At 71.5% G+C, this 57,671-nt stretch carries 44 protein-coding genes and 2 tRNA genes (2 of these 46 cut by a window edge); 34 read left to right on the top strand and 12 right to left on the bottom strand.

Going from position 1 to position 57,671, the window contains the following annotated elements; translation table 11 throughout:
• The 12 genes from EOT10_RS34735 to moeZ form a co-directional block, all read left to right on the top strand.
• Nucleotides 1-829, top strand: partial view of an alpha/beta fold hydrolase gene (locus EOT10_RS34735; RefSeq protein ID WP_127832364.1) — the 3' portion only. The gene continues 191 nt to the left of window position 1, outside the view; the window shows 829 of its 1,020 coding nt (coding positions 192-1,020); the start codon falls outside the window, past its left edge; it ends in the stop codon at nucleotides 827-829.
• Nucleotides 816-2,408 (top strand): DUF3152 domain-containing protein, encoded by a 1,593-nt coding sequence (locus tag EOT10_RS34730; protein WP_189492456.1) that lies wholly within the window; start codon nucleotides 816-818, stop codon nucleotides 2,406-2,408. Before EOT10_RS34735 ends, EOT10_RS34730 begins: the two co-directional genes overlap by 14 nt.
• Nucleotides 2,409-2,476: 68 nt before the next feature.
• Nucleotides 2,477-2,569, top strand: coding sequence for an Ms4533A family Cys-rich leader peptide (locus EOT10_RS42925; protein ID WP_317617381.1), 93 nt, complete (start codon nucleotides 2,477-2,479; stop codon nucleotides 2,567-2,569).
• Between the two features lie 199 nt (nucleotides 2,570-2,768).
• Complete coding sequence (locus tag EOT10_RS34725; RefSeq protein ID WP_127832362.1) at nucleotides 2,769-4,493, top strand: ABC transporter substrate-binding protein; 1,725 nt, start codon at nucleotides 2,769-2,771, stop codon at nucleotides 4,491-4,493.
• Nucleotides 4,494-4,497: 4 nt separating this feature from the next.
• A complete protein-coding gene (locus tag EOT10_RS34720) occupies nucleotides 4,498-5,496 on the top strand; it encodes an ABC transporter permease (RefSeq protein WP_127832361.1) in 999 nt (332 codons plus the stop codon).
• Entirely contained in the window at nucleotides 5,493-6,482 is a 990-nt protein-coding gene (locus tag EOT10_RS34715) for an ABC transporter permease (RefSeq protein WP_127832360.1), read from the top strand. Before EOT10_RS34720 ends, EOT10_RS34715 begins: the two co-directional genes overlap by 4 nt.
• Complete coding sequence (locus tag EOT10_RS34710) at nucleotides 6,479-8,056, top strand: dipeptide ABC transporter ATP-binding protein (protein ID WP_127832359.1); 1,578 nt, start codon at nucleotides 6,479-6,481, stop codon at nucleotides 8,054-8,056. Before EOT10_RS34715 ends, EOT10_RS34710 begins: the two co-directional genes overlap by 4 nt.
• Before the next feature lie 188 nt (nucleotides 8,057-8,244).
• Nucleotides 8,245-10,239: a DUF3492 domain-containing protein gene (locus tag EOT10_RS34705; protein WP_127832358.1), complete on the top strand. Its 1,995-nt coding sequence runs from the start codon at nucleotides 8,245-8,247 to the stop codon at nucleotides 10,237-10,239.
• A gap of 107 nt (nucleotides 10,240-10,346) precedes the next feature.
• The gene (locus EOT10_RS34700) at nucleotides 10,347-11,795 is read left to right on the top strand and encodes a hypothetical protein (protein WP_431313358.1); all 1,449 of its coding nucleotides are present in this window, start codon (nucleotides 10,347-10,349) and stop codon (nucleotides 11,793-11,795) included.
• Between the two features lie 213 nt (nucleotides 11,796-12,008).
• Nucleotides 12,009-12,968, top strand: a complete 960-nt coding sequence (locus tag EOT10_RS34695) for an NAD-dependent epimerase/dehydratase family protein (RefSeq protein WP_127832357.1) — start codon at nucleotides 12,009-12,011, stop codon at nucleotides 12,966-12,968.
• Nucleotides 12,956-13,705 (top strand): spherulation-specific family 4 protein, encoded by a 750-nt coding sequence (locus EOT10_RS34690; RefSeq protein ID WP_127832356.1) that lies wholly within the window; start codon nucleotides 12,956-12,958, stop codon nucleotides 13,703-13,705. Before EOT10_RS34695 ends, EOT10_RS34690 begins: the two co-directional genes overlap by 13 nt.
• Nucleotides 13,706-13,768: 63 nt before the next feature.
• Complete coding sequence (gene moeZ, locus EOT10_RS34685; RefSeq protein ID WP_127832396.1) at nucleotides 13,769-14,947, top strand: adenylyltransferase/sulfurtransferase MoeZ; 1,179 nt, start codon at nucleotides 13,769-13,771, stop codon at nucleotides 14,945-14,947.
• 112 nt (nucleotides 14,948-15,059) lie between these two features.
• Here the strand turns inward: moeZ and EOT10_RS34680 are convergent, their stop codons facing one another.
• From EOT10_RS34680 to EOT10_RS34670, 3 genes are all read right to left on the bottom strand, one after another.
• Nucleotides 15,060-16,646 carry an alpha/beta hydrolase gene (locus tag EOT10_RS34680; protein ID WP_127832355.1) on the bottom strand — a complete coding sequence of 529 codons (1,587 nt, stop codon included), beginning with the start codon at nucleotides 16,644-16,646 and terminating at the stop codon, nucleotides 15,060-15,062.
• Nucleotides 16,647-16,773: 127 nt separating this feature from the next.
• A complete protein-coding gene (locus EOT10_RS34675; protein WP_127832354.1) occupies nucleotides 16,774-18,318 on the bottom strand; it encodes an alpha/beta hydrolase in 1,545 nt (514 codons plus the stop codon).
• A 90-nt stretch (nucleotides 18,319-18,408) separates the two neighbouring features.
• Nucleotides 18,409-21,486, bottom strand: coding sequence for a lysylphosphatidylglycerol synthase domain-containing protein (locus tag EOT10_RS34670; protein ID WP_431313355.1), 3,078 nt, complete (start codon nucleotides 21,484-21,486; stop codon nucleotides 18,409-18,411).
• 209 nt (nucleotides 21,487-21,695) lie between these two features.
• On the opposite strand from EOT10_RS34670, the gene EOT10_RS34665 reads away from it, so the two are divergent.
• The 5 genes from EOT10_RS34665 (at nucleotide 21,696) to nudC (ending at nucleotide 32,098) form a co-directional block, all read left to right on the top strand.
• A complete protein-coding gene (locus tag EOT10_RS34665) occupies nucleotides 21,696-22,067 on the top strand; it encodes an MGMT family protein (RefSeq protein ID WP_127832353.1) in 372 nt (123 codons plus the stop codon).
• A gap of 275 nt (nucleotides 22,068-22,342) precedes the next feature.
• The gene (locus EOT10_RS34660) at nucleotides 22,343-25,975 is read left to right on the top strand and encodes an ATP-dependent helicase (RefSeq protein ID WP_127832352.1); all 3,633 of its coding nucleotides are present in this window, start codon (nucleotides 22,343-22,345) and stop codon (nucleotides 25,973-25,975) included.
• A 63-nt stretch (nucleotides 25,976-26,038) separates the two neighbouring features.
• Nucleotides 26,039-29,608: an ATP-dependent helicase gene (locus tag EOT10_RS34655; protein WP_127832351.1), complete on the top strand. Its 3,570-nt coding sequence runs from the start codon at nucleotides 26,039-26,041 to the stop codon at nucleotides 29,606-29,608.
• 10 nt (nucleotides 29,609-29,618) lie between these two features.
• Nucleotides 29,619-31,058: a dipeptidase gene (locus EOT10_RS34650; RefSeq protein WP_127832350.1), complete on the top strand. Its 1,440-nt coding sequence runs from the start codon at nucleotides 29,619-29,621 to the stop codon at nucleotides 31,056-31,058.
• Nucleotides 31,059-31,147: 89 nt separating this feature from the next.
• Complete coding sequence (gene nudC / locus EOT10_RS34645) at nucleotides 31,148-32,098, top strand: NAD(+) diphosphatase (protein WP_189492452.1); 951 nt, start codon at nucleotides 31,148-31,150, stop codon at nucleotides 32,096-32,098.
• An 84-nt stretch (nucleotides 32,099-32,182) separates the two neighbouring features.
• Here nudC and EOT10_RS34640 read toward each other — a convergent pair whose 3' ends face one another.
• Complete coding sequence (locus EOT10_RS34640) at nucleotides 32,183-32,425, bottom strand: mycoredoxin (RefSeq protein WP_127832349.1); 243 nt, start codon at nucleotides 32,423-32,425, stop codon at nucleotides 32,183-32,185.
• 172 nt (nucleotides 32,426-32,597) lie between these two features.
• On the opposite strand from EOT10_RS34640, the gene EOT10_RS34635 reads away from it, so the two are divergent.
• The 5 genes from EOT10_RS34635 (at nucleotide 32,598) to EOT10_RS34615 (ending at nucleotide 36,512) form a co-directional block, all read left to right on the top strand.
• Nucleotides 32,598-34,865, top strand: coding sequence for an ATP-dependent DNA helicase UvrD2 (locus EOT10_RS34635; RefSeq protein ID WP_431313354.1), 2,268 nt, complete (start codon nucleotides 32,598-32,600; stop codon nucleotides 34,863-34,865).
• Between the two features lie 162 nt (nucleotides 34,866-35,027).
• The gene (locus EOT10_RS34630) at nucleotides 35,028-35,351 is read left to right on the top strand and encodes a hypothetical protein (RefSeq protein ID WP_127832348.1); all 324 of its coding nucleotides are present in this window, start codon (nucleotides 35,028-35,030) and stop codon (nucleotides 35,349-35,351) included.
• A gap of 171 nt (nucleotides 35,352-35,522) precedes the next feature.
• Nucleotides 35,523-35,891, top strand: a complete 369-nt coding sequence (locus EOT10_RS34625; RefSeq protein ID WP_127832347.1) for a WhiB family transcriptional regulator — start codon at nucleotides 35,523-35,525, stop codon at nucleotides 35,889-35,891.
• A complete protein-coding gene (locus EOT10_RS34620) occupies nucleotides 35,888-36,211 on the top strand; it encodes a hypothetical protein (protein WP_127832346.1) in 324 nt (107 codons plus the stop codon). The genes EOT10_RS34625 and EOT10_RS34620 overlap by 4 nt, the downstream gene beginning before the upstream one ends.
• Nucleotides 36,212-36,296: 85 nt before the next feature.
• Entirely contained in the window at nucleotides 36,297-36,512 is a 216-nt protein-coding gene (locus EOT10_RS34615) for a hypothetical protein (RefSeq protein WP_127832345.1), read from the top strand.
• Nucleotides 36,513-36,565: 53 nt separating this feature from the next.
• Here EOT10_RS34615 and EOT10_RS34610 read toward each other — a convergent pair whose 3' ends face one another.
• Nucleotides 36,566-37,927 (bottom strand): ABC1 kinase family protein, encoded by a 1,362-nt coding sequence (locus tag EOT10_RS34610; protein ID WP_127832344.1) that lies wholly within the window; start codon nucleotides 37,925-37,927, stop codon nucleotides 36,566-36,568.
• Nucleotides 37,928-37,968: 41 nt separating this feature from the next.
• A complete protein-coding gene (locus tag EOT10_RS34605; protein WP_127832343.1) occupies nucleotides 37,969-39,186 on the bottom strand; it encodes a ThiF family adenylyltransferase in 1,218 nt (405 codons plus the stop codon).
• A gap of 217 nt (nucleotides 39,187-39,403) precedes the next feature.
• Between EOT10_RS34605 and EOT10_RS34600 the strand changes: the two genes are divergently transcribed.
• From EOT10_RS34600 to EOT10_RS34585, 4 genes are all read left to right on the top strand, one after another.
• On the top strand, nucleotides 39,404-40,000 hold the full coding sequence (locus EOT10_RS34600) for a M48 metallopeptidase family protein (RefSeq protein WP_127832342.1): 597 nt from the start codon (nucleotides 39,404-39,406) through the stop codon (nucleotides 39,998-40,000).
• 199 nt (nucleotides 40,001-40,199) lie between these two features.
• Nucleotides 40,200-41,903: a TerD family protein gene (locus tag EOT10_RS34595; protein WP_127832341.1), complete on the top strand. Its 1,704-nt coding sequence runs from the start codon at nucleotides 40,200-40,202 to the stop codon at nucleotides 41,901-41,903.
• Nucleotides 41,904-41,914: 11 nt separating this feature from the next.
• Complete coding sequence (locus tag EOT10_RS34590; RefSeq protein WP_127832340.1) at nucleotides 41,915-42,595, top strand: AIM24 family protein; 681 nt, start codon at nucleotides 41,915-41,917, stop codon at nucleotides 42,593-42,595.
• A 16-nt stretch (nucleotides 42,596-42,611) separates the two neighbouring features.
• Nucleotides 42,612-43,367 carry an AIM24 family protein gene (locus EOT10_RS34585; protein ID WP_127832339.1) on the top strand — a complete coding sequence of 252 codons (756 nt, stop codon included), beginning with the start codon at nucleotides 42,612-42,614 and terminating at the stop codon, nucleotides 43,365-43,367.
• Nucleotides 43,368-43,424: 57 nt separating this feature from the next.
• Here the strand turns inward: EOT10_RS34585 and EOT10_RS34580 are convergent, their stop codons facing one another.
• Together EOT10_RS34580 and EOT10_RS34575 are read right to left on the bottom strand one after the other, a co-directional pair.
• Nucleotides 43,425-43,958 carry an NUDIX hydrolase gene (locus EOT10_RS34580; protein ID WP_127832338.1) on the bottom strand — a complete coding sequence of 178 codons (534 nt, stop codon included), beginning with the start codon at nucleotides 43,956-43,958 and terminating at the stop codon, nucleotides 43,425-43,427.
• Nucleotides 43,955-45,409 carry a zinc-dependent metalloprotease gene (locus EOT10_RS34575; protein WP_127832337.1) on the bottom strand — a complete coding sequence of 485 codons (1,455 nt, stop codon included), beginning with the start codon at nucleotides 45,407-45,409 and terminating at the stop codon, nucleotides 43,955-43,957. Before EOT10_RS34575 ends, EOT10_RS34580 begins: the two co-directional genes overlap by 4 nt.
• A 190-nt stretch (nucleotides 45,410-45,599) precedes the next feature.
• On the opposite strand from EOT10_RS34575, the gene EOT10_RS34570 reads away from it, so the two are divergent.
• From EOT10_RS34570 to EOT10_RS34555, 4 genes are all read left to right on the top strand, one after another.
• Nucleotides 45,600-46,712: an SDR family oxidoreductase gene (locus EOT10_RS34570; protein ID WP_127832336.1), complete on the top strand. Its 1,113-nt coding sequence runs from the start codon at nucleotides 45,600-45,602 to the stop codon at nucleotides 46,710-46,712.
• A 106-nt stretch (nucleotides 46,713-46,818) separates the two neighbouring features.
• The gene (locus tag EOT10_RS34565) at nucleotides 46,819-47,283 is read left to right on the top strand and encodes a molybdenum cofactor biosynthesis protein MoaE (RefSeq protein ID WP_127832335.1); all 465 of its coding nucleotides are present in this window, start codon (nucleotides 46,819-46,821) and stop codon (nucleotides 47,281-47,283) included.
• A gap of 147 nt (nucleotides 47,284-47,430) precedes the next feature.
• Nucleotides 47,431-47,670: a hypothetical protein gene (locus EOT10_RS34560; protein WP_127832334.1), complete on the top strand. Its 240-nt coding sequence runs from the start codon at nucleotides 47,431-47,433 to the stop codon at nucleotides 47,668-47,670.
• Between the two features lie 25 nt (nucleotides 47,671-47,695).
• Nucleotides 47,696-48,784 carry a YlbL family protein gene (locus tag EOT10_RS34555; RefSeq protein ID WP_127832333.1) on the top strand — a complete coding sequence of 363 codons (1,089 nt, stop codon included), beginning with the start codon at nucleotides 47,696-47,698 and terminating at the stop codon, nucleotides 48,782-48,784.
• A gap of 72 nt (nucleotides 48,785-48,856) precedes the next feature.
• On the opposite strand, the gene EOT10_RS34550 is transcribed toward EOT10_RS34555, so the two are convergent.
• Nucleotides 48,857-49,399: a PPA1309 family protein gene (locus EOT10_RS34550; protein WP_127832332.1), complete on the bottom strand. Its 543-nt coding sequence runs from the start codon at nucleotides 49,397-49,399 to the stop codon at nucleotides 48,857-48,859.
• 138 nt (nucleotides 49,400-49,537) lie between these two features.
• On the opposite strand from EOT10_RS34550, the gene EOT10_RS34545 reads away from it, so the two are divergent.
• From EOT10_RS34545 to EOT10_RS34530, 4 genes are all read left to right on the top strand, one after another.
• A complete protein-coding gene (locus EOT10_RS34545; RefSeq protein ID WP_127832393.1) occupies nucleotides 49,538-52,495 on the top strand; it encodes a UPF0182 family membrane protein in 2,958 nt (985 codons plus the stop codon).
• Between the two features lie 43 nt (nucleotides 52,496-52,538).
• Nucleotides 52,539-52,612 (top strand) — tRNA-Met (locus EOT10_RS34540).
• Nucleotides 52,613-52,821: 209 nt separating this feature from the next.
• Nucleotides 52,822-54,669: an SEL1-like repeat protein gene (locus EOT10_RS34535; protein ID WP_127832331.1), complete on the top strand. Its 1,848-nt coding sequence runs from the start codon at nucleotides 52,822-52,824 to the stop codon at nucleotides 54,667-54,669.
• A gap of 210 nt (nucleotides 54,670-54,879) precedes the next feature.
• Nucleotides 54,880-54,953: transfer RNA gene (locus EOT10_RS34530), tRNA-Met, on the top strand.
• Nucleotides 54,954-55,001: 48 nt separating this feature from the next.
• On the opposite strand, the gene EOT10_RS34525 is transcribed toward EOT10_RS34530, so the two are convergent.
• The 3 genes from EOT10_RS34525 to EOT10_RS34515 form a co-directional block, all read right to left on the bottom strand.
• The gene (locus tag EOT10_RS34525; RefSeq protein ID WP_127832330.1) at nucleotides 55,002-56,135 is read right to left on the bottom strand and encodes an ABC transporter substrate-binding protein; all 1,134 of its coding nucleotides are present in this window, start codon (nucleotides 56,133-56,135) and stop codon (nucleotides 55,002-55,004) included.
• Between the two features lie 87 nt (nucleotides 56,136-56,222).
• Nucleotides 56,223-57,086, bottom strand: coding sequence for an ABC transporter permease (locus EOT10_RS34520; RefSeq protein WP_127832329.1), 864 nt, complete (start codon nucleotides 57,084-57,086; stop codon nucleotides 56,223-56,225).
• Nucleotides 57,083-57,671: the 3' portion of an ABC transporter ATP-binding protein gene (locus EOT10_RS34515; protein ID WP_127832328.1), read on the bottom strand. 194 nt of this gene lie beyond the right edge of the window; the window shows 589 of its 783 coding nt (coding positions 195-783); its start codon lies beyond the right edge, outside the window — the gene reads right to left on this strand; its stop codon occupies nucleotides 57,083-57,085. Before EOT10_RS34515 ends, EOT10_RS34520 begins: the two co-directional genes overlap by 4 nt.

The raw sequence follows: 57,671 nt of genomic DNA, 5'->3' as shown, positions 1-57,671 counted from the left end.
CTCCTCGCAGAACTGGTCCGCCCTGATGCCGCTCCTCGAGGACGTCGTCGACGGCGAGGCGATCGACCTGCCGGGATTCGGCGACTCCCCGCCGCCGGACGACGGCGACTACTCGGTGACCGGGCACGCCCGCGCCGTCATCCGCCACCTCGACGCGGCGGGCCGCGGGCCCGTCCATCTCGTCGGCAACTCCCTCGGCGGGGCGATCACCACGCGCGTCGCGGCCGTACGGCCCGACCTCGTCCGCACTCTCACGCTCGTCTCGCCCGCGCTGCCCGAGATCAGGGTGCAGCGCACGGCGGTGCCGACCGCGCTCCTCGCCGTACCCGGCGTCGCCTCGCTCTTCACCCGCCTCACCCGGGAATGGACCGCCGAGCAGCGGGTCCGCGGCGTCATGGCGCTCTGTTACGGGGACCCGGACAACGTCAGCCCCGAGGGGTTCCGCGCCGCCGTCGAGGAGATGGAGCGGCGGCTTCAACTGCCGTATTTCTGGGACGCGATGGCCCGTTCGGCGCGTGGCGTCGTCAACGCGTACACGCTGGGCGGGCAGCACGGACTGTGGCGTCAGGCCGAACGTGTCCTCGCGCCGACGCTCCTCGTCTACGGTGGACGCGACCAGCTCGTGTCCTACCGGATGGCGTCGCGGGCCGCGCGGACCTTCCGTTCGTCGCGGCTCCTGACGCTGCCGGACGCGGGGCACGTGGCGATGATGGAGTACCCGGACACGGTCGCCACGGCGATGCGCGAGCTCCTCGCGGACGCGGCGGAACCGACCGGGGGCGACGAGACGAGCGGGCGGGGAGCTGAGGCGGCGAGTGGGACGGCATAGCCGGCGGGGGCCTGCCCCGGCACCCGAGCCGGTGACGGCGGGCGATACGGAGGCGGCGGGGGCACCGACCGCGCCCGGTCGCGGTCGCCGCCGGCGCGCCGCCCCCGACGACCCCTACCCGGCGGCGCCGCCGCCCGCGGGAGGCCATGGGCCGCCCGCCGGTGGCTATGTTCCGTCCGCCGGCGGGTACGTTCCGCCGGTGAGTGGCCATGTGCCGCCCGCACGGGAGCAGCCGAGTGGTCATGTGCCGCCCGCACGGGAGCAGCCGAGGCCGGGCCCGCAGCGTGGTCAGGCGCAGGCCGGGCCGGCCCCGTACCGCTCGGCACCACCGCCCGCGGGTCCGCCGCGCGGTCTCTCCCAGCCGACTCCGGCACACGGATTTCCCCAGGTCACGCCACCGCACGGGACTCCCCGGGTCACTCCGCCCCATGGCGTTCCGCATGTGCGGGGCGGGCATCCCGAGCCGTTCGAGGGGGGCGCCCGGGGTGAGACGCGGATGGGCGTCGGGTACGCGGCGGCGCCCGCCGTGCCGAGGCCGCGACAGGACTACGTCGACGCGTTCGCCTCACCGGTTCCCGTTTCCGTTCCTGGTCCCGTTTCCCGTCCTGTTTCTGTTTCCGTTTCTGATTCGGTTCCTGGTCCTGGTCCTGGTCCTGTTTCGTCCGGCTCCGTCGGTGACTCGTACGCCGACGGCACCGACTGGGACGGCGAGCAATCCGGTGCCGAGACCACCGACGTCGCCGAGCCCGCCGACGGTGACAAGCGGCGCAAGGGGCGCACCTACGCCGGTATAGCCGCAGCCGCCGTCGCCACCGTGCTCGCCGCCGTCGTGGCGGGCCAGGTCCTCCAGAGTCGCGGAGGCGGGGCCGACGCCGCCGCGCGGTCCGCCGGCGGCCCCGACGAGCGCTCGACGACCGGGTCCGCGTCCCGTTCCGACGACCGGACCACCCCGGAGGACAAGGCGGGGGCGGTCACGCCGCTGACGTACGACCAGAAGATGGGCAAGACGTATCCGCTGTCCGCCAAGCTCAAGGCGTCGGGGGAGTTCACGGCGGTGCCCGGATTCGACAGGGCGCCGGGCGGCGGGCAGAAGTTCCGCTACCGGGTCGACATCGAGAAAGGTCTCGGTCTCGACGGTGAACTCTTCGCACAGGCCGTGCAGAAGACGCTGAACGACGACCGGAGCTGGGCCCACGGCGGCGGCAGGACTTTCGAGCGCATTTCCTCGGGAAAGCCCGATTTCGTGATAACGCTCGCCAGTCCGGGGACGACCGGTGTGTGGTGTGCGAAGTCCGGGCTCGACACGACCGAGGACAACGTGTCCTGCGATTCCGCCGCCACGGACCGCGTCATGATCAACGCCTATCGCTGGGCGCAGGGATCGACGACTTACGGGAACAAGATTCATCTGTACCGGCAGATGCTCATCAACCACGAGGTCGGGCACCGGCTCGGGTTCAACCATGTGACCTGCACGAAGAGCGGCGCGCTCGCGCCCGTCATGCAGCAGCAGACCAAGTTCCTGACCTTCGACGGAATCACCTGCAAGCCCAACCCCTGGGCCTTTCCCGAGAGTTGAGGTGCGGCGCGGGGGCCGCACCCGGGTCCGCTTTGACATCCGGCGAAAGTTCGTTCATATTTCTCCGCATGTCGCACCGTCACGCAGCCTCGCGCGCCGCCATTGAGCTCACGCTCATCGGCGTGACAGCGCTGTGCGTGGCCGACATTCACTGTTGCTGACGCCCGCCCCTGGCGTATCGCGTCGCATTTCTCATCCTTTCCCGGAGTTCATCCCCTTTTGCTTTGGGGGATTCTCTGAGGGTTGCCGGATTTCCGGTTTCCGGTCGTCGACGTGTGCCTCGGGCGAGTTCCGCGCATTCAACCCGCCTGTCTTCTGCTGCCCGTCGCAGCGCACCTTTCCCCGAGGGGTCGATTTCCGATGCGTCAACCGTCCGTCATAGCGCGCCGCGTGGCCGCCGCATCCGTCAGCGTGGTCCTCGCCGCGGGCGCCGCCGCCTGCGCCGGGCCCAAGGACAGCGGCGCAGGGGGGAGCTCCGACGCCAAGCCGCAGAAGGGCGGCACCCTCACCGTCCTCAACTCCGCCCCGCAGTCCGACTTCGACCCGGCGCGGCTCTACACCTCCGGCGGCGGCAACGTCCCCTCGCTCGTCTTCCGCACGCTGACCACCCGCAACCGCGAGGACGGCGCGCAGGGCGCGAAGGTCGTCCCCGACCTCGCCACCGACCTGGGCAAGCCGAGCAAGAACGCGACCGTGTGGACGTACACCCTGAAGAAGGGCCTCACGTACGAGGACGGCTCGCCCATCACGTCCGCCGACATCAAGTACGGCATCGAGCGGTCCTTCGCCGCCGAACTCTCGGGCGGCGCACCGTACTTGAGGGACTGGCTGATCGGCGGCGCCGACTACCAGGGTCCCTACAAGGACAAGTCCGGGAAGGGCCTCACGTCGATCGAGACGCCGGACGCCCGGACCATCGTGTTCCATCTGAACAAGCCCGAGGGCGAGTTCCCCTACCTGGCCACCCAGACGCAGTTCACGCCCGTGCCCAAGGCGAAGGACGACGGCACCAAGTACGAGGAGCACCCCGTCTCGTCCGGCCCGTACAAGGTCGTCAGGAACGAGAACGACGGCGAGCGGCTCGTCCTTGAGCGCAACCCGCACTGGTCCGCGAAGACCGACGACGAGCGCAAGGCCTACCCGGACAAGATCGACGTCCGCTCCGGCCTCGACTCGTCCGTCATCAACCAGCGGCTCTCCGCCGGCCAGGGCGCCGACGCCGCCGCCGTCACCACCGACACCAACCTCGGGCCCGCCGAACTCGCCAAGGTCACCGGCGACAAGAAGCTCGCCGCCCGCGTCGGCACCGGCCACTTCGGCTACACGAACTACATCGCCTTCAACCCGAAGGTGAAGCCGTTCGACAACCCGAAGGTGCGCCAGGCCATCTCGTACGCCGTCGACCGCTCCTCCGTGATCAACGCGGCCGGCGGCTCGTCTCTCGCCGAGCCCGCGACGACGTACCTGCCGAACCAGAAGTCCTTCGGCTACACGGCCTACGACCACTTCCCGGCCGGTGCGTCGGGCAACCCGCAAAAGGCCAAGGAGCTGCTGAAGGAGGCCGGTTACAAGAACGGCCTGACCGTCACCCTCACGCACTCCAACGCCAAGGACTTCGAGACCAGCCCGGAGATCGCCACCGCTCTGCAGGACGCCCTGAAGAAGGCAGGCATCACGGTCAAGCTGCAGGGACTCGAGGAAAACGACTACAAGGACAAGGCGCACAGTGCCAAGAAGGAGCCCGGCTTCTTCCTCGCGCATTGGGGAGCCGACTGGCCCTCCGGCGGCCCCTTCCTCGCCCCCATCTTCGACGGCCGGCAGATCGTCAAGGACGGCGCGAACTTCAACTCCGGCTTCCTTGATGACAAGTCCATCAATGCCGAGATTGACTCGATCAACAAGTTGACGGATCTTGACGCTGCCGCCAAGCGCTGGGGTGCACTGGACAAGAAGATCGGGGAACAGGCACTGACCGTGCCGCTGTTCCACCCCGTCTACAAGCGCCTGTACGGACCGGACGTCAGGAACATCGTCATCAGCGACTGGACCGGCGTGCTGGACATCTCGCAGGTCTCGGTGAAGTGACCCGATGACCGAGGCACTCGTGGCCTCGGAGACCGCAGGGGCGGGCGCCTTGACGGCGTCCGCCCCCGTCTCCGGAGCCCGTCAGTTCTGGCGGCGCCTGCGCACGCGGCGCGCCGCCCTCGTCGCGGCGGCCGTCGTCGCGCTCCTCGTCCTGGTCGCCCTCGGGGCCCCGCTCCTCGCGGCCCTGGAAGGCCAGGACCCGAACACCTACCACCCGCACCTCATCGACTCCGCGCGCGGCGGCGTGCCCGTCGGCCCGCTCGGCGGGATCAGCGCCGAGCACTGGCTCGGCGTCGAACCGCAGACCGGCCGCGACCTGTTCACCCGCCTCGTCTACGGGGCCCGGGTCTCCCTCGGTGTCGCCCTCGCGGCCACCCTCGTGCAGGTCCTGCTCGGCGTCACCGTCGGCATCGCCGCCGGGCTCGGCAACCGCTGGGTCGACCAGATCCTCAGCCGCGCCACCGACGTCATCGTCGCGCTGCCCCTGATGATCCTGGCCCTCGCCCTGATGGCGATCGTGCCGGCCGGCTTCCCGCGCCCCGTCCTCGTCGCCCTGGTCGTCGGGCTCGTCGCCTGGGGCGGCACCGCGAAGATCGTGCGCGCCCAGACCATCACCCTCAAGGAACTCGACTTCGTGGCCGCGGCCCGGCTCAGCGGCTGGCCCACCTGGAAGATCGCCCGGCGTGAGCTGCTGCCGTCGCTCGCCGCGCCCGTCATCACGTACGCGTCCCTGCTCGTCCCGACGAACGTCACCGTCGAGGCGGCGCTGTCGTTCCTCGGCGTCGGCGTCAAACCGCCCACGCCTTCCTGGGGACAGATGCTCACCGCCGCCGACGTCTGGTACCAGGCAGCGCCGCAGTACCTCCTGCTGCCGGCCGGCGCCCTCTTCGTGACCGTGTTCGCCCTCACCGTCCTCGGTGACGGCGTACGCACCGCGCTCGACCCGCGCGCCGCATCGCGCCTGAGCATCGGCACAGGACGCAAGCGGGAGGCCAGGGCATGACCGGCTTCCTTCTGCGCAGAGCGCTCGGCGCCGCCGTCACGCTCCTCGCCATCTCGGTGATCATCTACGTCGTCTTCTACGCGGCCCCCGGCAACGTCGCCCAGATCAGCTGCGGCCCGCGCTGCTCGCCCGCCCAAGTGCAGCAAGTGGCCGACCAGTTGAGGCTCGACGACCCGCTGTACCTGCGCTACTGGCACTTCCTCCAGGGCATCTTCGTAGGACAGGACTTCTCGACCGGCACCGCGCTCCAGCACTGCGACGCGCCCTGCCTCGGCTTCTCCTACCAGACCGACCAGCAGGTCACCCAGCTCATCCTGACCAAGCTGCCCGCCACCGCGTCCCTCGCGCTCGGCGCCATGGTGCTGTGGCTGATCCTCGGCGTCGGCACCGGCGTCCTGTCCGCATGGCGGCGCGGCCGTCCCACGGAGCGGATCCTCACCGGCATCACCCTCGCCGGCACGGCCACGCCCGTCTTCGTCATCGGCCTGGTCCTGATGATCGTCGTCTGCGGACAGCTCCAGTGGCTGCCCTTCCCGCAGTACGTGCCGTTCAGCGACGACCCCGAACAGTGGGCGTGGAACCTGCTCCTGCCCTGGCTGTCGCTCGCCCTCATCGAGGCCGCCAAGTACGCGCGCCTCACCCGCGCCTCCATGCTGGAGACCCTCGCCGAGGACCACGTACGCACCTTCCGCGCCTACGGGGTCGGCGAGCGCTCCATCATCGGCCGGCACGCCCTGCGCGGCGCCGTCGCGCCCGTCATCGCCCTGAACGCCAACGACTTCGGTTCCATGTTCGGCGGTGCCGTACTCAGCGAGACGCTCTTCGGCATCCCCGGGCTCGGCCGCGAACTCGTGCACGCCGTCAACGTCGTCGACCTGCCGGTGGTCGTCGGCATGGTCCTCGTCACCGGCTTCTTCGTCGTACTCGCCAATGCCGTCGCGGACGTCCTGTACGCGGTGGCCGACCGACGGGTGGTGCTGTCATGAGCCTGGTCGAAGTGGACGGCCTCACCGTCGAGTTCGGGGACCTGAGGGCCGTCGACACGCTCTCCTTCCGGCTGGAGGAGGGCGCCGCGCTCGGCGTCGTCGGAGAGTCCGGTTCCGGCAAGAGCACGGTCGCGTCCGCGCTCCTCGGCCTCCACCGGGGAACCGGCGCCCGCGTCACCGGCTCCGTGCGGGTCGCCGGCACCGACGTACAGGAGGCCGACGACGACGCCCTGCGGCGGCTGCGCGGCGGGACGGCCGCGATGGTCTTCCAGGACCCGCTGTCGTCCCTCGACCCGTACTACGCCGTCGGCGACCAGATCGCCGAGGTGTACCGCGTGCACTCCGGAGCGTCCCGGCGTGCCGCACGCGCGCGTGCCGTCGACGTCCTCGACCGGGTCGGCATCCCCGACGCCGCGCGGCGCGCCCGCTCACGTCCGCACGAGTTCAGCGGCGGCATGCGCCAGCGCGCCCTCATCGCCATGGCCCTCGCCTGCGAACCCGCCCTCCTCGTCGCCGACGAACCGACCACCGCCCTCGACGTCACCGTCCAGGCGCAGATTCTCGACCTGCTGCACAGCCTGCGCCAGGAGACCGGCATGGGCCTGCTCCTCGTCACCCACGACGTGGGCGTCGCCGCCGAGAGCGTCGACGACGTGCTGGTGATGCGGCACGGCCGCGCGGTCGAGCGCGGAACCGTCGCCGATGTGCTGGGCGCGCCCTCGGCCGCGTACACGAAGGAACTGCTCGGCGCGGTGCCGCGGGTGGACGCGGCACGGCCGGTGCGGGCGGACGCCGCCGGTGACGTGCTGCTCGAAGCGACGGACCTGCGGCGGGAGTTCGGGCGCGGCAAGCGGGCCTTCGCGGCCGTCGACGGGGTCTCGCTAACGGTGCGGAGCGGCGAGACTCTGGGGATCGTCGGCGAGAGCGGCAGTGGCAAGACCACCCTCGGACGGATGCTCGTCGGGCTGCTCGAACCGACGGGGGGTCAGGTGCTCCTTTCAGGGACGCGAGCCGACGCAGGCGTACAGATCGTGTTCCAGGACCCCGTCTCCTCCCTCAACCCCCGCCGCAGCGTGGGGGAGTCGGTCGCCGACCCGCTGCGGGCGCGCGGCGACAAGGAGGTGCGCGGCCGCGTCGAGGAGCTTCTGGAACGCGTCGGGCTCGACCCGGCGCACTACGGGCGCTACCCGCACGAGTTCAGCGGCGGCCAGCGCCAGCGCGTGGGGATCGCCCGCGCCCTCGCCGCCGAACCACGGATCATCGTGTGCGACGAGCCGGTCTCCGCCCTCGACGTCACGACCCAGGCCCAGGTCACCGGCCTGCTGCGGGAACTCCAGGACGAACTCGGCCTCGCCCTCGTCTTCATCGCCCACGACCTCGCCGTCGTCCGGCAGGTCAGCGACCGTGTCGCGGTCATGCGCAAGGGCCGCGTCGTCGAGTACGGCACCGTGGACGAGGTCTACGGCGCGCCGCAGGACCCGTACACCCGGCAGCTCCTCGCGGCCGTCCCCGCGCTCGATCCCGGGGTCGCCGCACGGCGCCGTTCGGCCCGCAGGGAGCTGGCCGCAGCATGACACTCCGTGACTGGGCGGGCGTGTAGCGCGACGGAACGCTACCCGTGCGGGAAAGTTACGGCCGTTCACCCCTTTTGGTGGCGTGATGGACAACCGTCCATCACGCCACCGGCATGTCCGCATACGTTCGTCCCCCTGAGCCACCGGACCAACGGCGGCTCCTTATGCGGGAGATCGGGGGTGTACTCGTGCGCATCGGACTGCTTACGGAGGGTGGCTATCCGTATGTGAGCGGTGAGGCCAGACTCTGGTGCGACCGGCTCGTGCGCGGGCTCGAGCAGCATGAGTTCGACCTCTACGCGCTCAGCCGCAGCCAGGAGCAGGAGCGCCACGGCTGGATCGAGCTTCCGCCGCAGGTCAGCCAGGTGCGCGCCGCGCCGATGTGGACCGCCGACGACGACGGAGTCGGCTACGGACGCCGGGCGAGACGACGGTTCGCCGACGCCTACGGCGAGCTCGCGGCGGCCGTCTGCGCGGGCTTCTCGACCGACACCGCCGGGTTCGGCGACCGCGCCGGACAGTCCGGCAACGCCGAGGCGGACCGTTTCGGCAACGCGCTGTACACCCTCGCCGAACTCGCCCGCAACGAAGGCGGCCTCGTCGGAGCCCTGCGCTCCGAGACCGCCGTGCGCACGCTGGAGCGCGCCTGCCGCGCCCCCGGCGCCCAGCGCGCGGCCCGCGCCGCCCGGGTCCCCGACCTCCTCGCCGTCGCCGGACACATCGAGCGCGCCCTGCGCCCGCTCTCCCTCGACTGGTACGGCGACGACGGACTCGGCTCGGTCGACCTGTGCCACGCCACCTCCGGCGGCCCCGCCGCCCTCCCCGGACTCGTCGCCCGCCACTTCACCGGCATCCCCCTCCTCGTCACGGAGTACGGCGTACAGCTGCGGGCCCACTACATCGCCGCGGGCGACGACGGACTGAGCGTCCCCGTACGGGCGATGCTCGCCGCCTTCCACGGCCGGCTCGCCGCCGAGACCTACCGGCAGGCCGCGATCATCACCCCCGGCAACACGCACGCCCGGCGCTGGCAGGAGCGCTGCGGCGCCGACCGCGCGAAACTGCGCACCGTCCACCCCGGCATGGAGGCCTCCCGCTTCGCCGACATCGGCGAACGTGAGGAGCCGGGGGAGCCCGGCACCCTCGTCTGGGTCGGCCGCATCGAAGCCTCCAAGGACCTCATCTCCCTGCTCCACGCCTTCGCGGAGCTCCGCAAGGAGGAACCCAAGGCCCGTCTGCGCCTGGTCGGGGCACCCGCCGAAGGGCCCGAGGCCGCGGCCTACCTCGCCCACTGCAAGGCCCTCGCCGCCCAGCTCTTCCCCGACGAGGCCGAGGGTGCCCACTCCATGGGTGCCAACCCCGTCTCCTTCGAGGAGATCGGCGCGCCCGAGACACCCGACCTCGCGGACGCGTACGCCGCCGGAAGCGTCGTCGTCCTGTCGAGCGTCGTCGAGGGCTTTCCCATCAGCCTCGTCGAGGCCATGTTCTGCGGCCGCGCGACGGTCTCGACCGACGCGGGCGCGGTCGTCGAGGTCATCGGCGGCACGGGTCTCGTGGTGCCGCCGCGCAACCCCCGGGCCCTCGCGGACGCGTGTGTGTCGCTGCTGCGGGATCCGGGGCGGCGTGAACGCCTCGGCGCCGCCGCGCGGGCGCGGGCGCTCGAACTGTTCACCGTCGAGCAGAACATCGCGGCATTTCACGGCATTTACCTGGAGATCGTGTCGCACTGCCCGGTCCGCCGCGAGGCCGTGGACGAGGCGGGGGAGCCGCTTCCGTTCGCCAATCCGCCGGAGGCCCATGTGCCGGGGCGCTGGACCGCGCCGTCGAGCGAGGCGGGCGGCGGCTTCGCGACGTGGCTTGCCGGGCGGGCGGGCTCGGGGGACGCACCCAGTTGGGCGGAGGGGGCTTCGGGTTCGGGTTCGGTTTCCGGTTCGTCGGGTGGTGATGCGGGTTCGGGTTCGGGTTCCGGTTCGTCGGGTGGGGGCGCTGTTTCGGGTTGTGGTTCGTCGGGTGGTGATGCGGCTTCGGGTTCGGGGGCCGGTTCGTCGGGTGAGGGCGCGGCTTCGGGTTCCGGTTCCGGTTCGGGTGCTGAGGGGGAGCGGTCGGGCGGGGAGCGGGAGCGGGTTTCCGGCCAGAGGGAGCAGTTGGCCGGGGCCTTTCCCGGTAGGGAGGGGGACGCGTGAGCGGGCAGGGGTTGGACGCTGCGGCGAGGGGGGAGGGTTTCGGTTCTGGCTCCGGTTCCGGTTTCGGTTTCGGTTCTTCCGGTGAGAGTGCGGGCCTGAACGTGGATGTGGCCGAGGGCTCGGACCTCGGCTCGGACCTCGGCCCGGGGCTCGGCCTGGGGCTCGGTCTGGACGCGCCGCGGGTGCCGGGCGGCGCGGACGCGTGGGGCGCGGGGTCCGAGGAGGCGCTGGGGGCGCTGGAGGCGTCGGGGGCCGCCGCCCATGAGGCCGACCCTGACGCAGGAGACGTAGACCCTGACGTGGGCGACGTGGGCGACGTGTGCGACGTGGGCGACGAGGCGCTGCTCGGCGAGCCCGCTTCCTGGCGGTCCGCCTCCGCGGCCACGGGCGCCCCCCGCCCCGACGCACGCCCTTCGCCCGCGACCCCTCCCGCTGACGCAGGCCGCCCCGGCAAAGGGGGCGACGAAGCGCCCGCCGGCAGCCGTCGCCGTACCGGGGTCGACCCCGTGAAAGCCCTGATGCACCGGCACCGCGAGCTGTGCGAGCGGGCCGTCGACCCCCTGGAGATCGCCGCCGGCCTGGAGGCCCACGGCGTCACCGACCGGACCGCCGCCCGCTTCCGGCACCGCGACGTCTTCTCGCTCGCCGAAGAGATGTACGCGCGCGTGCCCCGCGACACCGAGGCCGAACCGGAAGCCCCGCGCGCCGGGACCGACACGTCTCGCGGCCCCCGCCCGCTCTGGGCCGTCCTCGCCCTGCTGCCCGGCGTCCTGTGCGCGCTCACCCTCGTAGGCCTGCACTTCACCGGCGGCCGGCCGCGGCTCGCCATCGGAGCGGCCGGCGCGCTCGCCGTGTCCGTCGCACTCCGCGCGGCCCTGCGCCGGGGCCCGCTGCGCGCCACCGCCCACACCGTGCCCGCCGCCCGCGTCTGGACCTGCTGGCTCCTCGCCTACGCGCTCCTCGGCGACGGACTTCTCAGCGCAGCCGTCGCCGGGGGACCCGACGCGGCCTGGGCGCCCGCCACCGCCCCCTTCCTCGCCCTGGCCCTCGCCGTCGCCCCCGCGACCTGGTGCGCACGCCTCTTCACCGCCGTGGCCCGGCGCAGGCTCGCCTCCAGCCGGGGCCTCGACGAGTTCGCCGCCTCCGCGCGCCCCCTCCTCCTCGCCGTCTTCGTGCTCTTCCTGTGCGCGCTGTGCACCCTCATCGGGGTGACGGGCGCGGTACTCGGCCAGGGCGCCGCCTACGCGGGAGCCGGCACGCTCGGCGCACTCCTGCTCCTCGCCCGCCTGCTCACGGCGCATGGCCGCACCCACGCCCCCGCCGTCGTCCTCGGCGCCGCCGCCGCGGCCGAGGCACTCGCCCTCGCCACCGTGTTCGCCGGCCGCGTGCCCGGCTGCGGCTTCCTCGCCGTACCGGTCGAGAGCGCCGTCCAGGCCTGGGGGCCCGGCACCGTACCCGGCCTGGCCTGCGGCGCCGCCGCGCTCACCCTGCTCGTTCACGCGGCCCGCACCCTCACCAGGGCCTCCGCCCACGCGCCCACGGACGCCACACCGTGACCGCGCCCGACGCCTTACGCCCACACGAAGCGGCCGGCCGGCCGCTCCCCTCCCGCGGGGCCGACACCGCGGGCCTTCCGCAGACCCACGGCAACACCCCTAAGGAGAACGCGAGATGACCACCCCTCCCGCCGGAGGCCCCGGACCAGCCGGACACACCAGGCGCCTGGGACTTCCCGGAGAACTCGGAACGCTCACCCAGGGAGCCGCCCGATGAGGGTGCTGCTGATCGGAGCCAACGGATACCTCGGCCGCTTCGTCGCCGACCGCCTCCTCGCCGACCCGGCCGTACAGCTCACCGCGCTCGGCCGGGGAGACGACGCGGACGTACGGTTCGACCTCGCCACCGGCAGCCCCGGCGCGCTGACCCGCTTCCTCGACGCGGTCCACCCCGGAGTCGTCATCAACTGCGCGGGAGCCACCCGCGGCGGCGCCCGCGACCTCACCCGCCACAACACCGTCGCCGTCGCCACCGTCTGCGAGGCACTGCGGCGCAGCGGCTGCGGGGCACGCCTCGTCCAGATCGGCTGCGGAGCCGAGTACGGGCCCTCGCAGCCCGGCTCCTCCACCGCCGAGGACGCCGTGCCGAGGCCCGGCGGACCGTACGGCGTGAGCAAGCTCGCCGCGACGGAACTCGTCCTCGGTTCCGGACTCGACGCCGTCGTCCTGCGCGTGTTCTCGCCCGCCGGACCCGGCACCCCCGCCGGCTCACCGCTCGGCCGTCTCGCCGAGGCCATGCGCCGAGCCATGCAGTCCGGCGACGGCGAACTCAAACTCGGCGGACTCGGCGCACAGCGCGACTTCATCGACGTACGCGACGTGGCCCGCGCCGTGCACGCCGCCTCGCTGTCCGCCGCGCAGGGCGTCATCAACATCGGCTCGGGACGTGCCGTCCGGCTGCGGGACGCGGCCTCCGTGCTCGCCCGCGTCGCCGGCTTCGGCGGCGCCCTGCACGAGCTCGACTCACCCGGCGGCCCCGTCCGCCCCACGCTCGGCCACCCCCGCTCCGACCCCGACCACGTGGCACCCGCCGCGCATCCGTACCCCGACGGCTGCGGCAGCTGGCAGCAGGCCGACGTGCGCACCGCGCGCGACCGGCTCGGCTGGCGCCCCCGCATCAACCTCGAGGAATCACTCGCCGACATCTGGATGGAGGCGGCATGCCGTATCTGACCCCCACCGCCCCCGGGACCGCGAGCACCGGCACCCGGCTCGGCTTCGGCATCCCCGGCTACGCCCACCCCCTCATGGCGCCCGTCGAATGGGCCGAACTCACCCGCCCCGGCGCCCCCTTGCACTGGGTCGTCCTCAACGTCGCGGGCGGACCCGGGGCGCGCCCCGACCCGCACTGCCTCGAAGCGTCGGGCAGGCTGCGCAACCGGGGTGTGCGCGTCCTGGGCCACCTCGACCTCACCTTCGGCGCCCGCTCGTTCGGGGAGGTGGTCTCCGACGCCCACCGGTATCTCGACTGGTACCGCGTCGACGGGTTCTCGCTCGACCGCTGCCCCACCGAGCGGGCCGCCCTGCCCGAGGTGCGCCGCATCATCACCACGCTGCGCGCCCTGTGCGAGGACGCCCACATCGTCCTCGGACACGGCACGCACCCCTACCCGGGATACGCGGAGACCGCCGACCAACTGGTCACCTTCTCCGGGGCGTGGAGCGACTACCGCTGGTCGCAGGTCGCCGAGTGGACCGCCGACTACCCGCCCGAGCGCTTCTGCCACTTCGTGCACGGCGTGCCCCGCGGACACCTCGACGAGGCGCTGCGCATCGCCCGCTGGCAGGGGGCCGGCACCATCTACTTCACCGACCGCACGGACCGCGGCGGCGCCGTCGACCCCTGGGAGGCCATGCCCGGCTACTGGGACGACATCGTCTCGCGGGTCGGAACGGGTGTCTCGGAATGAAGGGGGGCGTGGCAGTGTTGACGCAAGAACCACTGTTCGGAAATGACGATCAACGGAGCCCCCGTGTCGCTGCCACCCCTGGTAGAGCCAGCTGCTGAGCTCACCGTAGACGAGGTCCGCAGGTACTCCCGCCACCTGATCATCCCCGATGTCGGGATGGACGGGCAGAAGCGGCTGAAGAACGCCAAGGTGCTCGCCGTGGGCGCCGGTGGCCTCGGTTCGCCGGCGCTCATGTACCTGGCCGCGGCCGGTGTGGGCACGCTCGGCATCGTCGAGTTCGACGAGGTCGACGAGTCGAACCTCCAGCGCCAGATCATCCACAGCCAGGCCGACATCGGCCGCTCCAAGGCCGAGTCCGCGAAGGACTCCGTCCTCGGCATCAACCCGTACGTGAACGTGATCCTCCACGAAGAGCGGCTCGAAGCCGAGAACGTGATGGACATCTTCAGCCAGTACGACCTGATCGTCGACGGCACGGACAACTTCGCGACCCGCTACCTGGTCAACGACGCGTGCGTGCTGCTCAACAAGCCGTACGTGTGGGGCTCGATCTACCGCTTCGACGGCCAGGCCTCGGTCTTCTGGTCCGAGCACGGCCCGTGCTACCGCTGCCTCTACCCGGAGCCCCCGCCGCCCGGCATGGTCCCCTCCTGCGCCGAGGGCGGTGTCCTGGGCGTGCTCTGCGCGTCCATCGGCTCCATCCAGGTCAACGAGGCCATCAAGCTCCTCGCCGGCATCGGTGAGCCGCTCGTCGGCCGCCTGATGATCTACGACGCCCTGGAGATGCAGTACCGCCAGGTCAAGGTCCGCAAGGACCCCGACTGCGCGGTCTGCGGCCCGAACGCCACCGTCACCGAGCTCATCGACTACGAGGCCTTCTGCGGCGTCGTGTCCGAGGAGGCCCAGGAAGCGGCGGCCGGCTCGACGATCACTCCCAAGCAGCTCAAGGAGTGGATCGACGACGGCGAGAATATCGAGATCATCGACGTCCGCGAGATCAACGAGTACGAGATCGTCTCGATCCCCGGCGCGAAGCTGATCCCCAAGGGCGAGTTCCTGATGGGCAACGCTCTGCAGGACCTGCCGCAGGACAAGAAGATCGTCTTGCACTGCAAGACGGGTGTCCGCAGTGCGGAAGTCCTCGCCGTCCTGAAGTCCGCGGGCTTCTCGGACGCCGTGCACGTCGGCGGCGGCGTGATCGGCTGGGTCAACCAGATCGAGCCCGAGAAGCCGATCTACTAGACCGCGCCCCGGCCGGCCCGACCGGTCGCCAAGGGTCAGCTTTTCCGAACGGGTCCCGCACCTCGCGTGCGGGGCCCGTTCGCCGTGTCCGGCCCGCGGTCGCGCGCCCGCGTCAGGAACAGACCTTCCCGTCGCGCGGTATTCGGCCCTCCAGCAGATAGCCGTTCACCGTCGAGTCGACGCAGCCCGACCCGCTGCCGTACGCACCGTGCCCCTCACCCTTCCAGGTCAGCTCCACGCCGACCCCCTTGCCGAGCTCGTCGGCCATCCTGCGGGCGCCCTCGTACGGCGTCGCCGGGTCCCCCGTGTTGCCCACGACGAGGATCGGGGCGGCCCCGGGCGCGCTCACCTCGGGGGTCGCGTACTGGCCCGGCACCGGCCAGTCATGGCACCAGCCCGCCGTGTCCCAGGCCATGAACTCCCCGAAGACGGGCGAGACCGCGCGGAACGAGGCGAGCCGCTTCCTCGCCTCGGCGGGCGTCGGCCGCTCCTTGTCGTCGAGACAGGAGATCGCCCGCTGCGCATGGCTCTGCGAGCCGTAATGCCCCGCAGGATTCCGCTCGTTGTATGTGTCGGCCAGGGCCAGCAGCTGCGTGCCGTCCCCCTTCCCGGCCGCCTCCAGGCCCCTGGTCAGCGCGGGCCAGCTGCTCCTGCTGTACAGGGTGACGGTGATGCCGATCGTGGCGAGCGACTGGTTGAGCACGCGGCCGCCCGTGCCCGGCAGGGGTTTCGCGTCGAGCCGCTTCAGCAGCGCGGCGATCTTCCGGGTCCCGCGATCCGGGTCCTGGCCGGTGGACTTGAGGTAGTTGTCCAGGGCCCTTTGGAAGCCCCGCGTCTGGTTCAGTGAGTGGCCCACGGAGTCCGCTGCCGGGTCGACCACGGCGTCCAGGACGAGCCGGCCCACCCTCTGGGGGAACAAGTGGGCGTAGACACCGCCCAGTTGGGTCCCGTACGACACGCCCATGTAGTGCAGCTTGTCGTCGCCGAGCACCTGGCGCATGAGGTCCAGGTCGCGGGCCGTGTCGTCCGTCGACACATGCCTGAGCAGCTTGCCGGCCTGCCGCGCGCAGCCCGCGGCGAAGTCCGCGGCGTCCTTGAAGTACGCCCGCTCCTCGGCGGGGGTGTCCGGTGTCAGGTCGACGGACTCGGCGGCCTGGATCGCCTTGTCGTCGCGGCAGCGCACTCCCTCGCTCGCGCCGACACCGCGCGGGTCGAAGCTCACCAGGTCGTAGCGCTCGCGCAGCTTCGCGTACTGGGGTGCGAAGGCGGGCAGCAGGGAGACCCCGGAGCCGCCCGGGCCGCCGAAGTTGAACAGGAGCGAGCCGGAACGGCCGCCCTTGCCCGTGTACTTGGCGCGGATCAGGGCGACGCCGATCGTTTCCCCGTCCGGCTTCGCGTAGTCGAGCGGCGCCTTCAGCGTCGCGCACCGCCAGTCGGAACCGGGTGCCGGGCTGTCGTCGCCGGCCTTGCAGCGACCCCAGTCGAGCCGCTGCGACGTGAGCGCGGCAGGCAGCGCCGGAAGGGAACGGGAGCCCTGTGCGGAACGGGACGGCGACGCGGACGACGAGGCCGGCGGCCGGGCCCGCCCCTTCCCCTCACCGTGCCCGGACGTGCCCCCCGGCCCGCCACAGCCCACGGTGACACCGGCCATCAGCAACCCCGCGGCCATCAGCGCGAACGAACGAACATGACGCGACACAGGCACCTCCCCCTGGCGAACCCCCTCGCCTGCCTCCGGTCCGAAGACAGTCACACCATCCTAGGCAGCGCCTCTGACAACCGCCCCGACGGCCGTGTGCGTCCGCCGAACACACTTTCCCCCGCGGCTACTTGCAGACCGTTCCCGCCTTGGGCACGGTCCCGTTCAGCAGATAGGTGTCCACAACGCCCTGCACACACTTGTTCCCACTGTCGTACGCGCCGTGCCCCTGGCCCCGGTACGTGACTTCCACACCGACGCCCTTGCCGAGCGCGTCGACCATCCTCTTCGCACCCCCGTACGGGGTGGCCGGGTCGCCGGTGTTGCCCACGACGACGATCGGCGCCGAACCGGCCGCGCTCACGACGGGATGGTTCGCCGCGCCGGGCACCGCCCAGTGCGTGCAGCTGAGCATCCCCCACGCCATGTAGTCGCCGAACACGGGCGAGGCGGCGCGGAACTGCGGGAGTTTCGCCTGCACGTTCGCCACCGTGTAACGGGCCTTGTCGTCGGCGCAGTTGACGGCGACGTTCGCGGCCTGGATGTTGCTGTACGTGCCGTCGTCGTTACGGCCGTTCATCGAGTCCGACAGCAGCATGAGGATCTTGCCGTCGCCCTGGTAGGCCTGCGCGAGACCCTCCGTGAGGTACTCCCAGAAGTCCTTGGAGTAGAGGGACTGCGCGATGCCGTTCGTCGCGGCCGTCTGCGTCAGCTTGCGCGGGAAGCTGCCCGGGATCGGCTTGGTTTCCAGGCTCTTGAGCAGCTTCGCGATCTTCGCCTTGACCTCGCCGGGAGTCGCGCCGACCGGGCACTCCGTGACCTTGGAGGTGCAGTCCTTCGCGTAGTTGTCGAGGGCGAGCTGGAACCCCTTGGTCTGGCCGAGCGCGCTTTCCTCGGAGTTCTGCGTCGGGTCGACGACGCCGTCGAAGACCGCGCGCCCTACGTTCTTGGGGAACAAGTGCGCGTACACGCCGCCCAGTTCGGTGCCGTACGAGATCCCGAAGTAGTACAGCTTGTCGTCGCCGAGCACCTGCCGCATCAGGTCCATGTCGCGGGCCGCGTCCGTGGTGGCGACGTGGGGGAGCGTCTTCCCGGAGTTCTTCTCGCAGGCGTTGTTGAACCGCGTGACGTTGTCGACGAGCTTCTTCGTCTCGGCGGAGTCGTCGGGGGTGGAGTCCTGCTGGAAGTAATGGTCGAGCTGTTCGTCGTTCTCGCACTTCACGCCGTCGCTGCGGCCGACGCCGCGCGGGTCGAAACTCACCAGGTCGTAACGGGTGCGCAGCTTGGCGTACTCGCTGCCGAACGCGGGCAGCGTGGTCACTCCGGAGCCGCCGGGTCCGCCGAAGTTGAAGACGAGCGATCCGATACGCCGGTCCGCGGGCCCGGACGTCTTGGCGCGTACGAGGGCCAGATCGATCGTGTCGCCCTTCGGCTTTGCCCAGTCGAGGGGCGCCTTCATGGTCGCGCACTGCCAGGTGGCGCCGCCGGGCAGCGGGGACGGCGCGGCACCGCCTCCCTCCGACTCCGACGGCGCCGGGCAGTCCTTCCAGCTGAGTGACTGGGACGTGAGGTCCACGTCCTTGGACTCGCTGCCGCATGCCGCGAGGGCGGAGGTCACGAGGACGGCGATGGCGGCCAGGGCAGCGGCGCGCGGCCGGGGCGGAATGGGCATGATTCCATCCTGCGGCGACGGCCTACGGGCCGCTCGGGGCGTGAGCCGTGCGGGTGAGGTTCACGGAGGCGGGCCTCCGTGAGCCGTGTCCTACAGGGAGCCCCTCCGGGAGAGGTGGTTGAAGAAGAGCCAGCCCGGCAGGACCGGCAGCCACAGGGTCAGCAGCCGGTAGAGCAGCACGGCCGGGGCCGCGACCTCCTTGGGCAGTCCGACCGCGATGAGTCCGACCGTCAGGGTCGCCTCGACCGCGCCCACGCCGCCCGGCGTCGGAGCGGCGGAGCCGAGCGCGTTGCCCGCGAGGAACACGACCGCGACGCTGGCCAGGCTGAGCGTCGTCGAGTCGCTCCCGAAGGCGCGGATCGACGCGTCCAGGCACATCACGAAGCAGGCGGTCAGGAGCAGCATGCCGCCGATGCCGGTGAGCAGCTTCTGCGGCCGCTGGAGCACGTCCAGCATGCGCGGCACGACGCCCGCGAAAAGGGACCGCACGCGCGTGACGACGAACTTCCGCAGGAACGGGATCGACGTCACGACGAGCACGAGGACCGCGACGGTCAGCAGACCCGCGATGACCGTCCTCGACGGCGACAAGGAGGGTGTCTTCTCCGTGCCGGTCAGATATCCGAAGGTCAGCAGCATCAGGATGTGGGCGCCCAGACCGAACAGCTGGGAGGCGCCGACACTGGCCACCGCGAGCCCCGGGCGCACGCCCGAGCGCTGCAGGAAGCGTGTGTTGAGCGCCACACCGCCGACGGCGGCCGGTGCCACGATCTTCACGAACGAGCCGGCGACCTGCGCCGCGACGGTCCTCAGGAACGGCACCCGCTCCGGGACGAAGCCGAGCAGGGCCATCGCCGCGGCGAAGTAGCTCAGCGCCGAGAACAGGACGGCCGCGGCGACCCAGCCCCACTGGGCCTCACGGAACAGGGTGCCGAACTCGATGTGCGTGAGCTGCGACAGCAGGAAGTACGCGCCGATGGCGCCCGCGATGAAGCTCACGAGGGTGCGCGGCCTGACGCGCTCCAGGCGGGCCGGTTCGACCGGGGCCTGCGGGCGGATGCGGAGCACCTGATGGCGGATCTGGGTGAGCAGATCCTCCTCGCGCGCCTCGTCCAGGGCCTCGTCGATGGCCTTCTTCTCGGCCTGCCGTTCGGCCTTCTCCGCCTGCCGCTCGGCCTTCTCGGTCTGGCGCCCGGACTTCGCGGCGGTCCTGGCGGCGGCCTTCGCCGAAGGGGCGGCGGGCTGCTCGGCGGGGGTCTCCGTAGAGGGCGATTTCGTGTCGGCCCCCTCCGTAGACGTCGATGTACCGGCGGACGTCGATTCGGCGGCGCTGTCGGCGCCGTCCGGGAGGCGCTGCGTCACCTCGCGGCGCTCGGTGGTCTGTGCGGCGACGGTCCCCGGGTGGGACGTCTCCGCGAGGGCGGCCTCGTCCAGGCGGGCCTGCTTGGCCTGGCGGGACGCCTCGAGCACGGCCTCGCGCTCCCGTTCGGAACGCTCCCTGCCGAGTTTGCGCAGCGTCGAGCGCGTCGTACGGCTCAGGGCGATGGGCTGGAGCAGAGGCAGACAGTCGGCGATCGCGTCGGGGCCGAGCACGCCCACGGCGGACGCCACCGCCCGCTCCGCGCCCACCCGAAGGCCGAGCGTGGCCAGGAGCTGCGCGATGTCCATCCGCAGGATCAGGTCCCCGGACGCGATCTCGCCGCCGCGCAGATCCGTGAGAACCACCGTGCCGGAACGATCCACCAGAATCGCGTCGCCGGTGAGCCGCCGATGGGCGATACGCCGTGACTGGAGCGCCCGCACCTGGTGCCAGGTGTCGCGCAGCAGCTCGTCGGTGATCTCCTCGTCCGGCACCGAGTCCAGCGAACGGCCGCCCGTGTGCTCGTACACGAGCATGACCGCGTCGGGGCCGAGCTCGGACGTCGCGATCAGTTTCGGGGCGTTGGCACCCGCCGCGATCGCCGCGTAGGCGAGCAGCGCCTCCTGCTCGAGGGCCTGGCGCAGGGACTGCAGACTCCGGCCCGTGGTGATGCCCCGCAGCGTCAGACGACGCCACACGCGGTAGAAGAAGCCCTGCGCCTGCTGCTCCCGGTCGACGATCGTCACGTCGAGGGGAGGGCCGTCCTCCAGGGTGACGAAGTAGCGCCGCCCCCTGTCGCCGTTCTCCGTGGTGCCCTCGTGGGCCTCCTGGCGGGACGCGCGCACCGGGTGGAAGCCGACGTGCCGCAGGCCCGCCAGGAGGGTCTGGCCCGTGGGCCGTACGTTCGGCGAACCGACCGCGTAGAGCGTCCCGTAGGCGACCGTCCAGCCGATCAGGACCGTCAGGACGATCGAGAACGGCGTCGTGTACCCGGTCACCAGCATCGCGAACGCGTCGAGCAGCAGCACCACCCACAGGACCACTCGCCACCGTGGTCTGCGGGACATCCCGACCGCCGTCATATAGGCGATGACGGGAGCGAGGTAGCCGTGCACCGGGTCCGTCAGCGCGTGGATGTCGCCCGGCGACGGACGGGTGAGCGCGTCCTGGATCGACTGCGGTGCCCCCTGCGCGACCCACAGATCCGTCGCGAGCGTCACCCCGTGCGCCAGGACGGCCGCCAGCACACCGTCGGCGATGCGCAGCCCGTCGCGTTTGATCAGCCGTTCGATCGCGAAGGCGACCGGCACGAGAAGGATCGCGATGCTCGACGCGAGCCCCGCGAACTTGATCATGAGGTCGGGTGCGGCGCCCGTGCCCTTGCTGATGTCCTGCTGCAGCCCCGACGTCGTGCCGTGCGCGAACGCGGCGACGGACAGCAGCACGGCGACCGCGAGAACGCCGACCAGAAGACGCATGAGGTCGGAAGGGCGGTGCACGCGCGCGGGGAGGAGGGGTTCGTCGCCCTCCACCTGCTCGGCGTGCGGGTCCGCGGTGATCGACTCAGGGTCGACGAGCGGAAGCTCGGTCCGCTCGGGCTCCGCCCCGCCGTCCTTCGCCGACGCGTCCGGCGCGTCGGCGTCAGAGCCTGCGTCTGCCGCGTCTGCCGCGTCTGCCGCGTCTGCCGCGTCTGCCGCGTCCGCGCTGGCCGGGTGGCCGGGGCGCTCGGACGCGGGCGTGTGGTCGGCCTCACCGGTGTCCGGGCGCGCCGAAGCCCCAGAGGTGCCCTCCGCCTTATCGGGATGCACGCCCTGCTGCTCCGTCGTTTCTTCTTGATCTCGTATCACCAGTCACCGCCCGCACGATGGTGGCACGTCCCACCGACGCCGGGGGGCATCAGGGTGTGATGCGGGGGAGGAAAGTATCCCGCAACCACGGATTCGCGTGTCGTCAAAAGCATCTCCACGCCCCGTGACCGGACCGTCACGGTGTCGGAGGGGTGCGGCAGGATGGCCGGATGAGCGAGGAGAGCGATGCCGGTGCGGCGGGCGAGCTGCCGGAGTACGCGGAGCGGGTGCTCGAGGTCGCGGAACTGATCCCGCCCGGGCGCGTCATGACCTACGGAGACGTCGCCGAGTGGCTGGACGAGGGCGGCCCCCGCCAGGTCGGCCGCGTGATGGCCCTCTACGGAGGAGCCGTTCCGTGGTGGCGCGTGGTCCGCTCCGACGGCGTCCTGCTGCCCGGCCACGAACTGCGTGCCATGGAGCACTACCGAGCCGAGGGCACCCCCCTGCGGCAGGCCTCCCGCGCGTCCGACGGCCACCTCCCGCGCCTCGACATGAGGCGCGCGCGATGGGACGGCGAAGAAGGCGCGGAATCTCACACCTGACAGCCTCCGCCCCCGCACGCGCGGACGGGCGCCCCGTGCCCCGTACGGGGGAAACGGGGCGAGAGGGGCACTTCGCGGCCACGGCGTACGTTCGTGAATCGCGGCACACCTGTGCCGCACCGGACCTGGGAGAGCCGACGGAAGACCGGCTTCCGCCACACTCGACGGCGTAGCGTCGACGGCGCACACCTCCTTCACCCCGCAGCCACCGCGACGCCCCGACGACGCGGACGGCTGTCCGACCACCCGCACACCCACCAGGACCAGCGATCCACGTGAGCTCCCCTTCCTCCACCCGGAACCTGTCGCACCGCCAGGTACGACAGGGGATCCCCGGCGCGTACCGACTGGTGCGTACCGTGCCGGATCCGGTGGACCCCCCTCGTCTGGACGCACGGCAGCGCGCGGTGGTTGACCATGCACACGGTCCGATGCTCGTCCTGGCGGGACCGGGCACGGGCAAGACGACCACGCTCGTCGAAGCCGTCGCCGCACGCGTCGCCAAGGGCACCGCCCCCGAGCGCATCCTGGTCCTCACCTTCAGCCGCAAGGCCGCCGTCGAACTACGCGACCGCATGGCCCAGCGCATCGGCGCCGCCCTCGCGCCACAGGCCACCACCTTCCACTCGTTCTGCTACGCCCTCGTCCGCGCCCACCAGGACGCCGGCCTCTTCGCGGAGCCCCTGCGCCTCCTGTCCGGACCCGAACAGGACGTCGCCGTACGCGAGCTGCTCGCCGGCCAGATCGACCTGGAGCGGGCCGGCCTCGGCCATGTGCGCTGGCCCGACGAACTGCGCGCCTGCCTGACCACCCGCGGCTTCGCCGACGAGGTCCGCGCCGTCCTCGCCCGCAGCCGCGAACTGGGCCTCGGACCCGCCGCACTCGACGCCTTCGCCCGGCGCATCGGCCGCCCCGACTGGAAGGCCGCGGCGACCTTCCTCGCCGAATACCTCGACGTCCTCGACCTGCACGGCGTCCTCGACTACGCCGAACTCGTCCACCGCGCGGTCCTCCTCGCCCACCGCACCCCGGTCGCCGACGAACTCGCCACGCGCTACGACGCCGTGTTCGTCGACGAGTACCAGGACACCGATCCGGCCCAGGTCAGGCTGCTGCACGCCCTCGCCGGCGGCGGCCGCACCCTGCTCGCCTTCGGAGACCCCGACCAGTCGATCTACACGTTCCGCGGCGCCGACGTGAACGGCATCCTCGAGTTCCCGCACGACTTCCCGCGCGCCGACGGCCGGCCGGCCCCCGTAGAGGTCCTCACGACGTCCCGCCGCTCCGGAGCGCACCTCCTGGACGCCACCCGCCGCATCACCCGGCGCATGCCCCTCACCCGGCTCCCCGCCGACAAGGTCCGCGCCCACCGCGACCTCACCCCCGCGCGGGACGGCGGCCGGGCCGAGGTCTACACGTACCCGACCTCCGGCACCGAACTCGACAACATCGCGGACATCCTGCGCCGCGCCCACCTCGAGGACGGCATCCCCTGGAACGACATGGCCGTCCTCGTCCGCGCCGGCACGCGCTCCATCCCCGCGATCCGCCGCACCCTCACGGCCGCGGGCGTCCCGCTCGACATCGACGGCGACGACCTGCCCCTGCGCCACGAACCGGCCGTGACCCCACTGCTGACGGCGCTCAGGGCGGTGGCGCTCAGCGTTGCGCCGGAGGCGGGGGCGGAGGCCGGGGCGGAGGAGGTGGTGCTGGGGGCCGACGGGTCCGCCGAGGCCGTCGTCGGGCCTGACGCTGTTGGGCCCGAGGCCGTCGTACCTGAGGCCGCCGAGCCCGACGCTGCTGAGCCCGAGGCCGTCGCGCCCGACGCTGCTGAGCCCGACGCTGTTAAGCCTGAGGCCGCCGAGCCGGACGCTGCTGAGCCTGAGGCCGTCGCGCCCGACGCTGCTGAGCCCGACGCTGTTAAGCCTGAGGCCGCCGAGCCGGACGCTGCTGAGCCTGAGGCCGCCGAGCCCGACGCTGCCGTGCCCGACGCCGCCGACCAGGACCCCCCCGTCTGGCTCGACACCGAGACCGCGCTCACCCTCCTCGCCTCGCCCCTCGCCGGCATGGATGCCGCCGATCTGCGCCGCCTCGGGCGCGCCCTGCGCGAGGAGGAACGCGCCGCAGGCAACCACGTACCGCCGCCCTCCGACGAACTCCTCGCCCGCGCTCTCGCCCAGCCCGAGCGCCTCGCCGTCCACGACCCCGCCCACGCGCGCGGGGCCCAGCGCCTCGGTGCCCTGCTGCGCGCGGCACGCGAGGTCCTCATGGCCGGCGGCACCGCCGAAGAAGCCCTCTGGCAGCTGTGGAACGGCACCTCATGGCCCCAGCGCCTGGAACGCGCCGCCCGCAGGGGAGGCGCCGCGGGACGCAACGCCGACCGCGACCTCGACGCCGTGTGCGCACTCTTCGCGACGGCCTCCCGCGCGGAGGAGCGCACCGGAGGCCGTGGCGCCCTCAACTTCCTCGAAGAGATCGAGGCCCAGGACATCGCCGCCGACACCCTCGCCGGCCGCGCCGTACGCCCCGACGCCGTGCGCCTCATGACCGCCCACCGCTCCAAGGGCCTGGAATGGCGTCTAGTCGTCGTCGCCGGCGTACAGGAAGGCCTGTGGCCCGACCTGCGGCGCCGCGGCTCCCTCCTCGAAGCCGACCGCATCGGACGCGACGGCCTCGCCGAACCCCTCACCCCCGGAGCGCTCCTCTCCGAAGAACGCCGACTGTTCTACGTGGCCGCCACGCGCGCGCGTGAACGCCTCGTCGTCACCGCTGTGAAGGCGCCCGCCGACGACGGCGACCAGCCGTCCCGCTTCCTCACCGAACTCGGCGTGGACCCCCAGGACGTCACCGGACGCCCGCGGCGCCCCCTGTCCGTGGCCGCGCTCGTCGCCGAACTACGCGCCACCACTGTCGACCCCCGGGCCTCCACCCCACTGCGCGACGCCGCCGCCCGCCGCCTCGCCCGCCTCGCCGCCCTCACCGACGACGACGGACGCCCCCTCGTGCCGTCCGCGCACCCCTACCGCTGGTGGGGCATGGACGACCCGACCGAGAGCCGGCTCCCCCTGCGCGACCGCGACCAGCCCGTCGTGCTCTCCGGAAGCGCCCTCGACCAGCTCGCCAACACCTGCTCCCTGCAGTGGTTCCTGGGCCGCGAGGTGAAGGCCGACGCCCCCGCCACGGCCGCCCAGGGCTTCGGGAACGTCGTCCACGTACTCGCCGACGAGGTCGCCTCCGGACGCACCCCGGCCGACCTCGACGTCCTCATGGAACGCCTCGACTCGGTCTGGGACGCCCTCGCCTTCGACGCCCCCTGGAAGTCGGCGCAGGAGAAGGACAACGCGCGCGTGGCGCTCGAACGCTTCCTCCAGTGGCACGTGGACTCCGGCCGCGTCCGCACCCCCGTCGCCAGCGAGCACTCCTTCGACGTCACCCTCGAAGCGGGCTCCTACGAAGTACGCATCCGCGGCTCCATGGACCGCGTCGAACGCGACACCGAAGGCCGCGCCTACGTAGTCGACTTCAAGACCGGCAAGCACGCCCCCAGCGCCGCGGACGTGGCCCGCCACCCCCAGCTCGCCGTCTACCAGCTCGCCGTGCGGGAGGGCGCCGTCGACGAACCCTTCGGCGGCGCACGCCCCGAACCAGGCGGCGCCGAACTCGTCCAGCTGCGCCAGGGCGCCGCCAAGAAGGACGGCGGCGACGCCCTCCCCAAGGTGCAGTCGCAACAGCCCCTGGGGGACGTTGCGGACGGAGGCGAGGGGGACTGGGTCGGCGACCTCCTCGCGACCGCCGCCGGCAAGGTCCTCGACGAACGCTTCTCGCCCACCACCGGACAGCACTGCACCCACTGCGCGTTCCGCGCCTCGTGCAGCGCCCGCCCCGAGGGCAAGCACGTCGTGGAGTGACCTACGCCTCCACAGCCCTGGATCGGTCCGGGGCTGTCAGTGGGGGCCGTTAGCCTCGATGAGGTGACCACACGCCTCACCGATCCCGAGCAGCTCAAGGAGCTCCTCGGGATCCCGTTCACCCCGGAGCAGACGGCCTGCATCACCGCGCCGCCCGCCCCGCAGGTGATCGTGGCCGGAGCCGGTTCCGGCAAGACGACGGTGATGGCCGCCCGTGTCGTCTGGCTCGTCGGCACCGGCCAGGTCGCCCCCGAGCAGGTCCTCGGCCTGACCTTCACCAACAAGGCCGCCGGCGAGCTCGCCGAGCGCGTCCGCAAGGCCCTGATCAAGGCAGGCGTCACCGACCCCGACGCCATCGACCCGGACAACCCCCCGGGCGAGCCCGTGATCTCCACGTACCACGCCTTCGCGGGCCGCCTCCTGACCGACCACGGCCTGCGTATCGGCCTCGAACCCACCGCGCGGCTCCTCGCCGACGCCACCCGCTTCCAGCTCGCCGCCCGCATCCTGCGCGAAGCCCCCGGCCCCTACCCGGCGCTGACCCGCTCCTTCGCCGACCTCGTCAGCGACCTCCTCACCCTCGACGGCGAGCTCTCCGAACACCTCGTCGCCCCCGACGCGCTGCGCGCCTACGACACCCGCCTCCTGGCCACCCTCGAAGGCCGCAAACTCACCAACGCCGACCTGCGCAAGGTCCCCGAGACGGCCGCCGCCCGCCGCGACCTCACCGGACTCGTCGCCCGGTACCGCGAAGCCAAGCGCGCCCGCGACCTCCTCGACTTCGGCGACCAGATCGCCCTCTCCGCCACCCTCGCCCGCACCCGCGCCGACGTCGGCGCCATCCTGCGCGACGAGTTCCTCGTCGTCCTCCTCGACGAGTACCAGGACACGTCCGTCGCCCAGCGCATCCTCCTGGCCGGCCTCTTCGGAGCGGGCACGGGCCACGCCGTGACCGCCGTCGGCGACCCCTGCCAGGCGATCTACGGCTGGCGCGGCGCCTCCGTGGCCAACCTCGACGACTTCCCCGAACACTTCGCGCACGCCGACGGCCGCCCCGCCACCCGCTTCTCCCTCAGCGAGAACCGCCGCAGCGGCGGCCGCCTCCTCGACCTCGCCAACGACCTCGCCCAGCCCCTGCGCGCCCTCCACGCGGGCGTGGAGGCCCTGCGCCCGGCCCCCGGCGCCGAACGCGACGGCATCGTCCGCTGCGCCCTCGTGCGTACGCACGCCGAGGAGATCGACTGGCTCGGCGACTCCATCGCCCACCTCGTACGCACCGGGACCGCCCCCGGAGAGATCGCCGTCCTGTGCCGCACCGCGACCGACTTCGCCGCGATCCAGGGCGCCCTCGTCGCACGCGACATCCCCGTCGAGGTCGTCGGCCTCTCCGGCCTCCTCCACCTCCCCGAGGTCGCCGACCTCGTCGCCGTCTGCGAAGTCCTCCAGGACCCCGGGGCCAACGCCTCACTGGTCCGCCTCCTGACCGGCCCCCGCTGGCGCATCGGCGCCCGCGACCTCGCCCTCCTCGGCCGCCGCGCCCGCCGCCTCGTCGCCCACGCGCGCGGGGGCCCCGACGACGACCCCGACCGGCGCCTCGCCGAAGCCGTCGAGGGGGTCGACCCCTCCGAAGTGATATCGCTCGCCGACGCCCTCGACACGTTCCTGGAGACCCCCCTCGACGAGCCGGGCGACGACGGCCTGCCCTTCTCACCCGAGGCACGCGTACGGTTCGCGCGCCTCGCCACCGAGCTGCGCGACCTGCGCCGCTCGCTCGCCGACCCGCTGATGGACGTACTCCACCGCGTCCTCGCCGTCACCGGCCTCGAAGTCGAACTCGCCGCCTCGCCGCACGCCCTGGCCGCCCGCCGCCGCGAGACCCTGTCCAACTTCCTCGACATCGCCGCCTCGTTCGCCGCGAACGACAGCTCCGCCACGCTCCTCGCCTTCCTCGGCTTCCTGCGCACCGCCGCCCAGTACGAGAAGGGCCTCGACAACGCGCTGCCCGGCGGCGAGAACACCGTGAAGGTGCTCACCGCCCACAAGTCCAAGGGCCTGGAGTGGGACGTCGTCGCCGTTCCCGGGCTCGTCACCGGGACGTTCCCCAGCGCCCAGGGCCGCGAGAAGTGGACCGCCCAGAGCAAGGTCCTGCCGCACGAACTGCGCGGCGACGCGGCCACACTGCCCGACATCGAAGCGTGGGACTCCAAGGGCATGAAGGCCTTCCACGAAGAGATGAAGGACCACCAGCGGACCGAGGAACTCCGCCTCGGCTACGTCACCTTCACCCGCCCCCGCACCCTCCTCCTCGGCTCGGGCCACTGGTGGGGCCCCGCCCAGAAGAAGCCCCGCGGCCCCTCCGACTTCCTCCAGGCGCTGTACGACCACTGCGCCGCCGGACACGGAGAGATCGAGGTCTGGGCCGACGAACCGGACGAGGACGAGGAGAACCCGGCCCTCCAGGAGGCGGCCGCCGAGCACGCGTGGCCGCTCCCGCTCGACGACACGGCCATGGCCCGCCGGCGCGCGGCCGCGGCCACGGTCCTCGCCCACCTCGAAACGCCGGCGGAAGCCGATGCCCACGCGCGGGCGCACCCGGCGACGTACGACGACCCGGACTGGCCGACTCCGCCGGATGACGAAGCCCCGTTCTCCGAAGAGCCCGACTTCGAAGAGCCCGACTTCGAAGAGGCCGACTTCGTAGAGGCCGCCTACGAAGCCGCGGCCTACGAAGATCTCGTCTTTGAAGAGCCGGTCGACTGGGACGAGCTGACCCGGGAACGCCCCACCCTCCCGCACCAGACGACGCCCCAGGACACCGACACCTACGCCGCCGATGCCGATGCCGCCGCCCACGTCCCGCCTCAGAACGACCACCCCCCGCTGACCCCGGAGGACACCCGCACCATCGCCTCCTGGGACCGCGACCTCGACGCCCTCACCGGCGAGCTCCTGCGCTCCCGCCAGGCCGTCCGTGACGTCCACCTGCCCACCACCCTCACCGCCTCCCAGCTCGTGCGCCTGGCCGCCGACCCCGACGGCTTCGCCCAGGACCTGGCCCGCCCCATGCCCCGCCCGCCCCAGCCCGCCGCCCGCCGCGGCACCCGTTTCCACGCCTGGGTCGAATCCCGCTTCGAAGAGCTCCGCCTGCCCATGCTCGACCCCGAAGAGCTCCCCGGCAGCGAGGCCGACATCGCCGACGAACGCGACCTCGAAACCCTCAAGGAAGCCTTCGACCGCACGCCCTACGCCCACCGCACACCCCACCGCGTCGAAACCCCGTTCCAGATCACCCTCGCGGGCCGCGTCATCAGGGGCCGCATCGACGCCGTCTACAAAGAAGACGACGGCGACGACACCACGTACGAGATCGTCGACTGGAAGACCGCGCGCGGCCGCACCGCGGACCCCCTCCAGCTCGCCGTCTACCGGCTCGCCTGGGCCGAGCAGCACGGCCTCCCGCCCGAGTCCGTGCGCGCCACGTTCGTCTACGTACGCGACGGCGAGACCGTCACCCCCCGCGACCTCCCCGGGCGGGCCGAACTGGAACGTCTTCTCCTCGAAGACCCCGCCCCCGGCCTGGGCGAACGAACCGGACCGGAACCGCTGGACGAGCACGCCCAAGCAGGCGGATAAGGTCGGGAACATGAGCCACCCAGTCAGGAACGCCGACAACGCCGTCAGCGCCGACGACGCCGTCAGTGCCGTCCGTGCGTACATCGAGACCCACCACGACGCGTTCCTCCAGGACCTCGCCGAGTGGCTCCGTATCCCGTCCGTGTCGGCCCAGCCCGACCACGCACCCGACGTACGCCGCAGCGCCGACTGGCTCGCCGCGAAACTCCGGGAGACCGGCTTCCCGACGACCGAGATCTGGGAGACGCCCGGCGCCCCCGCCGTCTTCGCCGACTGGCCCTCGGACGACCCGCACGCCCCCACGGTCCTCGTCTACGGGCACCACGACGTCCAGCCCGCGGCCCGCGAGGACGGCTGGAACACCGACCCCTTCGAACCCGTCGTCATCGGAAACCGCCTCCACGCGCGCGGAGCCGCCGACGACAAGGGACAGGTGTTCTTCCACACACTCGGCGTGCGCGCCCACCTCGCCGCGACCGGCCGCACCACCCCCGCCGTCCACCTCAAGCTCCTCATCGAGGGCGAGGAGGAATCCGGGTCCCCGCACTTCCGCGCCCTCGTCGAGCAGCACAGGGACCGCCTCACCGCCGACGCCGTGATCGTCTCCGACACCGGCATGTGGTCCGAGGACACCCCCACCGTCTGCACCGGGATGCGTGGCCTCGCCGACTGCGAGATCGAACTCCACGGACCCGACCAGGACATCCACTCCGGATCGTTCGGCGGCGCCGTACCCAACCCGGCCACCGCCGCCGCCCGTCTCGTCGCCGCCCTCCACGACGACCACGCGCGCGTTGCCGTCCCCGGCTTCTACGACGGCATCACCCCCCTCACCGACCGCGAACGGGAACTCTTCGCCGAGCTCCCCTTCGACGAAGCGGAATGGCTGCGCACCGCCAAGTCGCACGCCACCCACGGCGAAGCCGGCCACACCACCCTCGAACGGATCTGGGCCCGCCCCACCGCCGAGGTCAACGGCATCGGCGGCGGCTACCAGGGCCCCGGCGGCAAGACCATCGTCCCGTCCTCCGCGTCGCTGAAGCTGTCCTTCCGGCTCGTCGCGGGACAGGACCCCGACCACGTCGAGAAGGCCGTCACCGACTGGGTCGCCCGGCAGCTCCCCGACGGAATCCGCCACACCATCACCTTCGGCGCCGCCACCCGCCCCTGCCTCACTCCGCTCGACCACCCCGCCCTCCAGTCGGTCGTCCGCGCCATGGGCCTCGCCTTCGAGCAGAAGATCCGCTTCACGCGCGAGGGAGGCTCCGGCCCCGCCGCCGACCTCCAGGACGTCCTCGACGCACCCGTCCTCTTCCTCGGCATCTCCGTCCCCTCCGACGGCTGGCACGCACCCAACGAGAAAGTCGAACTCGACCTCCTCAAAAAGGGCGTCGAAACCGCCGCCCACCTGTGGGGCGACCTCGCGGAGAACTGGCGCGATGCACCCTGAATGAGCCACCCCGCCCGCCGCGGCCCGCACCCGCCCAGCCGCACCGTCCCGCCGAAACACCCATTCCACCGGGGGAGTTGGAAGCACCCGTGACCACCTGGACCGACCACGCAGCCGACCGTCCGCTCGCGCTCTCCGCGCCGAGCGGCATCGACCGCGCCGCACACCACCGCCTCGACGAGGCCTGGCTAGCCGCAGCCTGGAGCCACCCCACCACCCGCGTCTTCGTGGTCTCCGGCGGACAGGCGCTCATCGACGAGACACCGGACGGCGCCACCGAGCTCGTCATGACCCCGGCCTTCGAAGCGCCCCTCACGGAATCCCACCGCTACTTCCTGGGCACCGACGACGACGGCGTCAGCTACTTCGCGCTCCAGAAGGACACCCTCCCCGGCCGCATGGACCAGTCGGCACGCCCCGCCGGCCTGCGCGAAGCCGGACTCCTCCTGTCCCCCAGGGACGCCGGCCTCATGGTGCACGCCGTCGCCCTGGAGAACTGGCAGCGACTGCACCGCTTCTGCTCCCGCTGCGGCGAACGCACCGTCATCGCCGCCGCGGGCCACATCCGCCGCTGCCAGGCATGCGGAGCCGAGCACTACCCCCGCACCGACCCCGCGGTGATCATGCTCGTCACGGACGATGAGGACCGCGCGCTCCTCGGCCGCCAGGTCCACTGGCCCGAAGGCCGCTTCTCCACCCTCGCCGGCTTCGTCGAACCCGGCGAGTCCATCGAGCAGTCCGTACGCCGCGAGGTCTTCGAGGAGGCCGGAGTCGTCGTCGGCCAGGACGTCGAGTACGTCGCCAGCCAGCCCTGGCCCTTCCCCTCCAGCCTCATGCTCGGCTTCATGGCCCGCGCCACCTCGTCCGAGATCAACGTCGACGGCGAGGAGATCCACGAAGCCCGCTGGTTCTCCCGCGAAGACCTGCGGGCCGCGTTCGAGTCCGGGGAGGTCCTGCCTCCCTACGGAATCTCGATCGCGGCCCGCCTCATCGAGCTCTGGTACGGCAAGCCCCTGCCCAAGCCGGGCGACGCCATATAAACCTCGGGCCCGAGACAGAATCCCGGGCCCGAGAAAGAACCCCGGCCCCGAGCCCTCAGACCCTGACCGGGGCACACGCCCCGGTCAGGCGGCGAGCTTCTGCTTGACCTGCGCCAGCGAGGGGTTCGTCAGCGTCGAACCATCGGGGAACAGAACGGTCGGAACCGTCTGGTTCCCGCCGTTCGCCTTCTCGACGAACGCCGCCGAATCCGGGTCCTGCTCGATGTTGACCTCGGTGTACTCGATGCCCTCGCGGTCCATCTGGCCCTTCAGCCGACGGCAGTATCCGCACCACGTCGTGCTGTACATCGTCACAGTCCCCAGCATGTTCCTCGGGCTCCTTTACGGCTCGGGTTACGTGTTCGCAATGGGTCGAACGTACGTGACCCGGCCACCATTCCCCGCCCCGCGCCGAGCACCCCCGGACGTGACAAGCGCCGCACCGACCGAACCCCCGGACGTGACACGCGCCGCATTAATACGACTGCGCCCGCCCCCTGTGGACAACCCGACGCACCCGCCCCCACCGACCTGGCAGCATGGCGGGGTGACAGCAGCAACGCACTCCACCCTCTTCCCGCAGGTTCCGGACACGGCCGACGCGGTGCTCGACGGGCTCGACCCCGAGCAGCGCGCCGTGGCCACCGCCCTGCACGGACCGGTGTGCGTCCTCGCCGGCGCGGGCACAGGCAAGACCCGCGCCATCACCCACCGCATCGCCTACGGCGTCCGCGCCGGCATCCTCCAGCCCGCCAGCGTCCTCGCCGTCACCTTCACCAACCGCGCCGCAGGAGAGATGCGCGGCCGCCTCCGCCACCTCGGCGCCGGCGGAGTCCAGGCCCGCACCTTCCACTCCGCGGCCCTGCGCCAGCTCCAGTTCTTCTGGCCGAAAGCGGTCGGCGGCGACCTCCCCCGACTCGTCGACCGCAAGATCCAGCTCGTCGCCGACGCGGCCGCCGCCTGCCGCATCCGCCTCGACCGCGGCGAACTCCGCGACGTCACGGCCGAGATCGAGTGGTGCAAAGTCACCCAGACCGTCCCCACCGACTACGCCGCCGCAGCCGCCAAAACCGGCCGCGACACCCCCCGCGACCCCGCCGAGACCGCCCAGATCTACGCCACCTACGAAACCCTCAAGCGCGACCGAGCCGTCATCGACTTCGAAGACGTCCTCCTGCTCACCGTCGGCATCCTCCAGGACCGCCAGGACATCGCCGAACAGGTCCGCGCCCAATACCAGCACTTCGTCGTCGACGAGTACCAGGACGTCAGCCCCCTCCAGCAGCGCCTCCTCGAACTCTGGCTCGGCGACCGCGACAACCTCTGCGTCGTCGGCGACGTCAGCCAGACCATCTACTCCTTCACCGGCGCCACCCCCGACCACCTCCTCAACTTCCGCACCCGCCACCCCGGCGCCACCGTCGTCAAACTCGTCCGCGACTACCGGTCCACCCCCCAGGTGGTCCACCTCGCCAACACCCTCCTCTCCCACGCCCGAGGCCGCGCCGCCGAACACCGCCTCGAACTCATCTCCCAACGGGACCGAGGACCAGAACCCGCCTACACCGACTACGCCGACGAACCCACCGAAGCCGAAGGCACCGCCCGCCGCATCCGCGCCCTCATCGACGACGGCGTCTCCGCCGGAGAAATCGCCATCCTGTTCCGCACCAACGGACAGTCCGAGATCTACGAGCAGGCCCTCGCCGACGCCGGCATCCCCTACCAGCTCCGCGGCGCGGAACGCTTCTTCGAGCGCGCCGAAGTACGCAAAGCCGGCCACGCCCTGCGCAGCGCCGCCCGCTTCGGCAACAACGACTCCCTCCTCGACGACGTCGTGGACCTGCCCTCCCAGGTACGCGCCGTCCTCTCCGGCGAAGGCTGGACCAGCCAGCCCCCCGCCGGCTCCGGAGCCGTCCGCGAACGCTGGGAATCCCTCGCAGCCCTCGTCCGCCTCGCCGAGGACTTCGCCCGCGCCAAACCCGCCGCCACCCTCACCGACCTCGTCACCGAACTCGACGAACGCGCCGCCGCCCAGCACGCACCCACCGTCGAAGGCGTCACCCTCGCCTCCCTGCACGCCGCCAAGGGCCTCGAATGGGACGCCGTCTTCCTCGTCGGCCTCGCCGAGGGCATGATGCCGATCACCTACGCCAAGACCGACGAACAGATCGAGGAAGAACGCCGCCTCCTCTACGTCGGCGTCACCCGGGCCCGCCACCACCTCAGCCTGTCCTGGGCCCTGTCCCGCTCACCCGGCGGCCGCCCCAACCGCCGCCCCAGCCGCTTCCTCGACGGCATTCGGCCAGGCACCACCGGAGCCACCGCGCGCAACGCGAGCACCGGACAGGGCGGCATCGAACACGGCACCCCGTCGGCCCCCCGCAGCACCACCGGCCCCGTCCGGCGCCGCGCAGACAGAACCGTCGCCCGCTGCCGCGTCTGCGGACGCACCCTCACCGACGCCGGCGAGATGAAGCTCATGCGCTGCGAGGACTGCCCCTCCGACATGGACGAAGGCCTCTACGAGCGACTCCGCGACTGGCGCGCCGACCAGGCGCAACAGCTCGGACAGCCCGCCTTCTGCGTCTTCACCGACAAGACCCTCGTCGCCATCGCCGAAGCCGTGCCCGAAGACGCTGCCGGGCTCGCCCGGATCCCCGGCGTCGGCATGCGCAAGCTCAACCGGTTCGGCACCGACGTGCTGGGCATCTGCGCAGGTGAGACCCCAGATGCCGGGCTTGGAGGAGTCGACGAGGACGACTGATGCAAACTCGTCGAAAAAATAGTTTGCGCATGCCCCAGCAATCCCCATAGGTTCTTAAGCACGGAAACAGCGCCTCTACTCCGAGGCCCTGGTTCCGTGCTGTACTAAAGCCGTCGGACCGGTCACACCGGTCCCAGAGACGCCGAGAGGAGGCGAATTCCAGTGATCAGCATCAACGCCAGCTTCATCAGCACCGCCAAAATGACCGATCGCTCGGTCGTCGCTTCCTGCCTGCTCGGTTTCTCGAACCTGGGCACCGGTCTGTCCGGCATTCCCGCCGCCCGTCCGGAGTCCTTCCTGTCTCTCGCGAACCTTCCCGTCCGCGAGGGCAATGAGCGACCGACCAAGGCACCGGAAGCAGTAGCAGCGGCACAGGCCCAGGCCTATGCCCTTGCGGCGGCCGGTGCCGGATCCCGGAAGCAGACGACGCACCACCACACGATGTGGGCCTTCCGTGGGCTCGAACCCTGGAGTGATCCAGTCTGATCCTCGATCAGGCCGGCGCCTTCAGGGCCGCGGAACCCCACCCGGGATCCGCGGCCCTTCTGTTTTGCCCGCACGGGACGACAGAGCGAAGGGGCCTCGGGACAAGAAAAGACCCGGTACCACCGCCACCCGGCCCACAGGCCGGAACGAACAGACGAGGAAGACAACACCGTGCAACTCGAAGCGCACGCCCCGTCAGTACCGCCTTCAGACACTCTCCCCCCGCCCGGCCTCACGGAGGACTCCACCTTGAACCCCCTGACCGCGCTCACCGCGCTCGACAACGCCATCGAGAACCTCGGCGTACCCGTCCCCTGCCGTGCCTACGACCCCGAGGTCTTCTTCGCGGAGTCGCCGGCGGACGTCGAGTACGCCAAGTCCCTCTGCCGCACCTGCCCGCTCGTCGAGGCCTGCCTCGCCGGCGCCAAGGAGCGGCGTGAGCCCTGGGGCGTCTGGGGTGGCGAACTGTTCGTCCAGGGCGTCGTCGTAGCCCGGAAGCGGCCCCGTGGCCGCCCGCGCAAGAACCCGGTCGCGGCATGAACGCACGAGGAACGATCGACCGCCCCCTGACGCACGACCCCCAGAAGCAGGCCCCGATGACGCCGTCCACCAGCGAGCCCACCGGCTCTGCGACCCCAGACTTCACCACCACCGGTGCGAACGACTCGCGCCAGAACAGGACCCGAGAGATGCAACTCATCCCAGAAGCGCTGGCCCGTGCGCATATGCACGAGCAGCTGCGCTCCGCCGAGGCCGAACGCCGGGCCGTGCGCCTGATGACGGCCCGTCGGATGCAACGCCGCGCCGAACGCGCCTCGTTGCGCGCCCGCCGCGCGCTCGCCATGGCGGTCATGCAGTGACCACTTCGCGGGGGCCGGTCCACCACGGACCGGCCCCCGCGGTGCGTCGCCCCACACCTCCGGAAGACGGCGATATCGTCGCCACGTGACGTCTTTTCCCGACGGGCACTCCACGCAGCGACCCGAACCCGAGCCCGAACCCGGCACCACCGTGTGCGCCCTCTGCGGCGCCACCGCCCAGGGCCCACCGCCCACCTGGACGTACTCGGTGGAGAACGGCACCGGCCGCCACTACTGCGACCGCTGCGCCAGGGAGAACCTGAGAGCGATCGAGGGGCGGCTGGATTCGGAGTGGTGGTGAGCCGGTGGGGGCCCCTCCCCTCCCCCCTCCCCTCCCCCCTCCCCTTCCGTGCCCTAGCCGGCCGTCTCTTCGCCGAGCGTCGCGTCGTCTTCGCCCGTCGCGAATCCCGGCACCCAGCTCTCCAGCTCGTCCCGTAGCCGTACCGTCGCGCCGAGTTGGCACAGGACTCCGATGGTGCTGAGCGTCACGCGATGTATCAGGAGGTACGCGGGCGGCAGGTTGAGTTGCTTGCCGAGCTGGTGGGCGGGGGAGCGCAGGTCGGCTATGCGGGCGGCCTGGCTGCGCATCCAGCCGCGGGTGAAGGTGAACTCGTCGACCAGGGCCGGCTCAATGATCGGCAGCAGGTACTCGAGGACCGCGTCGGGTTCGAGTTCGATCGTCTCCTTGACGAAGCCCTCGGTACACAGCAGTTCGTAGACCGCTTCCGCGTCGCCCGCCAGGGTCATGCGCAGTGAGGTGCCGATCGGTTCGGGCAGGCCGCCGGGGAGCCGGTCCACCGTGCCGAAGTCGAGGACGCCCAGTCGCCAGCCCTTCTCTCCGTCGGGCAGCAGCCGGAAGTTTCCCGGGTGGGGGTCGGCGTGCAGGAGGCCGGTGCGGGCGGGGCCGGAGAACAGGAAGCGCGCGAGGAGTTGGCCTGCCCGGTCGCGTTGTTCGTCGGTGCCGTCGACGATCACCTCGGAGAGGGGTGTTCCGTCTATCCACTCGGTGACGAGGATCTGGTCGCACTGGTGCACCACGTCGGGTACGTGCACGTCGGGGTCGTCGGCGAACTCTTCGGCGTGGGCCCGCTGGGCCTGCGCCTCGAGTTCGTAGTCGAGTTCCTCGGACACCCGGTCGCGCAGCTCCGTGATGAGTGGCTTGATGTCCATGCCGGGGATCAGGGGGCCGAGGAGGCGGGCGAAGCGGCCGAGTTGGTTCAGGTCGGAGAGCAGGGCCTCACCGGCTCCCGGGTACTGCACCTTGACGGCGACTTCGCGGCCGTCGTGCCAGACGGCCCGGTGGACCTGGCCTATCGATGCGGCTGCCGAGGGCTTGTCCTCGAACTCCCGGAAGTTGTCGAGCCAGTCGGCACCGAGGCGTTCCGTCAGGACGGCGTGGACGGTCCTGGTGGGCATCGGCGGCGCGGCTTCCTGAAGCTTGGTCAGCGCGGCACGGTACGGGCCGGCGACCTCTTCGGGAAGGGCGGATTCGAAGACGGACATGGCCTGCCCGAACTTCATGGCGCCGCCCTTGAGCTCGCCGAGCACCTTGAACAGTTGATCCGCGGTGCGTTGTTGCAGTTCTCGCCCCACGATCTCGGCGGACTTGCCGCCGATCCGCTTCCCGAGACCCCAGGTCGCGCGCCCGGCGAAGCCGAGTGGCAGCGCGGCCAGTTTGGCGGTACGGGTTACCGCCTTCCGGGGAAGATCAGACATGCGCCCCTCCAAGTCCCAGACTGCCGTGCCGCCTGCGGCGGTTACCCGGCCATTGTGTCGTGCTGCTCCTCACCTTCCGAGGTCTGCTCCCCCTTACTCCGTCTGTCTGCTCCACACGGGCAGTCCGGATGGGCCCATACCGGGCGGGCGTGCCAGTCGAGGCCGGGGGACGACGCTTCCCAGCGGGCTCCGGTGCTGGCGGGCAGTTCGCCGTCGAGGAAGGCCAGCGCGTGGGCGGCTGCGAGTCCGGCGACGGCGGTGGCGAGTGCCACGTCGCATGCGGGGACGTGCTGTTGGTGCCCGGAACGCCATTGGGCGATCAGCCGGGGCCAGGTGGGGTCGCGGTCCGCGCGGTCCCGTGCGAGGCAGCCGGCGCATGCCGTGCCGCCGGGCAGTACGAGGGGGCCCACGACTCCGGTGGCCTCGATGACGCCCGCGTAGAGGTGGGGTGTTCCCGAGTCGACGAGTTCTTCGGCCGCGATCGGGTCGGGGGTGTGGGCGGAGAGGCCGTCGCGCGGGGCGATGATCGCGAGGGCGAGGGGCGCTTCCTCGGAATGGGACAGGGCCTGGGGCGGGGGCTGGGATGAGGAAGACGGCTGGGAATGTGGCGGGCCGGCGCGGCGGTCCGGGCGGGGTGGGCGGTAGGGAGCGGCCCTGCGTACGGCTCGGTGGGCGGCGGTGTCGCGGCGTTCGCCGACGGATTCGGCGGGGAGTCCGCCCGGGGCGACGTCCCAGGGTTCGACGCAGCCTCCGTCGCGTACGTCGACGTGGCCGATGCCGGCGGCGGACAGGACGGACGCGATGACCGTGCCGACCCGGCCCGTTCCCCTGACCTGGACGCGCAGGGTGCGCCGGGCCGCCAACTTCTGGGCTCCCGCGGCTGGTTCGGGGGACAGGACGGTGAGGGCCGCCAGGTCGGGGCGCAGACGGTCGAGGGCTCCTTTGCGTTTGCGGAGCGCGTCGAACGCCGGCCCGCCGCCGGTGGCGTCGTCGATCAGTCCGGCCCTGGTCAGGCGATGGAGCAGCGCGTCGACATGTCCGTCGGGCAGCCCCATCCGGCGGCCTTCCTCGCGCAGCAGCGGTACGCCGCGGGTGCCGTCGAGGAGGGTGAGAAAGGTGCCGGTCGCGGTGTCGACCGGGCCCAGGACGACCGCGTGGGCGGGAGCGACGCCGAACTGGACGGTGTTGAGATCGCGCCAGCCGCGTCGCAGTGCCGTTTTCAGGACCGGATGCGTGGCTGTCGGTGGTGAAGTGCCCATATGTTCCCCCGTGATGTGCATGTGGCCGTGGCGCGGTTCGGAATTCCGGTTGGCGCGTCGGCTGATTGCCAGGATGCACGGCGGGGGGGAATTGGTGTGAAAAGTTATCCACAGGTGGGAGTTGTTAGTAGTACAAGTCGCGGAAGAGGGGTGCGGGGCCGCACCGAAGACTCCCGGAGGCGGGACTTCCCCCATGTGCAGCGGGTAACGTCGGGGCGTGCCCGTCGACCCACTGCACCGTGCCACGAACACGCAGCGCAGCACGACCAGCCCGCCGACAGGCGGTTCGCGGGCGAGCGCGGTCGAGGTCCGCAGAAGCGCCCGCCGGCGCAGAACAGTTTCTGCGTACCGGGAGGGCGACCGGACCGTGGTGCTGATTCCGGCCCGGATGTCGGAGGCCGAGGAGAAGCGCTGGGTCACCGTCATGCTCGACAAGCTGGCGGCGCAGGAGAGCAAGCGGGTTCTGGGGGACGCGGAGCTCACGGAGCGGGCCGAGCGGCTGTCCGAGCAGTGTTTCGAGGGCCGGGCGCGTCCCACGTCGGTGCGCTGGGTGACGAATCAGAACACGCGCTGGGGGTCGTGCACGCCGTCCGAGGGCAGCATCCGTCTGTCGCACCGGTTGCAGGGCATGCCGGAGTACGTGGTCGACTACGTGCTCGTGCACGAGTTGGCGCATCTGCTGGTGCCGGGACACGGGCCGCGGTTCTGGCGTCTCCTTGAGGCGTATCCGCGTACCGAGCGGGCGCGGGGTTATCTCGAAGGTGTCGTCGCGGCCGACCGGTTGCCGCACCTGCCGGGCGCTCGCGAAGAGTGACCGCCGCGAAAAGTGACCGCAGCGAAGAGTGACCGCTCACGAAAGGTGACCGTCGTGAGGGGCCGCCGGCCGTGTTCGCTGATCCCGGTTGCGACGTGCCCGTTGTGTACCAGGGCTGTACCGGCTGCCGTCGTTGTCAGCGTTTGCGGTTAGCCTGACGCAACGTATTCACCTTCGGGATGGGGGACGGTCGTTACGCATGGCCAGGGAATTCCAACGCGGCCACAAGGCCAGGATCAGTGACCTCACCGCAGGCACGGATCTGTACGTAGGTGTGCAGATCACGGGCCCCGGGCTGACCTTCGACATCAGCTGTTTCGGTCTCGACGCCGACGAACGGCTCTCGGACGACCGGTATTTCGTCTTCTTCAATCAGCCGAAATCACCCGAGGAGTCGATTCAGCTTCTCGGCGCGCAGGCAGGTGACACCGAGTCCTTCCGCGTCACGCTCGACCGGATCCCGGCGAACATCCAGAAGTTGTCGTTCACCGCGACGATCGACGGCGCGGGCCAGATGTCGCAGATCGCCCCCGGATACGTACGGATCGTCGCGGGGGGCGAGGAGGTCGCCCGCTACTCGTTCAACGGCGCGGAGTTCTCCACCGAGCGGGCCGTCATGCTGGGCGACTTCTACCTGAAGGACGTCTGGCGGTTCGCGGCCGTCGGGCAGGGGTTCGACGGCGGCCTCGACGCACTGCTGAAGAACTTCGGCGGAGAGGTCGCCGAGGAGGAGCCCGCGCCGGCGCCCCAGGAGGCGGCCGGTGCGCCGTCGTTCGCGCCGCCCGGGCAGGCCACCGCGCCCCCCGCGTTCGGCGCACCCACGGCATCCGCGCCCGCGCCGGAGCCCGCCCAGCAGAACTTCGCGCCGCCGCAGGGAGCCACGCCGCCGCCCGCGCCCGCTCCGGCCCCGCCGTCGGTGCACGCGGCGCAGACGATCGTCGCGCCGCTGGGCACACCGCCCGGCGGCATGCAGCCGCCGGCCGCGCCCTCCCCGCACGCGCCGCCGATCGGCCAGGTGCCCGGCCAGACCGCGCCCCCGCCCCCGGGCTACGGTCAGCCGACGGCGCCCCCCGGTTACGGGCAGCAGCCCCACGCGCCGACCCCGCCTCCCGGTTACGGGCACCAGCCGCCGGCGCCCACCCCGCCCCCTGGCTACGGGCAGCCGGCCGGGCCCCTGTCGGGCCAGTCGGTGGCCCCGTCGCCGTACGGCGCACCCCAAGGAGTCCCGCAAGGAGGAGGCGCCCAGGGCGTCGCCGCCGCACTGCAGGGGTACCGTGAGGCGCCCACCGGACAGCGGTGGACCCTGCAGAACAAGAAGCTGATCCGCGTCGACCTGGGCGCCGACGACCAGCCGGTGCTCGCGCGTCAGGGCAGCATGGTGCTCTACCAGGGCAAGGTCGAGTTCAGCTACAAGGGCGCGGGCTTCGCCGGCCGCATCGTGGGCAACGCCACCGGCCAGGAGATGCAGTTGATGCGCTGCACCGGCCGCGGGCAGGTCTTCCTCGCGGAAGAAGCCACGCATCTGCACCCCATCGAGCTCCAGGGCGACGCGATCTGCGTGTCCGCGGAGAACGTGCTGGCGTTCGACGAGCGTCTCCAGCACGAGGTGCGCCGGATCGAGGGGCACGGCATCCCCGGCGGCGCCCTGTTCGTGATGCAGTTCCAGGGCACGGGCACCGTCGTCGTCAAGACGCACGGCACGCCCGTCGTGCTGCCGGTGACGCCGACGACGTTCGCGGACTGCCACGCGGTCGTCGCCTGGTCCGCCGCCGCGCAGGCGATCGTGTCCAGCCAGGTGCGCATGCGCTACAACGCCTACCCCGGCCACAGCGGGGAGAGCGTGAACCTCCAGTTCCGAGGTGCGCCAGGGAACTTCATCGTCGTCCAGCCGTTCGAGGTCTGAGGGAGCCCGTCATGAACCAGCCGCTCGCGGGCTACGCCCCGACCCCGGTAGCCGCCCGCATGGAGAACCACGGCGCCAACATGCTGAAGGTCGCCATGCAGACCGGCAACGACCTCCTCGCGCGCGTGGGCTCGATGGTCGCCTACGAAGGGTTCGTCCAGTACGAGCCCAACCCGCCCGCCGTCCGCCAGATCGCCCGCGACTGGATCACCGGCGAGGGCGCACCCCTGATGAAGGCCTCCGGAGACGGCCTGCTCTACCTCGCCGACTACGGCGCCGAGATCGTCGTCATCAACCTCGGCGGCGACTCGATCTCGGTGAACGGCACGAACCTGCTCGCCTTCGACGCGCACCTCCAGTGGGGCGTCGAGCGCGTCAAGGGACTCGCCAAGTTCGCCGGACAGGGCCTGTGGAACATCAAGATCTCGGGTCAGGGCTATGTCGCTCTGACCTCCCGGGGCACGCCCATCGTCGTCGACTGCGGCCGCGGGGAGGACGAGACGTATGTCGACCCTGACGCGCTGATCGCCTGGTCCCCGAACCTCAAGGTGAAGGGCAAGCGCAGCTTCAAGGCCGGCTCGCTCATCGGGCGCGGCAGCGGCGAGGCCTACCAGATGGGCTTCTCCGGAGAGGGCATCGTCGTCGTACAGCCCAGTGAGGACAGCACCGACCGCCTCCGGGTGCGGGGCTGAGGGGGAACGGAACATCATGCAGAGCCCGCTTTTCGCGCACTCCGAAGCGCAGTCCCAGGAGCGCTACACCGTCCAGAACCCGCAGATGCTGCGGGTCGCCCTGCAGGGCCACGACGACATCCTCGCCCGCAAGGGCGCCATGGTCGCCTACCAGGGCCTCGTCGAGTTCGACGGCGAGATCCAGACCTCCGGTCAGCGGCGCGCCCGCGCCCACACGGGTGAGGGCCTCGACCTGATGCGCTGCCACGGGCAGGGCACCGTCTACCTCGCCAACCTCGCCCAGTACATCCACGTCGTGGAGGTCGAGCAGGACGGCCTGACCGTGGACAGCAGCTATGTCCTCGCGCTCGACTCGTCGCTCAGCCACCAGGTCGTCGCCGTCGACAGCCAGTACGGCATCTCCGGCTCCGGCAAGTACCAGCTCAACATCACCGGACGCGGCAAGGTCGCCCTGATGACTTCGGGGCAGCCGCTGATGCTCCAGGTCACCCCGGACAAGTACGTCAACGCCGACGCGGACGCGGTCGTCGCCTGGTCGAACGGCCTGCGCGTGCAGATGCAGGCCCAGACGCACTCCTCCGGAGTGTGGCGGCGCCGCGGCAACACCGGCGAGGGCTGGGAGCTCAGCTTCATGGGCCAGGGCTACGCCCTCGTCCAGCCCAGCGAGCTGCTGCCGCCGCAGAACGCCGTGATCGGCGGCGGCCTGCGCGCCCAGTACGGCATGGGCCAGCAGGGCGCACACGGTCAGAACCAGGGCAACGTCTGGAGCTGACCCCCACACATGGGTAAGGGGCGGTCACCATGGTGACCGCCCCTTACCCATGCCCGTTCACAGGCGGGCGCGCGTCGCCTCCACCAGGCGTACGACGGAGTCGTCCGCCACGTCCGCGACCTGGTCGTACGGGAACCAGCGCAGGTCCAGGGACTCGTCGCTGATGGCGGCGACCGCGTCCGCGGGCGCGAGGGCCGCGTACTGGGTGTCGAAATGCCGGGTGCACGGCCCCGGGATGGCATGCAGGTCGAGCCGAACCGGGCCGCCCGCCAGCAGCGTCAGCCCCGGAATACCGGACTCTTCGGTGGCCTCACGGAGCGCGGCGTCCGCGAGCGTCACGTCGCCCGGCTCGCAGTGACCGCCCATCTGCAGCCACATCTGGAGCTTCTTGTGCAGCGTGAGCAGCACACGGCCGCGCGAGGGGTCGATGACCAGGGCGCTCGCCGTCAGGTGGCCGTCCGTGCAGGACTTCCACAGAGCGTCGTCGGGGTGGGCGGCGACATGGTCGAGATACGCCTGGCGCAGCTCGACCTGCTCACCCCGGACCTCGTACGTCTTCAGCACCAGGACCGCGTCGTCGTGCAGCGTCACTTGCCCTCGTCGTCCTTGGAGTCGTCCTGGCCGTGATCGGGCTCACCGTCGCCCTTGGACAGGTTCGGCCCGCCCAGGTCGCCGCCGCCGCTCGCCGCCTCGCCGAGCATCTTGTCGAGCTCGGAGAAGTCCAGCTGCTCGCGGTGGACGAAGCCGTCCGGGTCGTCCAGGTCCGACGCCGTCGGCAGCATGTCCGGGTGCGCCCACAGGCCGTCGCGCCCGTCCACACCGCGCGCGTCCGTCAGCGAGGCCCACAGCCGCGAGGCGTCCCGCAGGCGGCGCGGACGCAGCTCCAGGCCGATCAGCGTGGCGAACGTCTGCTCGGCGGGACCGCCGGTCGCCCGGCGGCGGCGCAGCGTCTCACGCAGCGCGTCGGCCGACGACAGGCGCGGCTTTGCCGCCGCGTGCACCACGGCGTCGACCCAGCCCTCGACGAGCGCGAGAGCGGTCTCCAGGCGGGCCAGGGCGGCCTTCTGCTCCGGGGTGTCCTCCGGCTGGAACATGCCCTGCTGAAGCGCTTCCTGCAGCTGCTCCGGGTTCTGCGGGTCGAGCTGGCCGACCGCGTCCTCCAGCTTCGCCGTGTCGACCTTGATGCCGCGCGCGTACCCCTCGACCGCACCGAACAGGTGCGAGCGCAGCCACGGCACGTGCGAGAAGAGCCGCTGGTGGGCGGCCTCGCGCAGCGCCAGGTAGAGCCGCACCTCCTCCTTGGGGATGCCGAGGTCCTTGCCGAACGACTCGATGTTCACCGGGAGCAGCGCGGCCTTGCCGGCCGGGCCGAGCGGCAGACCGATGTCGGTCGAGCCGACGACCTCGCCCGCGAGGACGCCCACGGCCTGCCCGATCTGCGAGCCGAACATGGCGCCGCCCATGGAGCGCATCATCCCGATGAGCGGGCCGGCCATGGCCTGCATCTCCTCGGGAAGGACGTCGCCCATGGCGAGGCCGACGCGCTCGGCGACCGGGTCGACGAGCTCCTTCCACACCGGGAGGGTCGCCTCGACCCACTCGGCGCGGCTCCAGGCCACGGCGGACCCGGCGCCCGACGGCAGCGACGTCGCGTCGTCGAGCCACAGGTCGGCCAGGCGCACGGCCTCCTCGACCTGCGAGCGCTCGGCGGGACCGACGCTCGCGTCCTTGGTGCCGTCAGCGGTGCCCTGGGAGACCGTCTGGCGGGCGATGTCCTTGGCCATGTCCCAGTTCACCGGGCCGCCCTCGTACGAGAGCATCTGGCCGAGCTGCTGGAACGCGGCCCCCAGGTCGTTGGGGTTCAGGGAACCGAACATCGCGGCGAACGGGTTGTCCCCGCCGCCGGCGCCGGGCAGACCTCCGAAACCGAAGGGGTTGGCAGGTCCCTGACCGCCCCCGCCCTGCTGGTCCTTCTTCTTGCCCTCGTCGCCGTCGTCCGGCTCCTCCGGCGGAAGGCCGAATCCGAATGGGGTGTCACTCACGGGATTCCTCGGCTGGTAAGGCCACCGGTTCTGTCCCGGCGGCGATTGCCCGACTACACACCCAGCGTAGACACCATGACGCGATCGGGCCTCGGTGCTTCGCCGACTCATGGCCTGCGGCAGGATGGATGCCTCCTGGTACGCACGCGTCATACGCGCACGTACTGAAGACAACCGCTGGAGACGCCCGGTGAGTTCCCCAGATCCACAGGTTCGCGCAGCGCGAAACCCCTCCACCCGTTCCGGCGCGCGCGGGCCCGTCGTCGCGGTCACCGGTGCCGCCACCGGTGTCGGCGCCCTGCTGACCGAGCGCCTCGCCGCGTCCGACGAGATCAAGCAGGTCCTGGCCATCGACGAGCGCCGGGGCGAGTGCGCGTCCGCGACCTGGCACATCCTGGACGTGCGGGACCCGGCGATCGCCGAGAAGCTGCGCGGCGCGGACGTCGTCGTGCACCTCGCGCTCGACCTCGACCTGGAGACCGACCCCGCCGCGCGTACGGCCTACAACGTGCGCGGCACCCAGACGGTGCTCACCGCCGCGGCTGCCGCCGGCGTCCACCGCGTCGTCCTGTGCACGTCGGCGATGGTCTACGGAGCGCTCGAGGACAACGAACTGCCCCTCTCCGAAGACGCCGAACTGCGCGCGACCGCCGAGGCCACCGGCGTCGGCGACCTCCTGGAGGTCGAGCGGCTCGCCCGGCGCGCCCCGCGCGCCCACCCCGGCCTCAATGTGACCGTCGTCCGGCCCGCCATCCTCGTCGGCGGCACCGACACCGCCCTGACCAGGTACTTCGAGTCGCCGCGGCTCCTCGTCGTGGCGGGTTCCCGGCCCGCCTGGCAGTTCTGCCACGTCGAGGACCTGTGCAGCGCCCTGGAGTACGCCGTCCTGGAGAAGGTCGAGGGGGAGCTCGCCGTCGGCTGCGACGGCTGGCTGGAGCAGGAGGAGATCGAGGAGCTCAGCGGGATCCGGCGCATGGAGCTGCCCTCCGCGGTCGCCCTCGGCGCCGCCGCCAGACTTCACCGGATCGGGCTCACGCCGTCCCCCGCGGGTGACCTCGCGTACACGATGTACCCCTGGGTCGTCAGCGTGAGCCGGCTGCACGACGCGGGCTGGCGCCCCCAGTGGACCAACGAGGAGGTCCTCGCGGAACTCCTCGAAGAGGTCTCCGGGCGGCACACCGTCGCGGGCCGCCGCCTCGGACGCAAGGACGCGACCGCGGCCGGAGCGGCCGGCGCCACCGTCGCCCTGCTGGGCGCGGCCGCCGTGGTGCGGCGCGCCCGCAAGGCCCGGCGAAGGATCTGACCGCCCGCCCACCAGCCCTCCCTGTAGGAGGCTCCAAGCCGGTACGCGTGCGTGCCGGTGGAAAGCGCTATTCCACGCCGCCGCCCGCGTACGGCACGATGGCCTCATGGCACGCACCACGTACGACCACCCCGGAGAGCAGTCGGCGCCGGATCCCATCCGGCTTCTCGCGATCCGTGACACCCCCCTGTCCCTCGACGAGGTCTTCCGGGCCGTGGGGGACGACGCGGCGGGCGGCACGGCGCTGTTCGTGGGGACCGTGCGCAATCACGACAGCGGCGCCGACGTCGACGCGCTGGGCTACTCGTGCCACCCCACGGCCGAGGCCGAGATGCGCCGGGTCGCCGAGAAGGTCGTCGCGCAGTTCCCGGTGCGCGCGCTCGCGGCCGTCCACCGGGTGGGCGATCTGGCGGTCGGCGATCTCGCGGTCGTCGTCGCCGTGTCCTGCCCGCACCGGGGAGAGGCCTTCGAGGCCTGCCGCAAGCTGATCGACGACCTCAAGCACGAGGTGCCGATCTGGAAGCACCAGAAGTTTTCCGACGGCACCGAGGAGTGGGTCGGGGCCTGCTGACCGGGCGGAATCCGGCCACGGTCACGCGAGTCGCCCGCCTGGGTGGGCTCCGGTTGCGTAACCGCACCCCTGAGGCGAGCGTTGACGCAGCGGATGGTTAATCTGCTGATCAGTCAGTTGCGGTGGCTCACGGGGTCGGAGGTCGGCATGGCAGCGCTCATGTGGCTGCTCATTCCGCTTGTCGCAGCGGTCGGGGCCGGTTTGTGGGGCAGTTGGGCCGCACGGAACCGCAGGACCGGCGACGCGACGGAACTCAACGGGTACGCCCGCTTCCGCGAGGCCATGGAGAAGTCGCACACCGGCCCGGAAGCGGACGGCACCGCCTCCGACGCGGGCTCGCGGCCCGCGTCCGTGGAGTCCCGTACGGACGCCCCGGCGGTGCACTGACAGACAGGTCCCGTACTGTCGTTCCATGCCACGCCGCACCGCGACGATGCTCGCCTCGACCCTGATGCTGATCGCGCTGCTCTGCGCGGGAGTGCTCATCAAAGTGCCCTACGCCGAGATGACCCCGGGACCCACGGTCAACACGCTCGGCGACCACGACGGCGAGCCGGTGCTCCAGATCTCCGGCCACAAGACGTACCCGACGACCGGTCACCTCAACATGACGACGGTCCGGGTCACCAGCGCCGACTACAACATGAACCTCGTCTCGGCGGTCTACGGCTGGCTGGCGCACGACAGCATCGTCGTGCCGCACAACACGCTCTACCCCGACGGCAAGACCGAACAGCAGTCCTCCCAGGAGAACGCCGAGGAGTTCAGCCAGTCCCAGGAGAGCGCCAAGGTGGCCGCCCTGAACGAGCTGAAGATCCCCGTGAAGTCCTGGGTGATCGTCCAGTCGGTCATCAAGGGCAGCCCCTCCGAGGGCAGGCTGCACGCCGGTGACGTGATCAAGGCCGTCGACGGCGCCAAGGTCGACAAGCCCGCGGACGTCGCGAAGCTCGTCACCAAGCACAAGCCGGGCCAGGACGTCGTCTTCACGATCGTGCCGGTCAAGGAGGCCGCTGCCGCCGAGAAGGCGGGCAAGCAGGCCACCCGCACACAGAACGTGACGGTCACCACGGAGAAGGCCAAGGACGGCCGCGCCATCGTCGGCATCCAGGCCGGCACCGACCACACGTTCCCGTTCGCCATCGACATCAAGCTCGCCGACGTCGGCGGCCCCAGCGCCGGACTGATGTTCGCCCTCGGCATCGTCGACAAGCTGACGCCCGACAACCTCACCGGCGGCACGTTCGTGGCCGGCACCGGCACCATCGACGACGACGGCAAGGTCGGCCCGATCGGCGGCATCCAGATGAAGACCGTCGGCGCCCGCAGCAAGGGCGCGCGCTACTTCCTCACCCCGAAGGACAACTGCGCCGAGGCGGCCAAGGACGTCCCCGGCGGCCTCACCCTCGTCAAGGTCGACACCATCGACGACGCGATGACCGCCCTCAAGGACGTCCGCACGGGCAGGACCGCCGACCTGCCCAAGTGCACGGCCAAGGGCTGAGGAGTTCCCCGTACGTGCGTACGGGAAAGGGACGCCGCGGACAGACCGCGGCGCCCCTTTCGTGTTCCCGCCCTACTCGGCGAACGTCGCCGCGAGGGCCTCGGCCAGACCCGGGACCAGGTCCGAGCCCGTGAGGACCTCGGTCGCGGAGTCCTTCTCGCGCAGGCGCAGCGCCGACTCCCGCGCGCCGTCACGCAGCACCGCGACCGTCATCCGGACCTCCTGGCGGTCCGGGTGCTGTGCCACCCACTTCGCGAGCTGCGCCTCACCGAGGCCCTCCGGAACGGACGCCTCCGCGGACGGCGGCAGCATCAGCCGCTCCACCGCGAGGGCGCAGCCGACGACCGCGTCGGGCCAGGCGATGGTGCCGAGGAACTCGTCGAGGGGCTTGTCGGCGGGCACCTCGTCCTGCTCGATCGGGGTGAAGGCCGCGGCCTCCTGCTCGCCGTCCAGGCCGAGCTGGGCCGCGAGGCCGGGTTCCTGGGCCCGCAGACGGGCGGTGTCGACAAGGGCGAAGAGGCGGGCGGGCTGGTCCCAGCCGAGGCCGGAGGTGTACTCGTCGATCTCGAGTACGGCCCGGGTGAGCGGGCTGGCTGCCATGGGAGTGTTGGACATGGTCACAATCCTGCCTCGTTAGTACCCGGAACCGGGAACTGAGTAAAGCGTGAGTAAGTTGCATAGGTGATGGGTCCGCGATCACGGGGGCCTGACCGATCGATTTCGAACTTCGAGGTGCGCACCTTGGCTTTCCAGATGCCGGACCGCGGCGGAGGCCCGACGGGGCCACGGATCAGAGTGGGCCGGCCCTCGCGGCGGGCCCGCAGCCTGCTCATGACGCTGGGCGTCCTTGCCGTACTGGGCATGGCGTTCACCATGTTCGCGGGGTTCTGGACCGACTGGCTCTGGTACCGATCGGTCGACTACTCGTCCGTGTTCACCACCACACTGTGGACCAAGATCGGGCTGTTCTTCGTCTTCGGCCTGCTGATGGCGGCCGGTGTCGGAGTGAACGTCTGGCTCGCGCACCGTCTGCGGCCCCCGCTGAGCGCCATGTCGATCGAGCAGCAGAGCCTCGACCGGTACCGCATGAGCATCGCGCCCTACAAGAAGTGGCTGCTGCTCGGCGTCACCGCCCTGGTCGGCCTCATCGCGGGCGCCTCCGCCGCCACCCAGTGGCGCACCTGGCTGATGTGGGTGAACGGCGTGCCGTTCCACCAGACGGACCCCCAGTTCCATCTCGACGTGTCCTTCTACGCGTTCGACCTGCCGTGGTACCGGTTCCTGCTCGGCTTCGGCTTCGCGGCGACGATCCTCTCCCTGATCGCGGCCGCGCTGACCCACTACCTGTACGGCGGGCTGCGCATCACCAGCCCGGGCGCGCGCGCCAGCGCCGCGGCCACCGGCCATCTCTCCGTGCTGCTCGGCGTGTTCGTGGCGCTGAAGGCCGTCGCGTACTGGCTCGACCGGTACGGACTCGCGGTGAAGTCGAGCGACTTCAAGGCGACGAACAACTGGACGGGCCTGCGGTACGTCGACGCGAACGCGTATCTGCCCGCCAAGACCATCCTGTTCTGCATCGCCGCGATCTGTGCCGTGCTGTTCTTCGCGACGCTATGGCGGCGCACCTGGCAGCTGCCCGTCATCGGCTTCGGCCTGATGGTGCTCTCCGCGATCCTGATCGGCGGCGTGTACCCGGCCATCGTCCAGAAGTTCCAGGTCCAGCCGAACGAGCAGTCCAAGGAAGCCCCGTATATCGAGAAGAACATCGAGGCGACCCGCAAGGCGTACGGCATCGACGGAGTGTCCCCGGTGGACTACACCGGCAAGGGCACGGTCAAGGACGCCAAGCAGCAGCGCACGGACGCCGATTCGGCGGCCAGCTACCGGGTCAACGATCCGAACGTGGTCTCGCCGACGTTCCAGCAGCTGGAACAGGAGCGGAAGTACTACCAGTTCCCCAAGACGCTCGACGTCGACCGCTACAAGGGCCAGGACACCGTCATCGGCCTGCGCGAGCTGAACCTCGCGGGCGTGGAGAAGCGGAACTGGATCAACGACCACTTCACCTACACGCACGGCTTCGGAGCGGTCTCGGCCAAGGGCACGCAGACCGACCCGGACTCCCCGGGCGCACCCCTGTTCACCGAGTCGGGCCTGCCGGCAGGCGGCACCCTGGGCGACTACCAGCAGCGGATCTACTACGGCGAGAAGACGCGCCAGTACTCGATCGTCGGCGGTCCCCAGAAGGAGCTCGACTACGAGCAGGACGACGGCACGCAGAAGACCACGAGCTACCGCGGCAAGGGTGGGGTCAGCCTCTCCAACCCGATCAACCGCGCCGCCTACGCGGTGTCGCTCAGTGAGCCGCAGATCCTCTACTCGGGAGCCATCGGCAGCGGTTCGAAGATCCTCTACAACCGCACGCCCAAGGAGCGCGTCGAGGCGGTCGCACCGTGGCTGACCATCGACGGCGACGCCTACCCGGCCGTCGTCAACGGCAAGATCCAGTGGGTCGTCGATGCCTACACGACGTCGAACGGATACCCGTACGCGTCCCGTACGACGCTCGGTGACACCACGGCCGACTCCCTCAACGAGGGGGACAACCAGCGCGCGGTGGTGGCCCAGCAGAACCAGGTCAACTACATCCGCAACTCGGTGAAGGCGACCGTCGACGCGTACGACGGCACGGTCAAGCTGTACACGTGGGACGACAAGGACCCGGTCCTCAAGACCTGGAAGAAGGCGTTCCCCGGCACGGTCGAGCCCAAGAGCGCGATCCCGCAGCAGCTGAAGGATCATCTGCGGTACCCGCAGGACATGTTCAAGGTCCAGCGTGAACTGCTGTCGCTGTACCACGTCACCGACTCCGACCAGTTCTACAACGCGTCGGACGCGTGGCAGGTCCCGAACGACCCGACGAAGAAGGACAACAGCGCGGTCCCGCCGTACTACCTGTCCATGAAGATGCCGGGTCAGACGAGCCAGAACTTCTCGCTGACGACGACGTTCACACCGAGCGGACGCCCCAATCTGCGGGCGTTCATGGCGGTCGACGCCGACGCCACCAGCAAGGACTACGGCACGATACGACTGCTTCGGGTCACCGAGGACAAGGTGTACGGCCCGGAACAGGTGCAGAACAAGCTCAACTCCCTGTCGTCCGTGGCGAACTTCGTCCGCGACATGAAGGGCGCCGACTCGACGGTCCTCTACGGCAATCTGCTGACGGTGCCGCTCGACAAGGGCTTCCTCTACGTCGAGCCGATCTACGCACAGGGCCGCAACGCGGAGTACCCCCTGCTGCGCAAGGTCGCCGTCTCCTACGGCGACAGAACGGGCTTCGCCGACAATCTCGGGGACGCGCTGACCCAGGCGTTCGGTGTGGACGGCGCGCAGCCGCCGGCCGAGCCGCAGAAGCCCGGTGGCGACACCACGCAGCCGCCGGCGAACTCCACGGTCAAGGAAGCCCTCGCGGACGCGGAGAAGGCCTTCGAGGAGGGCCAGGCCGCCATGAAGAAGGGCGACCTGCACGCCTACGCCGACGCCCAGGACAAGCTGGAGGCGGCCCTCCAGCGCGCCGAGAAGGCGCAGTCCGAGGCCGACAAGGCGGCCGGCAACGGCAAGAACGCCGACAAGAGCGCCGGCAAGAACGCCGACAAGAGCGCAGGTGAGGGCGCGAGCAAGGACAGTGGAGGATCGAGCAGCTGAGCGAGTGACCCCCTCGCGCCGTGGTACGGTTTGAACACAACGGCGCGGGGTGGAGCAGCTCGGTAGCTCGCTGGGCTCATAACCCAGAGGTCGCAGGTTCAAATCCTGTCCCCGCTACTGCAGGCGAAGGCCCGGATCCTGATCATTCAGGATCCGGGCCTTCGTCATGTGCTCACAAGCGTGTGTGCGTGCGAAGCGTGCTTCTCCCGGGGGTAGTTGAGGTTTTTGTGTTTCACTTATCTCCCTGTGGGCAAGTCGACAAAACGCTGTAGTGACCTCAATGGCTGCGGTATACCCGGTGTACCCAGGTTGCAGGTGGTGCGACGATGAACGTTATGGGGGACAAGGCAACTCTGTTGGAGACAGGGCGGTTTGCGCAGCCGGCCGACCGGGAGGAACCCGGGGCGGCCGCGGAGGAAGAACGCCATCGGCCGGCGGCCGAGTCCGGCGACGTCGAGGCGATGAGTGTCCTCGGAGCCATGCTGCTGCGCCGCGGTGACCTCGACGGCGCCGAGCCGCAGCTGCGCGCCGCCACGGCCGCGGGCGACCGCGCCGCCGCCAACAACCTCGGTGTTCTCCTTCACCAGCGCGGATACGCGGACGAGGCCGCCGGCTGGTGGCGGATCGCCGCCGTGGCCGGCTCGGCGGCCGCCGCGCACGCGCTCGGCCGCCACCACCGCGAGCGCGGGGACGAGCCCGCCGCCGAGTACTGGCTGCGCCAGTCCGCCGAGCAGGGTCACGCCCTCGGCGCCTACGCCCTCGCCGACCTCCTCGAACACCGCGGCGACGCCGGCGCCGAGCGCTGGATGCGCGCCGCCGCCGAGCACGGCCACCGCGAGGCGGCCTACCGGCTCGCCCGCACCCTCGACCGCCGCGCCGCACAGCAGCGCCCTGAGGGGGCTCTACGCGCCGAGACCGGTGCCTCCGGTGATCCGACCGCGACCGGAACCCGCAGGAAACTGCCCCCGGCCGCGGAGGCCGAGCAGTGGTACCGGCAGGCCGCCGCGCGCGGACACCGCCGGGCCGCCCTGCACCTCGGCGCGATCCTGGAGCGGCGCGGCGAGCTCAAGGAAGCCGGCCGCTGGTATCTGAACTCCGCCAAGGACGGCGAGGCGCGGGCCGCGTGCGCGCTCGCGTTCCTGCTGCGCGACGCGGGCGACGAGGAGAGCGCGGCCGTCTGGTGGCTGCGCGCCGCCCAGGACGGCGACGGCAACGCGGCGAACGCGCTCGGCGCCCTGCACGCCCAGCGCGGTGAGACCCAGACCGCGGAGCGCTGGTACCGCGCGGCCATGGACGCAGGCGACATCAACGGCGCGTACAACCTCGGGCTGCTCTGCGCCGAGCAGGGCCGCACCGCGCAGGCCGACCAGTGGTACCGGCGTGCCGCCTACGCCGGCCACCGCGAGGCGGCGAACGCGCTGGCCGTACTGCTGCTCCAGGGCCGCGACGCGGCGGGCGCCGAGCCGTGGTTCTCCAAGGCGGCCGAGGCGGGCAGCGTGGACGCCGCCTTCAACCTCGGCATCCTGCACGCGAGCCGGGGTGACCAGGGCGCCGCCCTGCAGTGGTACGAGCGGGCTGCGGCGGGCGGGCACACCGAGGCCGCGCTGCAGGCCGGGATCGCCCGGCTGCGCGACGGTGACGAGCAGGCCGCCGAGCGTCACCTGCGGTGCGCGGCGGGTGGGGGCAGTGCGGAGGGCGCGTACCGGCTGGCGACCGTCCTCGACGCGCGGCAGCCGCCGCCCGGGCCGCCTGCGCTCGGCGAGTGCGTCAGTGAGCGCGCCGAGTGCGAGGAGTGGTACGAGCGGGCCGCCGAGCAGGGGCACCGGCGTGCGCAGGTGCGGGTCGGGATGCTGGCCGCGGCGCGGGGTGACGTGGTGTCCGCGGCGCGGTGGTACCGGGAGGCCGCGGAGGCAGGATCGCGGAACGGTGCGTTCAATCTCGGGCTGCTGCTCGCCCGCGAGGGGAGCGAGCCGGAGGCCGCGCTGTGGTGGACGCGGGCCGCTGACGCGGGGCACGGGCGGGCGGCGCTTCGGCTTGCGCTGCTCTGTGCTCGGCGCGGGGATCTGGTCGAGGGGCAGCGGTGGGCGCATCGGGCTGTCGAGCTTGGGCCTCCGGAGGTTGCGGAGCGGGCTGGGCGGTTGCGGGACGCGTTGCGGTCGGAATTGTCCGCGTAGGGCTTGCGCGGGCCGGGGCCGTCGGGCGGGTGCGGGCCGGTGGGTCGGTTTGTGCCCACCCTCCCCCACTCTCGGCTTCGCTCGAGCGGGGGGACCCCCATCGCCGTGCGGAACGCCTGCCCACAAACCAGTTAAGGCGGGGTAACCAGTTGAGGCGCGGTAAGCGATTTGCGCTGGTCGGGGGGCCTCGCGTAGAGTCTGGTTCACCGACGCGGGGTGGAGCAGCTCGGTAGCTCGCTGGGCTCATAACCCAGAGGTCGCAGGTTCAAATCCTGTCCCCGCTACTGAAGGCCTGAGGCCCGGAACCATTGGTTCCGGGCCTCAGCTCTGTTTCAGGGCCGGTGGCCCACCGCCTCCCCGTACAGCGCCCGGTCCACGACCTTGCTCTCCGGGAGCGGGGCGCCCTTGGAGACGCCCGCCGTCCGGTACGCAGCCTGCAGCCGGTCCGTCGTGCCCGACCTGATCTCCCAGTCCATGTGCAGCGACGGCGTCGACTCCAGTACGGCCTTGTCCGTCTTGAGGAGCCTGGCCAGGTCGGCGACGAACGCCGGGTCCTTCTTGTAGTCGCCCGCGAAGTACGTGTTGACCGTACGGATGTACGCCCGCAGGAGCGCGACCCCGGCGTCCGGGTCCTCCGTCAGGAGCTTCGGGCCGTACAGGAGGCCGCCGAGGGGTTCGCCGGCGGGCTGGCCGCCCAGGAACGCGTACCGCTTGTCGCCGTCGACCTTGCGCCACACCGGGTCGAGCAGCCAGGCCGAGTCGACCCCGCCGTTCTGGAGCGCCGTCAGCACGTCCGCCGCGCCGAGCTGCTGGAACTGGATCTTGTCGAGGCCGCCGCCGTGCTTCTTCAGGGCCTTGTCCATCGGGTACGAGATGACCGAGCCCTTGCCGATCATCGTGCCGAGCCTGCGTCCCGCCATCGACACGTGGTCCGGACTCTCACCCTTCTTCAGGCGCACCCACAGACCGCTCCTGGACTTCGGGTCGGAGGAGAAGTTCGAGGCGACCCACTTGATGTCGAAGCCGCCCGCGATGCCGTTCATCACGGCGGCCTCGGGGGCGGCCCACTGCGCGTCGATGTCGCCCTTGGCCAGGAGCGGCAGCGCGTCCGGGGTCGGCAGGACCTTCAGGGTGACGTCGAGGCCCTCCTTCTTGAACTCGCCCTTCTCCAGGGCCATTTCGAGAGGGGCCACGTACTCGGCGCTCAGGGTGCCCGTCGCGATGGTGAGCTTGCGGGTCTTCGCGAGTTTGACGGGGGCGGGCGTGCCCTTGGCACAGCGGGCCGGGGCGCGGTCGGGGGACAGGTCCGACGGGTCGGTCCAGCCGTTCTTCTCGCAGCCCGCGACCGCTTTGACCGCGCGGGGCTTCGCGGGCCCGTCCGAGTTCGCCTCGGTCTTGGCGCAGCCGGCCGAGGTGAGCAGGGCGCCGGCCGCGAGCAGGGTCGTACAGATGAGTCTGGTGCGCATGGAGCCTCCGTACGGGAAGGGGCGGGGAGGAGGTCAGGGGGGGGAGAGCAGGGAGGAGGTCAGGGGGGAGGTCAGGGACGGACGGGGTCAGGACTGGCCGCGGCCGCGGTCGCGCGGGGCCCACGGGGTGAGCAGCCGGCCCGCGATCCGCACCAGTTCGGAGAAGACGACGCCGAGGACGGCGACGCAGACGATGCCGACGAACATCACGTCGTTCTGGAAGAGGGCGCGGGCGTCGAAGATCAGGTGGCCGAGGCCGTTCGTGGCCGCGATCTGCTCGGAGGCGACGATCACCAGGACCGCGACGCCCGCCGCGATACGGGCGCCGACCAGCACGGCCGGCAGGGACGCGGGCAGCAGGACGTGCCGGAACATCTGCCACGGCGAGGCGCCGAAGACCTGCCCGGCGTCCCGGTGGCCGGCGGGGACGGCGAGCACGGCCGCCATCGTGGAGATCCACACGAAGAAGAAGACGGTCGCCGCGACGAGCGCGATCTGGGGGCCCTCTCCGAGTCCGAACATGTTCAGGAAGACCGGCAGCAGGGCCAGCTTCGGGACGACGTACAGCGCGTCCAGCATCGGTTCGAGGGCGGCGCGGACGACGGAGAGCGAGCCCATCAGGAGGCCGAGGGCGTATCCGGTGACCGTGCCGATCGCGTATCCGGCGAGTACGCGCTTGAGGGTGGCCCACACGTCCGGCCACAGTTCGCCGTCCGCCGCGCGGTGCCAGCCGTCGGCGAGGATCGTGGACGGCGCCGGGTAGACGCGGTCGTCGATCCATGACTGGGTGGCGGCGAGCTGCCAGAGCAGGATCAGGGCGAGGGGGACGGCGACGGCGAGCGAGAGTTCGAGGGTGCGGCGCCTGCGGTGGGTGCGGGCGGGGTGGAGTTCCTGCGGGCCCGGCCGTCTGACCAGGAGCCGGGTGTCCTCCTTCGGGGTCGTGGTCGTCATGCCGGGACCACCTCGTCGCGGCGGACCTCGCCCCGCAGCAGGTCCCACAACTCGCCCTTCAGCGCGGTGAATTCGGGCGTCGCGCGGATGTCGCCGGTGCGCGGGCGCGCGAACGGCGGGCGGCGCTCGGCGATGATGCGGCCCGGCCGGGCCGACATGACGAGGACGCGGTCGCCGAGCACGATCGCCTCCTCCAGGCTGTGGGTGATGAAGAGGGTGGTGGTGCGGGTGGTCTGGGTGAGGTCGAGGAGCTCGTCCTGGAGGATCGTGCGCAACTGGGCGTCCAGGGCGGCGAACGGCTCGTCCATCAGCAGGATCTCGGGCTCGACGGCGAGCGCGCGGGCGATGGCGACGCGCTGGCGCATGCCGCCCGACAGGGCGGACGGATAGGCGTCCGCGAAGTCGGCGAGTCCCATGCGGGAGAGCCAGTCGGTGGCGCGGGCGTCGGCCTCGCGGCGGGGGACCTTCTGGATGTCGAGGCCGAAGCGGACGTTGGCCTGGACGGTCTTCCAGTCGTAGATCCCGTAGTCCTGGAAGATCATCGCGGCCGGGCGGTCGCTGTCGGTGCGGATGGCGAGCTCGCCC

The organism is Streptomyces antnestii (assembly GCF_004005495.1).
GTDB lineage: Bacteria > Actinomycetota > Actinomycetes > Streptomycetales > Streptomycetaceae > Streptomyces > Streptomyces antnestii.
The sequence above is the reverse complement of the archived record's forward strand: the minus strand, read 5'-3'. Positions and strand labels throughout refer to the sequence as shown.

Coding starts and splice junctions, on each gene's coding strand:
- EOT10_RS34710 (WP_127832359.1), top strand. CDS start 6,479: ATGAGCCTGGTCGAAGTGGACGGCCTCACCGTCGAGTTCGGGGACCTG.
- EOT10_RS34715 (WP_127832360.1), top strand. CDS start 5,493: ATGACCGGCTTCCTTCTGCGCAGAGCGCTCGGCGCCGCCGTCACGCTC.
- EOT10_RS34605 (WP_127832343.1), bottom strand. CDS start 39,186: ATGGGCACTTCACCACCGACAGCCACGCATCCGGTCCTGAAAACGGCA.
- EOT10_RS34565 (WP_127832335.1), top strand. CDS start 46,819: ATGGCACGCACCACGTACGACCACCCCGGAGAGCAGTCGGCGCCGGAT.
- EOT10_RS34725 (WP_127832362.1), top strand. CDS start 2,769: ATGCGTCAACCGTCCGTCATAGCGCGCCGCGTGGCCGCCGCATCCGTC.
- EOT10_RS34675 (WP_127832354.1), bottom strand. CDS start 18,318: ATGCCCATTCCGCCCCGGCCGCGCGCCGCTGCCCTGGCCGCCATCGCC.
- EOT10_RS34595 (WP_127832341.1), top strand. CDS start 40,200: ATGGCCAGGGAATTCCAACGCGGCCACAAGGCCAGGATCAGTGACCTC.
- EOT10_RS34720 (WP_127832361.1), top strand. CDS start 4,498: ATGACCGAGGCACTCGTGGCCTCGGAGACCGCAGGGGCGGGCGCCTTG.
- EOT10_RS34650 (WP_127832350.1), top strand. CDS start 29,619: ATGAGCCACCCAGTCAGGAACGCCGACAACGCCGTCAGCGCCGACGAC.
- EOT10_RS34610 (WP_127832344.1), bottom strand. CDS start 37,927: ATGTCTGATCTTCCCCGGAAGGCGGTAACCCGTACCGCCAAACTGGCC.
- EOT10_RS34620 (WP_127832346.1), top strand. CDS start 35,888: ATGAACGCACGAGGAACGATCGACCGCCCCCTGACGCACGACCCCCAG.
- EOT10_RS34690 (WP_127832356.1), top strand. CDS start 12,956: ATGCCGTATCTGACCCCCACCGCCCCCGGGACCGCGAGCACCGGCACC.
- EOT10_RS42925 (WP_317617381.1), top strand. CDS start 2,477: ATGTCGCACCGTCACGCAGCCTCGCGCGCCGCCATTGAGCTCACGCTC.
- EOT10_RS34665 (WP_127832353.1), top strand. CDS start 21,696: ATGAGCGAGGAGAGCGATGCCGGTGCGGCGGGCGAGCTGCCGGAGTAC.
- EOT10_RS34585 (WP_127832339.1), top strand. CDS start 42,612: ATGCAGAGCCCGCTTTTCGCGCACTCCGAAGCGCAGTCCCAGGAGCGC.
- EOT10_RS34545 (WP_127832393.1), top strand. CDS start 49,538: ATGCCGGACCGCGGCGGAGGCCCGACGGGGCCACGGATCAGAGTGGGC.
- EOT10_RS34695 (WP_127832357.1), top strand. CDS start 12,009: ATGAGGGTGCTGCTGATCGGAGCCAACGGATACCTCGGCCGCTTCGTC.
- EOT10_RS34590 (WP_127832340.1), top strand. CDS start 41,915: ATGAACCAGCCGCTCGCGGGCTACGCCCCGACCCCGGTAGCCGCCCGC.
- EOT10_RS34550 (WP_127832332.1), bottom strand. CDS start 49,399: ATGTCCAACACTCCCATGGCAGCCAGCCCGCTCACCCGGGCCGTACTC.
- EOT10_RS34525 (WP_127832330.1), bottom strand. CDS start 56,135: ATGCGCACCAGACTCATCTGTACGACCCTGCTCGCGGCCGGCGCCCTG.
- EOT10_RS34555 (WP_127832333.1), top strand. CDS start 47,696: ATGCCACGCCGCACCGCGACGATGCTCGCCTCGACCCTGATGCTGATC.
- EOT10_RS34640 (WP_127832349.1), bottom strand. CDS start 32,425: ATGCTGGGGACTGTGACGATGTACAGCACGACGTGGTGCGGATACTGC.
- EOT10_RS34535 (WP_127832331.1), top strand. CDS start 52,822: ATGAACGTTATGGGGGACAAGGCAACTCTGTTGGAGACAGGGCGGTTT.
- EOT10_RS34520 (WP_127832329.1), bottom strand. CDS start 57,086: ATGACGACCACGACCCCGAAGGAGGACACCCGGCTCCTGGTCAGACGG.
- EOT10_RS34560 (WP_127832334.1), top strand. CDS start 47,431: ATGGCAGCGCTCATGTGGCTGCTCATTCCGCTTGTCGCAGCGGTCGGG.